The organism is candidate division WOR-3 bacterium, from assembly GCA_026418155.1.
Lineage (GTDB): Bacteria > Hydrothermota > Tepidihabitantia > Tepidihabitantales > CAIPLT01 > JAOABV01.
In genome coordinates, this window is record JAOABV010000003.1 from 1 (window position 1) to 53,820 (window position 53,820).

Annotated in this window: 49 protein-coding genes, 4 tRNA genes and 2 pseudogenes; 25 read left to right on the top strand and 30 right to left on the bottom strand. The window is 35.2% G+C overall.

The genetic code is table 11. The features are described from left to right. Positions 1-359 precede the first annotated feature (359 nt). From topA to N2201_00645, 12 genes and pseudogenes are all read left to right on the top strand, one after another. Positions 360-2,519: a type I DNA topoisomerase gene (gene topA / locus N2201_00590; protein ID MCX7784721.1), complete on the top strand. Its 2,160-nt coding sequence runs from the start codon at positions 360-362 to the stop codon at positions 2,517-2,519. A 516-nt stretch (positions 2,520-3,035) separates the two neighbouring features. Next, positions 3,036-4,169: a hypothetical protein gene (locus N2201_00595; GenBank protein ID MCX7784722.1), complete on the top strand. Its 1,134-nt coding sequence runs from the start codon at positions 3,036-3,038 to the stop codon at positions 4,167-4,169. 103 nt (positions 4,170-4,272) lie between these two features. Further along, a complete protein-coding gene (locus N2201_00600; protein MCX7784723.1) occupies positions 4,273-5,202 on the top strand; it encodes a PorV/PorQ family protein in 930 nt (309 codons plus the stop codon). Between the two features lie 117 nt (positions 5,203-5,319). Beyond that, positions 5,320-6,282, top strand: coding sequence for an acetyl-CoA carboxylase carboxyltransferase subunit alpha (locus N2201_00605; protein MCX7784724.1), 963 nt, complete (start codon positions 5,320-5,322; stop codon positions 6,280-6,282). A gap of 17 nt (positions 6,283-6,299) precedes the next feature. Continuing rightward, positions 6,300-7,178 carry a GTPase Era gene (era, locus tag N2201_00610; GenBank protein ID MCX7784725.1) on the top strand — a complete coding sequence of 293 codons (879 nt, stop codon included), beginning with the start codon at positions 6,300-6,302 and terminating at the stop codon, positions 7,176-7,178. Positions 7,179-8,139: 961 nt separating this feature from the next. Beyond that, the gene (locus tag N2201_00615) at positions 8,140-8,559 is read left to right on the top strand and encodes a ferritin-like domain-containing protein (GenBank protein MCX7784726.1); all 420 of its coding nucleotides are present in this window, start codon (positions 8,140-8,142) and stop codon (positions 8,557-8,559) included. 28 nt (positions 8,560-8,587) lie between these two features. Further along, complete coding sequence (locus N2201_00620; protein ID MCX7784727.1) at positions 8,588-8,749, top strand: hypothetical protein; 162 nt, start codon at positions 8,588-8,590, stop codon at positions 8,747-8,749. A 71-nt stretch (positions 8,750-8,820) separates the two neighbouring features. After that, the gene (locus tag N2201_00625) at positions 8,821-9,315 is read left to right on the top strand and encodes a ferritin family protein (GenBank protein ID MCX7784728.1); all 495 of its coding nucleotides are present in this window, start codon (positions 8,821-8,823) and stop codon (positions 9,313-9,315) included. A 47-nt stretch (positions 9,316-9,362) separates the two neighbouring features. Continuing rightward, a pseudogene (locus N2201_00630) lies at positions 9,363-9,467 on the top strand (NADH peroxidase). 60 nt (positions 9,468-9,527) lie between these two features. After that, positions 9,528-9,821: a cupin domain-containing protein gene (locus N2201_00635; GenBank protein ID MCX7784729.1), complete on the top strand. Its 294-nt coding sequence runs from the start codon at positions 9,528-9,530 to the stop codon at positions 9,819-9,821. A 31-nt stretch (positions 9,822-9,852) separates the two neighbouring features. Then, positions 9,853-10,137 (top strand): glutaredoxin family protein, encoded by a 285-nt coding sequence (locus tag N2201_00640; protein MCX7784730.1) that lies wholly within the window; start codon positions 9,853-9,855, stop codon positions 10,135-10,137. Then, a complete protein-coding gene (locus N2201_00645; protein MCX7784731.1) occupies positions 10,130-10,639 on the top strand; it encodes a ferredoxin:glutaredoxin reductase in 510 nt (169 codons plus the stop codon). The genes N2201_00640 and N2201_00645 overlap by 8 nt, the downstream gene beginning before the upstream one ends. 89 nt (positions 10,640-10,728) lie before the next feature. On the opposite strand, the gene amrB is transcribed toward N2201_00645, so the two are convergent. The 10 genes from amrB to N2201_00695 form a co-directional block, all read right to left on the bottom strand. Then, on the bottom strand, positions 10,729-12,153 hold the full coding sequence (gene amrB, locus N2201_00650; GenBank protein ID MCX7784732.1) for an AmmeMemoRadiSam system protein B: 1,425 nt from the start codon (positions 12,151-12,153) through the stop codon (positions 10,729-10,731). A 205-nt stretch (positions 12,154-12,358) separates the two neighbouring features. Further along, positions 12,359-12,622: a tetratricopeptide repeat protein gene (locus N2201_00655; protein MCX7784733.1), complete on the bottom strand. Its 264-nt coding sequence runs from the start codon at positions 12,620-12,622 to the stop codon at positions 12,359-12,361. A gap of 41 nt (positions 12,623-12,663) precedes the next feature. After that, the gene (locus N2201_00660) at positions 12,664-13,353 is read right to left on the bottom strand and encodes a TrkA family potassium uptake protein (GenBank protein ID MCX7784734.1); all 690 of its coding nucleotides are present in this window, start codon (positions 13,351-13,353) and stop codon (positions 12,664-12,666) included. Further along, a complete protein-coding gene (locus N2201_00665) occupies positions 13,346-14,701 on the bottom strand; it encodes a TrkH family potassium uptake protein (GenBank protein MCX7784735.1) in 1,356 nt (451 codons plus the stop codon). Before N2201_00665 ends, N2201_00660 begins: the two co-directional genes overlap by 8 nt. Further along, positions 14,677-15,216: an NTPase gene (locus N2201_00670; GenBank protein MCX7784736.1), complete on the bottom strand. Its 540-nt coding sequence runs from the start codon at positions 15,214-15,216 to the stop codon at positions 14,677-14,679. The genes N2201_00665 and N2201_00670 overlap by 25 nt, the downstream gene beginning before the upstream one ends. A gap of 102 nt (positions 15,217-15,318) precedes the next feature. Then, positions 15,319-16,617 carry a Tol-Pal system beta propeller repeat protein TolB gene (gene tolB, locus N2201_00675; protein ID MCX7784737.1) on the bottom strand — a complete coding sequence of 433 codons (1,299 nt, stop codon included), beginning with the start codon at positions 16,615-16,617 and terminating at the stop codon, positions 15,319-15,321. Beyond that, positions 16,607-17,830, bottom strand: coding sequence for an ATP-dependent Clp protease ATP-binding subunit ClpX (gene clpX, locus N2201_00680; protein ID MCX7784738.1), 1,224 nt, complete (start codon positions 17,828-17,830; stop codon positions 16,607-16,609). Before clpX ends, tolB begins: the two co-directional genes overlap by 11 nt. 85 nt (positions 17,831-17,915) lie before the next feature. After that, positions 17,916-18,500 (bottom strand): ATP-dependent Clp endopeptidase proteolytic subunit ClpP, encoded by a 585-nt coding sequence (clpP, locus tag N2201_00685; protein MCX7784739.1) that lies wholly within the window; start codon positions 18,498-18,500, stop codon positions 17,916-17,918. Between the two features lie 204 nt (positions 18,501-18,704). After that, positions 18,705-19,916 (bottom strand): trigger factor, encoded by a 1,212-nt coding sequence (gene tig / locus N2201_00690; GenBank protein MCX7784740.1) that lies wholly within the window; start codon positions 19,914-19,916, stop codon positions 18,705-18,707. A 98-nt stretch (positions 19,917-20,014) separates the two neighbouring features. Further along, positions 20,015-20,098, bottom strand: a tRNA-Leu gene (locus tag N2201_00695). Positions 20,099-20,633: 535 nt separating this feature from the next. On the opposite strand from N2201_00695, the gene N2201_00700 reads away from it, so the two are divergent. From N2201_00700 to surE, 5 genes are all read left to right on the top strand, one after another. After that, positions 20,634-21,023 carry a 4Fe-4S dicluster domain-containing protein gene (locus N2201_00700; GenBank protein ID MCX7784741.1) on the top strand — a complete coding sequence of 130 codons (390 nt, stop codon included), beginning with the start codon at positions 20,634-20,636 and terminating at the stop codon, positions 21,021-21,023. 97 nt (positions 21,024-21,120) lie between these two features. Then, on the top strand, positions 21,121-22,002 hold the full coding sequence (locus tag N2201_00705; GenBank protein ID MCX7784742.1) for a CoB--CoM heterodisulfide reductase iron-sulfur subunit B family protein: 882 nt from the start codon (positions 21,121-21,123) through the stop codon (positions 22,000-22,002). Further along, a complete protein-coding gene (locus tag N2201_00710) occupies positions 21,999-23,966 on the top strand; it encodes a CoB--CoM heterodisulfide reductase iron-sulfur subunit A family protein (protein MCX7784743.1) in 1,968 nt (655 codons plus the stop codon). Before N2201_00705 ends, N2201_00710 begins: the two co-directional genes overlap by 4 nt. A 2-nt stretch (positions 23,967-23,968) precedes the next feature. Further along, positions 23,969-24,379, top strand: a complete 411-nt coding sequence (locus tag N2201_00715) for a hydrogenase iron-sulfur subunit (protein ID MCX7784744.1) — start codon at positions 23,969-23,971, stop codon at positions 24,377-24,379. A 59-nt stretch (positions 24,380-24,438) separates the two neighbouring features. Further along, positions 24,439-25,188, top strand: coding sequence for a 5'/3'-nucleotidase SurE (surE, locus tag N2201_00720; protein MCX7784745.1), 750 nt, complete (start codon positions 24,439-24,441; stop codon positions 25,186-25,188). Between the two features lie 490 nt (positions 25,189-25,678). On the opposite strand, the gene N2201_00725 is transcribed toward surE, so the two are convergent. The 12 genes from N2201_00725 to N2201_00780 form a co-directional block, all read right to left on the bottom strand. Continuing rightward, positions 25,679-26,476, bottom strand: coding sequence for a radical SAM protein (locus N2201_00725; protein ID MCX7784746.1), 798 nt, complete (start codon positions 26,474-26,476; stop codon positions 25,679-25,681). Between the two features lie 49 nt (positions 26,477-26,525). Beyond that, positions 26,526-27,341, bottom strand: coding sequence for a hypothetical protein (locus N2201_00730; protein ID MCX7784747.1), 816 nt, complete (start codon positions 27,339-27,341; stop codon positions 26,526-26,528). A 73-nt stretch (positions 27,342-27,414) separates the two neighbouring features. After that, positions 27,415-27,487 (bottom strand) — tRNA-Gly (locus N2201_00735). A gap of 191 nt (positions 27,488-27,678) precedes the next feature. Then, the gene (locus N2201_00740) at positions 27,679-31,086 is read right to left on the bottom strand and encodes a hypothetical protein (GenBank protein ID MCX7784748.1); all 3,408 of its coding nucleotides are present in this window, start codon (positions 31,084-31,086) and stop codon (positions 27,679-27,681) included. Positions 31,087-31,169: 83 nt separating this feature from the next. Further along, complete coding sequence (locus N2201_00745; protein ID MCX7784749.1) at positions 31,170-31,874, bottom strand: SIMPL domain-containing protein; 705 nt, start codon at positions 31,872-31,874, stop codon at positions 31,170-31,172. Positions 31,875-32,054: 180 nt separating this feature from the next. Beyond that, positions 32,055-32,351, bottom strand: a complete 297-nt coding sequence (locus tag N2201_00750; protein ID MCX7784750.1) for a hypothetical protein — start codon at positions 32,349-32,351, stop codon at positions 32,055-32,057. Positions 32,352-32,550: 199 nt separating this feature from the next. Continuing rightward, positions 32,551-32,706: a hypothetical protein gene (locus N2201_00755; protein MCX7784751.1), complete on the bottom strand. Its 156-nt coding sequence runs from the start codon at positions 32,704-32,706 to the stop codon at positions 32,551-32,553. Positions 32,707-33,054: 348 nt separating this feature from the next. Then, positions 33,055-33,546 (bottom strand): ribose 5-phosphate isomerase B, encoded by a 492-nt coding sequence (rpiB, locus tag N2201_00760; GenBank protein ID MCX7784752.1) that lies wholly within the window; start codon positions 33,544-33,546, stop codon positions 33,055-33,057. A 7-nt stretch (positions 33,547-33,553) separates the two neighbouring features. After that, complete coding sequence (locus N2201_00765; GenBank protein MCX7784753.1) at positions 33,554-34,477, bottom strand: branched-chain amino acid transaminase; 924 nt, start codon at positions 34,475-34,477, stop codon at positions 33,554-33,556. A 133-nt stretch (positions 34,478-34,610) separates the two neighbouring features. Next, a tRNA-Met gene (locus N2201_00770) sits at positions 34,611-34,684 on the bottom strand. Positions 34,685-34,784: 100 nt separating this feature from the next. Next, complete coding sequence (locus tag N2201_00775) at positions 34,785-35,339, bottom strand: cysteine hydrolase (protein MCX7784754.1); 555 nt, start codon at positions 35,337-35,339, stop codon at positions 34,785-34,787. Between the two features lie 113 nt (positions 35,340-35,452). Then, positions 35,453-35,525 (bottom strand) — tRNA-Ala (locus N2201_00780). A 356-nt stretch (positions 35,526-35,881) separates the two neighbouring features. Between N2201_00780 and N2201_00785 the strand changes: the two genes are divergently transcribed. The 6 genes from N2201_00785 (at position 35,882) to N2201_00810 (ending at position 42,087) form a co-directional block, all read left to right on the top strand. Further along, positions 35,882-37,417, top strand: a complete 1,536-nt coding sequence (locus N2201_00785) for a glycosyltransferase family 2 protein (protein MCX7784755.1) — start codon at positions 35,882-35,884, stop codon at positions 37,415-37,417. Between the two features lie 52 nt (positions 37,418-37,469). Beyond that, on the top strand, positions 37,470-37,631 hold the full coding sequence (locus N2201_00790) for a hypothetical protein (protein ID MCX7784756.1): 162 nt from the start codon (positions 37,470-37,472) through the stop codon (positions 37,629-37,631). 180 nt (positions 37,632-37,811) lie between these two features. Continuing rightward, positions 37,812-38,936, top strand: a complete 1,125-nt coding sequence (locus tag N2201_00795; GenBank protein ID MCX7784757.1) for a PorV/PorQ family protein — start codon at positions 37,812-37,814, stop codon at positions 38,934-38,936. 15 nt (positions 38,937-38,951) lie between these two features. After that, positions 38,952-40,235 (top strand): adenylosuccinate synthase, encoded by a 1,284-nt coding sequence (locus N2201_00800; GenBank protein ID MCX7784758.1) that lies wholly within the window; start codon positions 38,952-38,954, stop codon positions 40,233-40,235. Positions 40,236-40,295: 60 nt separating this feature from the next. Then, a complete protein-coding gene (gene hypB / locus N2201_00805) occupies positions 40,296-40,943 on the top strand; it encodes a hydrogenase nickel incorporation protein HypB (GenBank protein MCX7784759.1) in 648 nt (215 codons plus the stop codon). A gap of 91 nt (positions 40,944-41,034) precedes the next feature. Beyond that, a complete protein-coding gene (locus N2201_00810; protein MCX7784760.1) occupies positions 41,035-42,087 on the top strand; it encodes an MFS transporter in 1,053 nt (350 codons plus the stop codon). A 432-nt stretch (positions 42,088-42,519) separates the two neighbouring features. On the opposite strand, the gene N2201_00815 is transcribed toward N2201_00810, so the two are convergent. The 8 genes from N2201_00815 to N2201_00850 all read right to left on the bottom strand — a co-directional run bounded on the left by N2201_00815 (position 42,520) and on the right by N2201_00850 (position 49,924). Beyond that, positions 42,520-43,260: a helix-hairpin-helix domain-containing protein gene (locus tag N2201_00815; GenBank protein ID MCX7784761.1), complete on the bottom strand. Its 741-nt coding sequence runs from the start codon at positions 43,258-43,260 to the stop codon at positions 42,520-42,522. Continuing rightward, the gene (rpoN, locus tag N2201_00820; protein MCX7784762.1) at positions 43,257-44,612 is read right to left on the bottom strand and encodes an RNA polymerase factor sigma-54; all 1,356 of its coding nucleotides are present in this window, start codon (positions 44,610-44,612) and stop codon (positions 43,257-43,259) included. Before rpoN ends, N2201_00815 begins: the two co-directional genes overlap by 4 nt. A 6-nt stretch (positions 44,613-44,618) precedes the next feature. Then, positions 44,619-44,744, bottom strand: a complete 126-nt coding sequence (locus N2201_00825; GenBank protein ID MCX7784763.1) for a hypothetical protein — start codon at positions 44,742-44,744, stop codon at positions 44,619-44,621. 7 nt (positions 44,745-44,751) lie between these two features. Then, positions 44,752-45,480 (bottom strand): LPS export ABC transporter ATP-binding protein, encoded by a 729-nt coding sequence (gene lptB, locus N2201_00830; protein ID MCX7784764.1) that lies wholly within the window; start codon positions 45,478-45,480, stop codon positions 44,752-44,754. Between the two features lie 292 nt (positions 45,481-45,772). Beyond that, entirely contained in the window at positions 45,773-46,750 is a 978-nt protein-coding gene (gene lptC / locus N2201_00835) for an LPS export ABC transporter periplasmic protein LptC (protein MCX7784765.1), read from the bottom strand. Between the two features lie 15 nt (positions 46,751-46,765). Beyond that, the gene (gene lptC, locus N2201_00840; GenBank protein MCX7784766.1) at positions 46,766-47,350 is read right to left on the bottom strand and encodes an LPS export ABC transporter periplasmic protein LptC; all 585 of its coding nucleotides are present in this window, start codon (positions 47,348-47,350) and stop codon (positions 46,766-46,768) included. A 70-nt stretch (positions 47,351-47,420) separates the two neighbouring features. Continuing rightward, on the bottom strand, positions 47,421-48,305 hold the full coding sequence (locus N2201_00845; protein ID MCX7784767.1) for a hypothetical protein: 885 nt from the start codon (positions 48,303-48,305) through the stop codon (positions 47,421-47,423). A 2-nt stretch (positions 48,306-48,307) separates the two neighbouring features. Further along, positions 48,308-49,924 carry a CTP synthase gene (locus N2201_00850; protein ID MCX7784768.1) on the bottom strand — a complete coding sequence of 539 codons (1,617 nt, stop codon included), beginning with the start codon at positions 49,922-49,924 and terminating at the stop codon, positions 48,308-48,310. 1,383 nt (positions 49,925-51,307) lie between these two features. On the opposite strand from N2201_00850, the gene N2201_00855 reads away from it, so the two are divergent. Together N2201_00855 and dnaK are read left to right on the top strand one after the other, a co-directional pair. Then, positions 51,308-51,850, top strand: coding sequence for a nucleotide exchange factor GrpE (locus N2201_00855; GenBank protein MCX7784769.1), 543 nt, complete (start codon positions 51,308-51,310; stop codon positions 51,848-51,850). A 103-nt stretch (positions 51,851-51,953) separates the two neighbouring features. Then, positions 51,954-53,804 (top strand): annotated as a pseudogene (gene dnaK, locus N2201_00860) (molecular chaperone DnaK). The last annotated feature ends 16 nt before the right edge of the window (positions 53,805-53,820 follow it).

A 53,820-nucleotide genomic window follows, 5' to 3' on the forward strand; every position in this document is an offset into this window, starting at 1 on the left:
TGCCGAGAGGACCGCAGATTAGACCACCGAAAGGGTCAAGCAAACCACTCAAAACTTCAGTGTTTTTACCATTCTGGTAAATAACAAATTTTCATTTTTACTCTCAAAGAATATGCTAATCTTTTAAGTTTACCCGAATCTCTCTAAAAATTGCCCTTATTTCTTAGAAAACGAGAATGATATGTCTGTATTTATTTTAGCAAAATGTCTCCAAGGTATTGATAATATCGCCTGATAAATTTTTATTTATTATCTTAAATAGTATTTATTTCTCTTGATTTTATATATTTTTTTAATAAGATATTTTATATATTTTTTTTAATAAGATATATATATTTTTTTAATAAGATATAACACTAATGAGAAAATCGTCTAAATTGTTAATTGTCGAGTCGCCAACAAAAGCACATACTATAAAACGGCTATTAAAGGACCGATTTAATGTGCTTTCGTCCAAAGGCCATATTAAGGACTTACCTAAGTCAAAATTAGGTGTTGATATTGAACAAGGATTTACACCGCATTACATTACAATTCGCGGTAAGGCGAAAATTATTAATGAACTGAAAAATGCCGCGAAAAAAGCCCAAATAGTTTATTTAGGCTGTGACCCGGACCGCGAAGGTGAAGCAATTGCATTTCATATTGCAGAAGAAATCAGTAAAAACGGTAAAAATATCAACTTCCAAGAAAAGTCACAATCTAATGGCAAAAATATAAAACGCGTCCTATTCTACGAAATCACGAAAACAGGTATTGAAAAAGGATTAGCCAATCCAACAGAAATTGACCAAAATAAAGTTGCGGCTCATACCGCGCGACGAGTCTTAGACCGATTAGTTGGCTATTTAGTTTCGCCCATATTATGGAAAACTATCCGCGGTGGGTTATCGGCCGGACGAGTCCAAACCGTTGCCTTAAGATTAATTGTCGAGCGGGAAAGGGAAATTCAGAACTTTATACCCGAAGAATATTGGTTGATAAAAGTAGTGTTTAAGACTAAGCATAATGAAGAATTTTCTGCTTTATTAGTAAAAATCGACGGCAAAGAGGAAAAAATCTCCAACGAATCGTCCAGCCAAGCAATTAAAAAAGATTTAGAGGCTGGTCTCGAATATTTTATATCAAAATTACACTCTTACGAGAAGCACAATAAACCACCACCGCCATTTATCACGGCTACTTTACAACAAGAAGCATCACGCAAATTAGGCTTTAGTTCTAAAAAGACAATGTTTATTGCCCAGCAACTTTTTGAGGGAATTAAATTAAAAGATGAAGAAACCGGTCTAATCACTTATCCCCGAACTGATTCTTTACGAGTCGCAGAGGAGTTTATTAATAGCACGCGGAATTATATAACAGAAAAATATGGTGACGAATACTTGCCACCAACAGCACGAAAATATAAAGACCGCAGTGAAACTCAAGGTGCACACGAAGCAATCCGTCCCACATCTATTCATCGTGAGCCATCAGATATTAAAGCATATCTCACACCTGACCAATTCAAACTTTACGATTTAATCTACCGTCGATTTTTGGCATCACAGATGAACGATTCAATTTATCTAATGACCGATGTTGAAGTTGTTGGTGGTAAATATACTTTTCAAGCCCAAGGTGTAAAACAAAAATTTGCTGGGTTTGAAAAGGTTTATGGTGATGGAGTTTCGGAAAAAGACCTGCCCCTGCTTAAAAATGGCGACCAGGTATACCTAAAATCAGTTAATCCGGAACAACATTTCACTCAGCCACCGGCGCGTTATTCAGAAGCATCTTTGATTAAAAAACTTCAGATTAACGGCATTGGTCGACCCTCAACTTATGCCACAATTGTATCCACGATTATGGAACGAAAATATGTTGAAAAAAAACAAGGTCGACTTTTGCCCACACGCTTAGGCTTTATTGTCAACGATATTTTAATCTCTGGCTTTGATAATATTTTTGAGGTCGGTTTTACTAAAAAAATGGAAAAGGAATTAGACTTAATTGAAGCCAATAAAGTAACCTGGCAGAAGGTAATCAATGATTTCTATCTCCCTTTTAAGGAAGACTTAGAAAAGATAAAGAATAAAACTTTGGAAATTAAGCGAAATAATATTGAAGAACTTAAAGAAAAATGTCCAGAGTGCGGAAAACCATTGGTCAAACGATGGGGTAGATATGGACAATTTGTTGCTTGCTCGGGTTATCCTGATTGCAAGTATATCAAAAAAGAAGAAAATAAAGAACCACTAAAATTATTAGACACAAAATGTCCGGAATGCGGAAAACCTTTGACGGAACGCATAAGTCGATATGGTAAATTCATTGCCTGTTCTGGTTATCCAGAATGCAAATACATTCAACAGACTCCTAAACCAGAGCCGGTTTTGCTTGATGAAAAATGTCCGAAATGTGGGAAACAATTAGTAGAAAGGAAAGGACGCTTTGGGAAATTCATTGCCTGCTCCGGATATCCTGAGTGCGAATACAAAGCAAAAATAAAAGCAGTATCCCGTTCTGACCGTTAAGTCAATTTTTTATTTGTTTTATACTGGATTATTTATTAATAAGATTTTTTATTTATTAATAAGATTTTTTAAGTTCGATATTTACTTTAATTATTTAAGTTTAAGAAATAGTGGAGTTCATCTGCCCAGTAGGATAGTCCTATTTTTTCTATCCTTTAGACATTGAGATTATCTTCCAATAATATTTTTACAGTGCGATATTGTTGCAATATTTTAAGTCTCAGAAAATAATGGAAGTTCTTCTGTGTAATAAGACAATCCAATTATCATTTTATATTTAGCCAGTTAGAAGTTTTGACTATCTTTTAGAGAAATTTTTACAGTTCGGTATTATTGCTAATATTTTAAGTCTCAGAGGATAGATGCATTCAAAACAGATATAAGATCTTGTTTAATAATAAGATCTTGTTTAATAAATCGTAGACTGCCTCGGAAATCGTCTTATGAAAAGAAAGTTATGCTTCATTCTTAGTCATTATCTCTTGACTTTTGAGATATTTTTTTTATGCTGTTTATATGGCACATGTTTATACACCAGGTCTTAAAGTAACAGAAAAAACTTTGGTCCGTAAAGAACGCCGGTTACCCTTAAATGGCGAAGTATTAGTAAATCAAGGACAAACCGTCAAGGGTGAAGATATTGTTGCACGAACTTCATTGCCCGGTGATGTCACGACTGTAAATGTGGCGGGTTTACTTGGAGTTCCGGCTGAAGATGTTAAATCCTTGATGCTAAAAAAAGTTGGCGACCCAATAAACAAAGACGAAATCTTAGCCCAATCCAGAGGATTTTTTGGCATATTTAAATCAACGGTAAAATCACCAATTACAGGCAGTGTTGAGAGTATCTCAGACATTACTGGTCAAGTTATTTTACGAGAAGCGCCACGGCCAGTTGAAGTTACCGCCTATATTGACGGCGTGGTGTCAGAAATCTTTCCTAATCAAGGAGTAGCAATTGAAACTGAAGCCAGTTTGGTTCAAGGAATTTTTGGCATTGGCGGCGAAACTCGGGGTGAAATTATAGTTGTTGTTGATAATCCGTCCCAACCGTTAACCCGACAAGATATTGACGAATCTTGTAAAGACAAAATAGTCATCGGTGGGTCGATAGTTGATTTTGAAACCTTGCAATGGGCACGCGAAATCGGTGCTAAAGGTGTCGTCGTGGGCGGTATTGAAGACGCTACTCTGAAAAAATTTTTAGGATACGATATCGGTGTTGCGATTACCGGTTCTGAAAAAATCGGCATCACCTTGATGATTACCGAAGGTTTTGGTAAAATGCGAATGGCTGACCACACATTCCGTTTGCTTAAATCTTTGGCCAATAGAATTGCTTCAATGAATGGTGCCACCCAAATCCGCGCAGGCGTAATTCGACCCGAACTCATCGTTCCATTGGATAGTAAAAAAATAAGTTCTGAACAAATTAAAAAAGATAGTTCGGCTGATGTCGGTCTACAAATTGGTGATTTAGTGCGGATAATTCGCGAACCTAATTTTGGTATGATTGGTAAAGTCGTCTCCCTACCGGTTGAATTAACTGAAATCGAAACCGAATCTAAAGTACGAATCTTAGAACTGGAATTAGAAGACGGTAAAAGAGTCTTTTTACCCAGGGCTAATGTCGAAATTATTGAGAAATGAAGAATGAGTTGTTCAATTTATCTTTTGCTCATTAGCCCTTATCTAAAAGATAGGTGTAAGATTAATTTTAGGCATAAAAAAATAAGAATTGGCTATACATATTATGACATTAAGAAAAAACATTAAATTAATTGGAATATTTTTATGCTTAACATTATCTGGGCTTAATGCTAATTATACTGGTTTTCCATCTTTGCTAATTACTCCCAGCGCTCGCGAAAACGCCCTGGCAGGAACTGGTGTTGCTTGTGCCTATGGTCCTCAGGCAATGTTTATCAACCCAGCCTTAACCAGTGAGTTAAATAGAACTGCAGTTAGTTTTAGTTATACCAATTGGTTCCTTGATATGTATCAACAGAGTTTATTTGCCGTAAGACCTTTACCAATTATAAATTTAGGACTGGGCATAACCAACTTTAATCACGGTGAACTGGAATTAAGACCTAACCAACCAACCGAAACAGAAATTGGTAAATTCTCACCATCAGATTTCAGTTTCTTTCTTAATCTAAGTCGAAAATTAGACGAAAGGGTGTTATTAGGCATTTCTGGTCGATACTATTATGAAAAGATTTTAGAACATACCGCAACTGGCTATGGTATCGATATTGGATTATTGTTTAAAGTCTGGCCACGATTCCATATCGGATTTTCCGTAATTAACTTTGGCCGCACGATGTATTTTATTCGCGATGAATTTTGGTTGCCAACCCGATTTTTAACAGGTATTAATTATGATTTCACTCTTAAACCCAATATAAAAATTGCTTTGGGTTCGGATTTCTCTTATTTTGTTTATGATAAAAGATTGGAATTTAACTCCGGAGTCGAAATGCAAATTTTCCAACAATACTTTATCCGTGCTGGGTATAATTTCGCAGACCTGATAGATCGCCGAACAAAAAGTACGCCAAGTTCTATTTCAATGGGATTTGGTGTGATAATAAAAAAGATTCGACTGGAATATGCATTTACACCTTACAGTGATGGATTGGATGACACTCACCATTTTTCAATCGGTTTCGGCTATTAATGAGAAATCCGCAATATCTATTAATTTTACATGTTTGTAAATTGCCGAGTCCTTTAACAAATTACAGAAAAATATAAATTATCATGGATTGCTTAAATCTAATTTTAAGGTGTTGATATGGCCGACAATTGGCTGGATTTTGAAAAACCGATTGCAGATATCTATAATCGAATTCAAGAACTTATTCCGTTAAGTGGTTATGAAGATGAAATTGCGAAGTTGCGGAATCAGGCAGAACGGCTAAAAACAAAGATATATTCTAATCTTACACCTTGGCAAAAAGTATTAATGGCGCGTCATCCGTTAAGACCCTATACTCAAGATTATCTCGATTTGATGACCACTGAATTTATTGAATTGGCTGGCGACCGGAGTTATGCGGATGACAAAGCAATTATTGCAGGATTGGCAAAACTTGAAGTTGCTGAAAACAATTTTTTGAATTTAGTAATAATCGGAACTCAAAAGGGAAGAGAAACTAAAGAAAAGATTTTAAGAAATTTTGGCATGCCCCATCCTGAAGGTTACCGCAAAGCCCTGCGGGTAATGAAACTCGCAGAAAAATTTGATTTACCAATTGTAACTTTGGTTGATACTCCAGGCGCATATCCTGGTGTCGGAGCGGAAGAAAGGGGGCAGGCCGAAGCTATTGCCCGAAATCTTAAGGAAATGGCAGTATTAAGGGTGCCAATTGTTGCAATAATTACCGGTGAAGGTGGCTCCGGCGGCGCATTAGCGTTAGCCGTCGGTAACCGCGTCTTAATGATGGAATATGCAATCTATTCGGTCATATCTCCAGAAGGTTGCGCGTCAATACTTTGGCGAGATAGTGATAAAGCCGAAGAAGCCGCAAAAGTATTGAAAATTACTGCCCAAGATTTATTGCAATTTGGCATAATTGATGAAATTATTCCGGAACCACTCGGCGGAGCCCACCAAGATTATCGACTGGCTTCTCAATATCTTAAACAAAGCATCATTAAAAATCTTTCCGAATTAAAAAGTCTGTCAAAAGAAGAGTTAGTGCGTCAAAGAATTGAGAAATTCCAGAACATTGGAATCTACCGTGATCGGGCATAAGTAATTAATTTGAATCAATGGAACATAAATGCGGTTATGTAGCAATTTTAGGTCGCCCCAATGTCGGTAAATCAACTCTCCTTAATGCACTTTTAAATTTTAAACTTTCCATTGTCACGCCCAAACCCCAGACCACTCGCAATAAGATTTTAGGTATCCTTAACGCTGAAGATTATCAGATAATTTTTATCGATACGCCTGGTATTTTGAAACCACAATATACCTTGCAACGATTAATGCAAAAAGAAATTACCTCTGCAGTCTCAACTGCTGACTTGTTTTTGATTGTAGTTGAACCTTTTTTACCGCCGAATGAAGAAGAGGTATCCCTGATTAAAAAAGTCAGTTCTTACCCGATGATTCTGGCAATCAATAAAATTGACTGTGTTGACAAACCTTCTTTATTACCAATTATTGATGCATATCAGAAATTTCCTTTTCGAGAAATTCATCCCATCTCGGCGCTTAATCAAGATGGCATCGAAGACCTAAAGAAAAGCATTGTTAATAATTTGCCTTATGCGGAGCCATTCTATCCCAAAGACCAACTGAGCGAGAAACCTGAACGATTTTTTATTGCCGAATTAATTCGAGAAACAATATTTACTCAATATGGTGAAGAAATCCCTTATTCAACTATTGTTGAAATCGAGGAGGTTAAAGAACGGGAAACGGGAAAAACTTATATTCGAGCGATAATTTATGTTCAAAAGCCAACCCAGCGAGCAATTATCCTTGGTAAAGACGGAAACGCTATAAAAAAATTAGGCAGTACCGCCAGAAAAAAAATTGAACAGTTTTTAAATAAACCGGTATATTTGGAATTAATAGTAAAAGTCAAAGAAGACTGGCGTGATAACGAATCTTTTATTAAAGATATTCTCTATAAAATATAAGATATTCTGCAAAGATAAAATGAAATAAGATCTTTCTTTATAAGCATAAGATATTCATGATAGATGATAGATACAAGATATTCTCTATAGATTTTATAAAATATTCTTGGGGAATATAAGATAAACTTTAAAAACAAATTCAATTTAGAACTATAACTTTAAGTAATTTATATTATAAACGATAAAATCAAATAACAGATTATTCTACTAAACGTCGAATAACAATATTTCGGCTACGACATACAATTTTAGAATTTAGTCAAACTCATTCAAATGTTGCCAAGATAATTATCAAGTTAAATACAAATAACATTATAAATTATCTCGTTAAATTATTCTAATTATAAATAATAAAACATGGCGTAGAATCTCTTACAATCGGATTCTCATATAAATATGTAATATGCCTAGGCTCTGAAATGAGCACCGGGCAAAGTAAAGTTCGTTTCACCGCATAAATTATTTTAGGGTCTCATACTTTAAAAGGGCGATCTCAAACTCATGATTTTTTAAAAGGTAAAGTTCATCCCAACATTTCACTCGTTCAGAATTACGAGATATATGTATCCTCATTATTGTTAAATTTTAGTTTAAAACTAAATTTTATGATCTTAATCTTCTTTAATAATGTTATTTTTGAGTTCCGATATCTAACATCAAGTTCGAAATATTTATTTGTATATTTTATGAATATCTATCTATTCACTAATATCTTTTTATTGCTCTTAAGAATCTCATTCAATATGAATTGCCTTTAACATTTAAATCTTACCACAAGAAAATAATTTTGTTAAATAAGTCTTGCAATGTATTCCACAATAAATAATTGATATGAATGCTCAATTTTTATTTTAGATATTGCAATTTTCTCCAACCTTGACAAATTAGGTTATAAAGATATAATTTTATTGTATAAAATTATATATTATTAGATAAATCTATTTAGTGGAAAGGAGCCGATATGGCAAGCAAGCAATTAATGGATATGTTAAATAAAGCCATTGCCCGAGAATTGCAAGTTGCAATTCAATATATGTGGCAACATGTGCAGTGGAAAGGTGTTAAAGCCTTTGCCGTGAAAGATGAACTGAAAGCAATCGCCATTACAGAAATGAAACATGCGGAAGCAATTGCCGAACGATTAAACTATTTGGGCGGAATTCCTACAACAAAACCAGAACCAATTTTTGTGGGCACAACCTTAAAACAGATGATTACTCAAGACAAAAAAGATGAGGAAGGCGCGGTCAAATTATATAAAGAGATAATCGCAATGGCAGAAAAAGAAGGCGATATTACAACTAAGAAAATGTTTGAAGGCATTTTAGCCGACGAAGAAGAACACCTTGATACATTTATTGGATTATTAGAAGAAATATAATATTTCGAAAAATTTTACAGGAGCAATAATGGAAAAGAAAAAGACCAAGAAAGAGACAAAAACTCAAAAAGGGAAAAAATATACCTGTCAAGAATGTGGTTTAGTTGTCACAATAGATAAACCTTGTGGCTGTGTTGAAGAATGTGATATTATCTGTTGTGGCCAATCGATGAAACCAAAGCAGAAATAGTTTTTTGACAGGATTTTTACCAGCGTAACATCAACCTGAATTCGAAACAGCGTTTTTTAGGATAAATAATTATGAATTTAACGATATATAGTCTAAAAGATTTATTGGTTACCGCACTCAAAAGCGAGGTTGAGAGTCGAAACATATATACTCGTTTGGCGGAAAGTGTGGAAAATTTTCTCTTAAAAGACCGATTTAATTTTCTTGCCAGTGAAGAAGAAAAACACCGAGCATTTTTCGAAAATCTGTTTAAACAGAAATTTCCCCAAAGGAAAATTTCTTTACCGAAAAAAAGTCCAGTTCCTTTACCCCAAATAAATTTTGATGAGAAAAACTTTGTGATTAGTGAGATTTTATTAAGTGCAATGAAAGCCGAAAAAGCCGCCTATGATTTTTACACCAAATTGACTAAGAGATTTAAGGACAGTCCTGAGATTCAAAAGATGCTTCATTATATTGCGTCAATGGAAATGGGACATTATCGGATATTGGAACTGGAAAAAGAGAATGCGGAAAAGTTTGAGAGTCACGATATCGAATGGCCCTTGATGCATGTCGGACCATAAATTAGGTAACATTTCTTAATTTTCAGTTATTGTTTAGGAGAAACAATATGAAAAAATGGCGTTGCACTGTTTGTGGTTATATTCACATCGGTAATGAACCGCCGGAAAAATGTCCGAATTGTAATGCACCAAAAGAAAAGTTTGTTGAAGTTCCAGCTGATTTTGAACAAATTCATATTCACCATGCTCAAAAAATAACTTACGGCACAGAAGTGGAAATTAACCCGTTCTTTGGTGATTATGCGTCGCTTGCCCCATATATTTATAATTTACCCGTAGGCAAAAAAGTCGGATTGCATAAACACCCCACTACAGATGAGCTCTTTTTTATCGTTAAAGGTAAAATCAAGTTTCGAGTCGGTCAAAAAGAATTTATTGCTGTGCCGGGTGATGTGGTCCAAGGTAAAATGGATATTCCCCATTCGTTTGAAAATATCGGCGATGAACCCGCGGCATTCCTTTCAGTAAAAGGACCAAAACCAGTTGATTTAGTAATGTTAGAATAAAATAACAAAGTAGGTACCAAATCATTCTTTAATGAAATTAAATCATATTGAAGGTAAAAATAGAGGAAAAATTGTGTTATATGCTTTGAGTACTTGTGGTTGGTGTAAAAGAACTAAAACGCTCTTAAGAGAATTAGGTGTGTCATATGATTATATTGATGTCGATTTGCTTACCGGCAAAGAACGAGACGAAGTTTTAGCCGAAATAAAAAAATGGAATCCAAAACTTTCTTTTCCTACACTTGTAATTCGCGATGCAGAATGTATCGTTGGCTTTGAAGAAGACAAAATCAAGCAAGCATTAACTAATGACTGAAGTCAATATCACCGAAACCGAAGTCCAAGCATTATACGAAAAGTTAATTAAAGATTGTAAAGCATCAGGGTATTATCTCAATCCTGATACCGAATTTGTTAAGGATTTGATAAAGGGACTTCTAATGAACGAAAAGCGGTATGGTTATCAATCTTGTCCGTGTCGAATCGCCTCAGGAGTCAAAGAAGAAGATTTAGATATTATCTGCCCTTGTGATTATCGGGATGCCGATTTAAATGATTTTGGTACTTGTTATTGTGCATTATATGTAACCCGCGAAGTCATCGAAGGTAAGAAAAAGGTCAGCTCAATTCCGGAAAGAAGATTACCTTTAGAAATAAGAAAAAATATGCGCAGGGCAAGTGTCAAAGAAATTTCTACTTTTTTATCGTTACCAGTGTGGCGGTGTAAAGTTTGTGGCTATTTGTGCGCCCGCGAAAAGCCTCCTGACATTTGTCCAATTTGTAAGGTCTCAAGCGATCGGTTCGAAAGATTTATCTAAGGTGGCTTGGCTTAAATTTTAGTTGTATCAAAAGCACTAATGATAATCTCCATTTTTTAAAAACTCAGAAACAACACTAAAGTATAGTATTACTCGGACTCTTTGATAATTGTTCCGGAAAAAACATAGATTTCAGTATTTCTATCCTGCCAGGCATTTTCTGGTAAGCCGGCTTTCCAACAAGTATGCTTTAAGAAAGTTTCTCGGTCCCAGCCTTCTTCAGTTGCCACTTGAGGCAACAATAATCCTTGATTATAGCCTCGTTTTATAACTATACCATGTTTACCAACCTGTATTTCGTTAATGTTTTTGATTCTTCTTAAAGGAGTCATCACGGTAATTTCAATTGTAATATCTTTTAATTCGTTTGCAGTTACGCGAGGAAATCTTGGGTCTTCAGTTGATGCGGCAATCGCCATATCTGAGACTGCTTGATATAGTGGTTTTATTCCTTGAACATAACCAATACAACCACGAAGTTGTCCTCTCTTTTTTAGAGTGACAAATACACCATATTGTTCTTTTAATTTTTCGGTTATTGGTTTAAATTCAGGGATTTTTTTACCTACAATATGATTTTCTATCGTTGTGCGAGCAATTCTTAAAAGTTCTTTTTTCTCCTGTTCCGTTAATTGAATTATATCGTGTTGGTTGATATCATTGGTTTTTATTTCATCAGTTTTAGATTTAGTTTCTGTTTTATAAAATATCGCTGAGGCATAGCCAACACAATAACCTCCTCTTTCTCCCATAACATCATTAGAATTTGTCTGATGAAGTATCTGTGATTGATTTGCACCGAGTAATTTACTAGTAAGCATTACAATGACAATAGGATAGCCACCACAGGCTTGGGCTTTATCTTGTTTTAAGGCATTATATAGACCCTCTGGGTCGAATTTTTCCAGATAACTCAAAGTTAGGGCATCAGTTTTTTTACAAGCATCATAAGAGTAACCATGGTATAAGTCCGAAGAAGCCAATAGTACAACATTCTTATTTTTAATTACATTAGCAATGGCTTGAGCAAGTATTTGACATTCGTTAAAAGTCGGTTCCAAAGACATAATTGGTACAATCTTAAAATCTTTAAGCGTTCGCTGGAGAAAAGGAAGTTGGACTTCTAAGGAGTGTTCTTCCGAGTGGGCATCTGGAAGATTTCTAATTTTATTGCTCTGTGTGATGATTGCTTGAGCAACCGATTCATCAATTGCAACTTGCCCCAAAGGTGTTTGCCAACTGCCTTGTCCATATACCGCAAAACCCTGAATAAATACTCGGTGAGTTGGACCAAGCATAATCACTGTTTGAATATCTTTTTCTGCTATCGCCTTATAAGCATAGGCCGCAGTTGGACCAGAATAAGGGTAACCTGCATGAGGCACAACAATCCCAATAATTTTACCGTGAATTTTAGGCGTCGTAGTTTTAATTAAAAGGTCATCAACGGTTTTCTGGAGAATCTTTTTGTCACCCGGATAAAATTGACCGGCAACAACTGCTTCTCTTATCATCTTCGCCTCCAATGAGAAGATAAAAATAATACAAATTATTATTAATATAATAATCCTCTTCATCTTATTGATTTTAATCTTTGCATTCTTGCTTTACCACATTTGGGGCATATCCATTTTCTTTGTTTATGAAAAGTTCGTTTGACCTCAACCATTTTTATTTTACATCGGCGACAATACATCCTATTAAAAACTTATTAATATTTTAACTTGAGATTCGTTCCAGATGTTCAGAGGCTTCTTTGAGTTGAGGGTCAAGTTGTAGTGCTTTACGATACATTTCTTGCGCTTCAGGAATTTGATTGGATGCTTCGTATGCTAGTCCTAATTGAAAGTAGACCTTGGCGTCAGGCTGTAATTTTAATGCCGACTTAAACTGTTTTATGGCTTCAGAATATCTCTGATTCAAGATATAAAATTGACCAAGTTCAATATAATCTTGCGCGGTCACAGGTTTTTTCTTAGACATAGTGTTTTATGCAATTAAGTCATTTTTAGTATTGCAGAATATTACATTCGTTCAATTTTTTCTAAGTCTTCATATTTACCAAGAATCGTCAAAATATCACCTTCTGAGATTTCATCCTCAGCCCCAGGGCCAATAATTACATCTTCTTTGAAATCCGGTGTTCCCTTTTCTGTGATAATCGGAATTTTGCGTTTGATAGCAATAACTGTTACATTATATTTTTCCCGAAGGCCAATTTGTTTTAATGTTTTACCAATAAACTGTTTTGGCGCAGCAATTTCAATTATACTGTGAATTGGCGAAAGTTCAATGTAATCAAAGATTTTTGTGGAAAAGAAACTTTCTGCAAGTCGAGTTGCCACTTCGCGTTCTGGATAAATTACTTTATCTGCGCCAATGCGCTGGAGGATTTTGCCATGACGGTCATTAACAGCTTTAACAATCACTTGTTTGACACCAAGTTCTTTCAGAATCAAAGTAATAAGAATACTAGTATCGATATTTTGACCAACACTGACAATAGCAACATCAACATCAGCAACACCGATATCTTTGAGAGCGCGCTCATCAGTTGCATCTAAAACAAAACTATGTGTCACTAGTTCTGCAAATTCTCGAACTTCGTTTTCGTCTGAGTCAATAACCATTACTTCAAAGCCTTTTTCGGCTAAGGCACGAGCAATGCTCGAGCCAAAGCGTCCTAACCCAATAACAACAAAACTTTTAGCCAACTAAAATCACCCCCTCAGGATATGAGTACGATATAATTTTTTTTCTAATTAATGCGGTGGCTAAGGTTAAGATACCAACTCGGCCAATAAGCATTGTTAGGATGATGACTAATTTTCCTAAGACTGTAAAATCATAGGATGCAGAAAGATTAGTCATTATCTCAGAGCCACGAGATAAGCCGACTGTACCAAATGCCGAAAATAATTCAAAAAGACATGTAAGTATGTTCATATCGGGTTTATTAAAGATTAAGAGTAAAATCAGAGATGTCAAGAGCCAAGATATGGCTAAGCCAACAATTAAAAATGCCTTAAAAATTTGTTCTTGAGCGACCCGTCGCCGATATAGAAAAATTTCCGATTGGCCGGTGAGTAGGGCTTTAATTTGAAGCAAAATAATACTGAAAGTGGTCGTTTTAACACCACCACCTGTTCCGCCAGGCGAAGCACCGATAAACATTAAAACAATTATAAATAATAAAGTTGCCGGATGAAAGATTTTGAGACTAAGAGTATTAAATCCAGCAGTTCGCGCAGTTACCGCATGAAAGTAGGCATTGAGAATTTTTAAGGAAGTCGGATAAAGTCTTAAAGAACCACGCCACTCTAATAAAAGAATTAACAGTGTGCCAACAACAATAAGGATTAATGTGGTTGTTAACACTGTTTTGGTATGTAAGGAAAGATGGTTATTAATTTTTTTGACATAGGTCTTATATAAATCAGAAATCACAACAAAGCCAATACCACCACAAATGAAAAGAAAAGATATTGTTAATAAGACAAAATAATTTGTTGAATAGTTAGTGAGATTTTCAGAAAAAGTGGAGAAGCCGGCATTACAGAATGCGGAAACTGAATGAAAGATTGCATGACCTAATGCATAAAAAATTTTCATTGGCGTATAGTGTAAAAAATAGATAAAAAGGGCAAGTGCCCCTAATGCTTCAAAAACTAAAGTAACTCTTAAGACAGTAAAGCCGAATCGCTTAAGATTGTCGTAAGTAAAGACATTGAATGATTCTTTGGCAACCAATCGGTCTCGCAAACTTAGTTTCTGCCTTAAGAAGAAGAAAAAAGTCGTAGAAAGGGTCATATAACCTATACCACCAATTTGAATTAATAATAGAATGATTAATTTTCCAAATAATGTAAAGTCTGTAGCAGTATCTCTTACAATCAATCCCGTGACACAAACTGCTGAAGTTGCGGTATAAAACGCATCAATCAGGCTAATATTTTTAGATGCGATAGGAAGATATAAGAGTAATGCACCAACGATAATAATGGACAAATAACCAAAAACCAGTAACCGACCAGGGTTTACTTGGCTTGCGAGTCGTGCCATTTTGTTAAAGATTTTAAACAACTTTTTATAATATCTTCAATTTTTTGCTTGCTCGTATCGAAGACAACAGTATTCGGATAGGATTTTAGATGATTCAGAAAAGGAATATTTGATATAGGGATTGTAGCAATGACGGCTTGACGGTTAGCCTTGTGAAAAATTTCTTGAATTGCACTTTTGAATTTATCGCTCATCAGTTCCATTTTACCAATTTCGTCGATAATAATCAAATCTTTTTCTTGTAACGCTTTTTTTAGACTATTGATGCCGATTATTTCTAAGTCAGCAAGATTCACTCCATATCTTGAGATACGAAGCGAACTTCTATACTTCTGGTGGGCTAAAACACCTTGTTCACCAAAAGTCGTAACTATTTTAAATCCGATTCTTTTGCCATTTTCTTTTATCTCTTCAGTAAAAAATCCGCCAAACGAAATATTAGGCAATAAAGATAAGAGTTTTTTAATCAAAGTGGTTTTACCTGAACGCGGCTTACCAGTTATTAAAATCTTCATTACTTAAGCACGAATACCAAAATTTAACAAATCCGACAAATATTTAATCAAAATCGAAGAAAAATTTTTGTACTGTTTGCCAAATATGCAGTAAATGTTTCTTCATTTCAATAACCTTGGCGACCAAGTTGGTGAAAAGGCGCCGCCTACATTGGTAATTTGGCGCAGTCCCGTACCATTCCAGTGCATTGTCCAAATTTCATAGGTACCAGTGCGATTAGAACTAAAAGCAATATGTAGTCCATCTGGAGACCAAGATGGTTCTTCATTATTTCTCAAGCTAGTGAGCCGCATGCGGTTATCCCCAGTTAAATCCGTAATAAAAATCTGATTTGTACCATCTTCAACGCGTGAGACGAAAGCAATTAAATCGCCACGAGGAGACCAAGCCGGCGAAGTATTATAAGAGCCTTCAAAAGTCAGGCGCCGCATATTGGTGCCATCAACATTAATTATATAAATTTGGGGTGTGCCGGTACGGTCCGAGACAAATGCCAATTCACGACCTGATGGCGACCAGGTTGGGGAAATGTCTATTGAATGACCATAAGTAAGGCGCCGAAGATTTTTGCCATCAGCATTCATTAAATAAATATCCGGAGTTCCATCGATAGTTAAACTGAGTGCTATTGTTTTGCCATCCGGCGAATAGGCCGGCGTAGTATTAAGACCATCTTTACCACAAAATAAGTCAATTTTATCTTTGTTTAGATCATAAGTATAAATATTGAGATTGTTTTTAGCATAACTGCAAAAAGCAATCTTATTTGCTAATGGTGACCAGTCAGGAAAGAGTTTGTAGCCACCATCTTTAGTGAGTTGCTGAAAATTAAAGCCATCATAATCAACCCGTGCTAATTCTTTATTTTTTCCGATTCTTATAGAAAATGCAATTTGAGTCTGGTTGATGCCTTCTTCACCAGTTAATAATTTAATTACATCATCGGCAATCTTATGTGCTAACCAACGGTAGTTTTCCGTAATTTCATATCCCTTAGTTCCAATAAGTCTTCGACTAAATAAATCATAAAGTCTAATGTTTAATATAGTTCGCTTCTTAATTTGGATATCGCCGGCTAAAAGCACTTGGGCGCCTATTTTCGACCATTTATTAAAATCAATCCTTTTTTCATATGTGCTGAGTGTGGAATCGATGGGCATTGGAACTATTTCAAAATAAAGCGAATAACCTAAATCGTCAGATATCACTTGTTTTATATTTTTACTAACATTAGATAATAATTCTGGAGCAATAGATGGTAAAAGAAAATCAGCGATAACAATGCTAATCTTTTTTCTGGTAGCACCGGCAGTAATTTTTGCCCAAATTTCTTGTTGAGCATAAAGAATTTGCCACAAAGACGAAACACAGAGAATAATTAAAAATATCTTATGCTTCACGTTTGCGTTTTAGTCTTCTCTCAATAAATTTTGGCGGACCACCTGTTATCGTATCTACAGTGATAATACATTCGCTGATGTTCTTTTTTGATGGTAAATCAAACATAATATCTAACAGCGCATTTTCCAGAATTGAACGAAGGCCACGCGCTCCGGTATTTCGGACTAAAGCCAATTCTGCGACTTTTTCCAATGCAGGTCGCTCAAAGGTCAATTTAACGTTTTCTAAATCAAAATAGTGTTGATATTGTTTGATTAAAGCATTGCGGGGTTTAGTAAGAATATCGAGTAAGGCTTGGTGCGATAGACTGTGCAATGAGACAATAATAGGTAATCTACCGACTAACTCTGGAATTAGGCCGAATTTTATTAAATCGTCAGGTTCAACAAATTTTAGCAATTCATCTTTATCTTGGCTATTTTTTGACATGATATCGGCTTGAAATCCCATTCCTGATTTTTTTAGCCGATTTTCAATTATCCTTTCTAAACCAAAAAAAGTACCGCCACAGATAAAGAGAATATTTTTAGTATTAATTTGAATATATTCTTGTTCTGGATGTTTTCTGCCGCCTTGAGGTGGAACATTGGCAATAGTCCCTTCGAGAATTTTTAGCAGGGCTTGTTGGACACCTTCGCCGGAGACATCTCGGGTAATAGATGGCGAATCACTTTTGCGGCCGATCTTATCAATTTCATCGATATAGACAATACCAATCGAAGCCAAATCTAAATCCCAATTAGCAGCTTGAATTAGTCTTAATAAGATATTTTCGACATCTTCACCGACATAACCCGCTTCAGTAAGTGGTGTAGCGTCAGAAATAGAAAACGGCACATTTAAAAACTTTGCTAAAGTTTCGGCTAATAAAGTTTTACCGACACCAGTTGGACCAATAAGTAAAATATTGCTTTTCTCAACCTCAACTTTAGGCCTTGGAGAAAATACTCGTTTATAATGGTTGTAGACCGCAACAGATAGAACTTTTTTTGCGCGCTCTTGGCCAATAACATATTCATCTAAAAAAGATTTAATTTCTGAAGGTGGAGGCAATGTATGGAGTGTAGCAAAAAAACGATGTTTCTCTTTATCTTGTAAAAGATTCCAGGTTAAGCGAACGCAGTCATCACAGATGTTAGCACCATGGCTACCAAAGAGCATCCGGACCCGATTTTCTGGCCGGTTACAAAACGAACAATAGCGGGTTTTCATAATGCTACAAAATCACAAAAGCACAGATGAAAAAGTTTGATGTTTTTGGGATTCTCTTTCGAGTAGAATTTTGGCGTTAATTTATTCATTTTCGCTTTTCGATTACTTCATCGATGATACCATATTCTTTAGCTTCTTGGGCGGACATAAAATAGTTACGGTCAGAATCAGACAAAATTTTTTCAATGGGTTGATTAGTATGTTTGGCTAAAAGTTCTGCCAGTTGCTGTTTTAGTCTAAGGATTTCTTTAGCATGAATTTCGATGTCTGTTGCTTGACCCGAAAGACCAGAAACTTCTGGTTGATGAATCATAATTCTTGAATGAGGCAGAGCAAAACGTTTATTCTTTTCACCAGCTGCCAAAAGTAATGCGGCAAGACTTGCAGCCATTCCCATACATATCGTGGAGACTTTGGGCCGGATATATTGAATCGTATCATAAATGGCTAAACCTGATGAGACAATACCCCCGGGGGAATTGATATAGAGAGAAATATCTTTATCTGGATCTTCGGCTTCCAAAAATAATAATTGAGCAATAACTAAATTGGCGACATTATCATCAATGGGCATGCCGATAAAAATAATTCGTTCTTTTAAGAGACGAGAATAGATATCATAAGCCCGTTCGCCTCTGCCTGTTTGCTCAATTACAATCGGAATATACATAATACCTCCATTATAATCTTAAATAACTAACATCTGAAACTTCTACGAAAATCAATTTTTGCTCCTGAATCTACAAAAATCACCGAAATTCTTTCGTCTATGTTTATTGTATGTTTGATAGCATTTTTCCATTGCTCTCAATATCTATCGGTGAAGGATTTCAATAAATTCCCTTAGAAATTCAAATTTTGGAGTTAAGCATTTTTATGATATTTCGGCTTTTTGTAAAAGAAAGTCCAGAGTTTTTTCTTGTTGAATTGCAGAAATAAACTTAGAACTAAAACGAAGATTTTTTAGTTGTTCTTCACTGACACCCATCTGAGCGTATTTCTGGACCTCGTTTTCAATCTCCTCAGGTGTGACTGTGATGTTCTCTTTTTCGGCAATACGAGATAAAATAATATCAAATTTTGCTTTATCAATTGCTAAAGGCAGGAGTTTACTTCGGTTTTCTTCGTTATCAGGTAAATGGTATTGACTAAGAATATCTTGATAGGCATAATCGACTAATGATTGGGGTGGTTCAAAGTCATAGTCTGCGACTAAATAACGATAGATCTGATTTTTTAAGTCTTCTTCGATAATCCTTGTGCGTTCCTGTAAGATTTCTTCATTAATTTGAGCACGCATATCATCTAAGTCTTTAAATCCTAAATTGCTTGCCAATTTATCGTCAATTTCAGGTAGTTGTCGAATTTTAATATCCCGAATATAGAATTTATAGGTCAAAGTCTTTCCCCTCAATATTTCTTCGGGATGGTCGGTACCAAAAATTAAATTAACACTTTTTTCTTCGCCGGCAGCACAACCGAGCAATGCTTGATTAATATTAGGGTGATTTCTTTCACTGCCAAGTTGAAGCATAATGCCTGATTGTTTTTTTGCGACCAAGGTTTCATTTTCATAAATTTCGTAGTCAACTAAAATAAAATCACCAATTTCTGCCGGTCGATTAGCAGTAATAAAGGTAGCACATTTTTCTTGAATAGTTTTAATTCGGCGTTCAAATTCCTGGTCAAAACCAACTGGTTCTTGTTTTTTAAGTTTGAGGCCAATATAATTTTTCATTTCAAAATTTGGAATAACTTCAAACGAAAGGTCAAACTTTAGAGTTTTATCATCGGAAAGTAAGTAATCACTAATTTTGGCTTGAGTGATCGGTTTTAAGTCGTGGGCATTAATAATTTCCTTATAAATTTCATCAAACAATTCGTCAATGGCAATGGCTTCAAAAGAAGTGCCATATCTTTTCTGTAAGATAGGTCTTGGAACTTTACCTTTTCGAAACCCAGCAATCTGAACCTTTTGCGCATAAGATGCGGTAACATCCTCGATCTTCTTTTTTACGCGTTCAGATTCAACTGTTACCTCAATTTCTCTTTGCCAAGATTTTGGCTCTTTAATCTTAATTTCCATATATATTTATTTAATCCTTTCTTCTGAGATAAAATACTAACATTATTGTTTTCAATCTTTAGTTATATATTTAGCATTTAGTTGTTAGTTTTTATATATGCGAGGAGGGGGAATTGAACCCCCACGGATTCTATCCACTGGATCCTAAATCCAGAGCGTCTGCCAAATTCCGCCATCCTCGCAAATGACTAATATCACGATGCTTCTTTTTATATATGATACATTAGTATAAACCCGAGTTAATAATCTGTCAAGGATTCAAGAATGTAAGGTCGTAAAAAGTGCCGCAGAATATACACAGGATTCATATCCGTATCGGAGAAGAAAAAAATGACGACCCAAAGCGAGTCAGTAAGGGTTCATTGATTTTCATACCTTCTGCGACAGAAAATTATCTTTTTAATGCCGTCTAAGAGAATTTGGCAAAAATTAATTTGTCACTTGAAGTAATAAGATTATTGAATATTTCTTATAATTTTCTGTATCATCAGAGGGTTCAGTGGTTCTTTATCCACGGTCTTCAAATGAGAGTGTTCGGGAAAAATGTCCCCGAACTAATTGAAAATACAGCAAAATAAGAACAATAGTCGGTAAGTTTAGTATATTAAGTGGCAAAACTTGACTTCCTTAGAACTCTTACATAATTCTTGACAGATTAAATTTTTTATAATATTATATTTTTTATAATAATAGACTATTTTTAACAGACGATTTTTTATGATAGATATAAATAAAGAAATTAAAGAAAATATTGAATCGTTATCTGGTCAGCGATTCTCAGATTGTTATCAATGTGGCGAATGCACAGCAGGTTGTCCAGTTGCGTTTGCAATGGAACCAGTACCATCACAAGCAATTCGTTTGCTCCAATTAGGTAAGTTTGAAGAGGTTTTAAATTCGTCAGGTATCTGGCTTTGTGCGGCTTGTAATGTTTGTGGCGAGAGGTGTCCTCGAGGAGTTGATTATGGTAAAATTGCTGATGCTTTACGAGCCATTAATCTTCGAAATAAAATTACGCATTTAATTTTAGAACAAGTTGACAAAAACAGCATTTTAGATGCACCGCAACAAGCATTCATCGCCGCATTTCGTAAATTTACGACATGACACAATCATTATATTATGCATATTGCGGCATTATGCAAAATTGTGGAATGAAACGATTGAGACATTGTTTGTATTGTCGATTTCGTAAATTCATATTATGAAACAATTGGCATATTATCCAGGCTGTACTTTGTACACAAAAAGTCGAAATCTTGATTTGTGCGCCCGCGAGTCTGCATTAATTTTGGGTATCGAACTTAAAGAACTGGATACTTGGAATTGTTGTGGCGCTATCTATTCGACGGTGCAAGATGATTTGGCTAATCAGGTTGCGCCGATTCGAAATTTGATCGAAGCCCAAAAAATCTCTAATACCACAGATTCAGCCAAGTTAGTTACTCTCTGTGCTGCGTGTTATAATGTGCTAAAACGAAGTAACCATAATCTTTTTGTGCCCGAAAATGAGATTTATCGCAAACGGATAATGAATTATTTAGAAACTGATTATAATGGTAAAACTGAAACCGTCCATTATCTTGAAGTATTAAAATATGATATCGGCTTTGAAAGTCTAAAGTCAAAAGTTAAAAATAACCTTAATAGTCTGAAGGTTGCATCTTATTATGGTTGTTTAATGGTTAGACCATCCGATGAATTAAATTTTGATGATCCGGATAATCCAACGATTATGGATGATATGTTTTTTGCTCTTGGTGCGGTGCCAATTAATTATGCTTTTAAAACCGAATGTTGTGGTGGTTATCTTTTAGTTAACAAACCTGAAGTCGCAATAAAATGTGCTCATCAGATTTTAGAAAATATTATCGAATCTGGTGCGGATTGTGTTGTAACCACTTGTCCCCTATGTCAATATAATTTGGATAAATTTCAAGTCCCACATTCTAAACTCCAAATTCCTGTTTTTTATTTTACTCAACTCTTGGGATTAGCACTTGGTGTATGTGAAAAGATTTTAAATTTAGCGAACCATTATGTTGACCCTAAACCTTTATTAAAACAGAAAGGACTTTGGCCATGAAATCGACCAAAAAACGAATAGGAGTTTTTGTCTGTCATTGTGGAATAAATATTGCTGGGACAGTCAACATTCCTGAAGTTGTTAAAAAAATCAGAGAATCGACCGATGTTATTGAAGTTATTGACCACCAATATTGTTGCTCTGACCCTGGTCAAAATCTTATAAAAGATACAATTAAACAGAAAAATTTGGATAGTGTTGTGGTTGCTTGTTGTTCACCAACTTTACACGAAAATACTTTCCGAAAAGCAGTTGCTAGTGTTGGTGTGAATCCGTATAATTGTGAAATTGCAAATATCCGCGAACAGTGTTCATGGGTGACTGAAGACAAAGAAAAAGCCACAGATAAAGCAATTCGTATTATTAAGACAATTATTAAAAAAGTAGAGTATGATGAACCGTTAACTCCAATTAGCATACCGGTTACCCGTAAGGCTATGGTTATTGGGGCTGGAGTTGCCGGTATTCAAACTGCTCTGGATATTGCTAATGCTGGTTATCCGGTAATTCTTTTAGATAGAAACCCATCCATCGGTGGTCATATGTCTCAATTATCAGAAACCTTTCCCACCCTTGATTGTAGTCAATGTATTCTTACTCCGAAAATGGTTGAAGCCAAACAACATCCCAATATCACACTTATGACTTATGCAGAAGTGGAAGAAATTAACGGTTATATCGGTAATTTCAAGGTTAAAGTTAGGCAAAAAGCAAAATATGTTGATTGGGACAAATGCACTGGTTGTGATATTTGTATTGGAAAATGTCCGAAAAAAGCTAAAGATGAGTTTAATCAGGGATTATCCGAACGGAAAGCAATTTATAAAATGTTTCCTCAGGCAGTGCCCAATCGTGTTGTAATTGATAGAGAAAATTGTCTCTATTTTCAAAAAGGTGCTTGTCGATTATGCGAAAAGAACTGTCCATTTGGCGCAGTGAAATTTGACGACCAAGACCAAATCAGAGAATATGAGGTTGGCGCTATTGTTTTAGCAACCGGCTATGATTTGATTGATAAAAAAATACTCACTTCTTATGGTTTTGGTAAATTGAAAAATGTTGTTGACGGACTACAGTTTGAACGCATCTTATCGGCATCCGGTCCTTTTATGGGAGAGGTGCGAAGACCTTCAGATGGTAAAGTACCAGAAAGAATTGTCTTTGTGCAATGTGCGGGTTCTCGTGACCCGGAAAATGCGATGGCATATTGCTCGAAGATCTGCTGTATGTATACGGCAAAACAAGCAATTTTATACAAACATCGGGTTCATCAAGGCGAAGCAATTGTGTTCTATATTGATGTCCGAACTGGCGGTAAAGGTTTTGAAGAGTTCTATAAGCGAGCCACAGATGAAGGAGTTTTATATATTCGAGGTAAAGTCTCAAAAATATTTGAAAAGGGAGATAAAGTCATTGTTTGGGGAGCGGATACTTTAACGGGTAAAAAGGTTGAAGTTGAAGCCGATATGGTAGTTTTGGCAACCGCAATGATTCCGTCAGCAACAAAAGAATTTGCTCAAATGTTAAAGATTACTCAAGACGAATATGGATGGTTTACTGAAGCACATCCTAAATTAAGACCGGTCGAAACATTAGCCGGCGGTTTCTTTTTAGCCGGTGCTTGTCAAGGACCAAAAGATATTCCTGAGGCAGTTGCTCAATCATCAGGAGCTGCAAGTAAAGTGATTGCACTCTTTGCTTCAGAAATGCTCGAACATCTGCCGGTTATTGCTGGTGTGAACGAAGATATCTGTTCGGGTTGTGCAATCTGTATAGATGTCTGTCCTTATAAAGCAAGAGAAATGGTGGTATCTGAAGATGGCAAAAAAAGGAAAGTGAAAGTAATTGAGGTCTTGTGCGAAGGTTGTGGTGCATGTTCCGCAGCATGTCCAGCCGGTGCAGCGCAACAAAAGAATTTCAAAGACCAGCAGATTCAAGAAATGGTTAAAGCCGGATTGGAGTAAGAATGGAAAATTTTGAACCCAAAATTATTGGATTTATTTGCAAATGGTGCACATCAGCAGGTGCTGATTTAGCCGGCACATCGCGTATGACTTATCCGGCGAATATGATTCCAATTACGGTCTTTTGTTCCAGTCGCATTGACCCTCAATATATTCTTTGGGCCTTCAAAAAAGGTGCCGATGGCGTTTTTGTTGGAGGTTGTCATCCTAACGATTGTCATTATCAAGATGGTAATTATAAAACAATGAAACGAATACCAATACTTCGAAAGTTACTCCAAGATTTAGGAATCGAACCGGAAAGATTGAGATTAGAGTGGATATCAGCATCTGAAGCTGATAAATTTAAAAAGACCGTCACTGAATTTACTGAAACCATCAAAAAATTAGGACCGCTATCGGTAAAAGATTAAAAAGATTAGATATTTCCTATTGGAAGGATATAAGAGAGTAATACAACCATAAGTTATAAATGAAGCCGATTATTCTCTTAACTAATGATGATGGTATTAAAGCCGATGGGTTAAAGGTTTTGGAATCAGCAGTAAAAGATTTAGGCGATGTCTATGTTGTAGCTCCAACTCAGAATCGGTCAGCCGCAAGCCATTCCTTTACATTACGACAACCAATTAAGATTTGTCAGATAAAAGAAAATTGGTATGCAGTTGATGGGACACCAACCGATTGTGTTCTGATTGCGCATCATGGACTATTTAAAAAAGCAATTTCGCTGGTAATTTCTGGAATTAATAACGGTCCGAATATGGGTGACGATGTGTTATATTCTGGCACGGTTGCTGCAGCAATTGAAGGCACAATTTTAGGTATTCCATCAATTGCAATTTCTTATCGTAAAGATGGTGTAAATAGTGATGTTGCTGTTAAGTTAATAAATCAATTAGCAAAACACCTATTAAAACATGGTCTGCCTAAAAAAACCTTACTTAACATTAACATTCCTGCTGGTAAAGTTAAAGGGTTAAGGATAACGAGAATGGGAAAAAGAATTTATAAGGATATGGCAATAAAAAATGACCATCCCTCAGGCGAAGTATCTTATATGATTGATGGCGAATTAAGTTGGGAAATTGAACCAGGCACCGATTTTGAAGCAGTTGAGCATAATTACATTTCCATTACACCGCTTCATCTGGATATGACTAATTATCGAGAAATCGCTACTTTTCGAAAAAAATTCTCAAGACTAATTAAGATTCAATAGACACATATGCCTCAAAAGATAATTTTTGCTTCTTTTATCCAAAAACTAATCTAAAAACATTCTGTCCGAATCGAAATCAGTTTTTCTTACAAACTATCTCATAGGTAATCTGTTAAACTATATTTGCTATATATTAATAAAGATTATCAAAGTATTTGTTTTATATCAATTGAGACACCGACAATAACATATTCTAAAAGACAATTTAAGCTAACTGATAGGCGACTTTCTATATCGGATATAGGATAACATAATACTATGTTTTTGCTAGGATTGGGTAAGGGTTGGGCTGATATCCCTCTGTACCCGTACTGCACCCTCACTAATGCAGACTTTATATATAAAAGATTGTGACTCCGTGTATTAACTAAAGATTTAATGTGTTAGATAAAAGTAATTTCTACTTGATGTTAATATTAAACTGACACTTTGTTTGAACCTGCAGAAAAAGCAAATCAAAAAATAAAATTAGTCTAATATGGTGAGTTTTCTATTTAAAAAATGCTTTGGTTAAGATTTTTGTCTTTTTTTGAATATGCTTAGCGAGTTCTTCCAATTTCTGATTACTAAGCATCTTAACTTCGGATTTTGCTACTGGTCGGTCAGTAGAACAAATTTGAATAGAGATTGGCTTAATTTTGATAATTGCCTTAATCCAATCATTTAATGCTTCATCCGTATAATTCTTTATTGGTCCGTCAATGAAAACTGCTTGAATCGTTATCGGCAACTGTTCTGAAACACAAACTAAACTGTCAATAATATTGCCAATTTTCAATTCAGCAACCGGTTGGTTAATTTTTTGGAAAAGTTCCTCATCCGCAGTATCTAATTTAAATATCCGAAATTCAATTAAAGATAAAGTCGCTAAATCCACTTCCTCATCATAGGTGGATCCGCAAAAATCAACTAAACGCGATGAATTGCTAAGTAGGGCTAATGGCACTTGAGGATAATAACGGTCTTTTAACCTTCTTATATCAAAAACAATTTTAGCAAAGTCCGGATGTAGCATTGGTTCGCCATTACCTGAAAATGTTAGATAGTCAAATTTTTGATTACTACAAATTACCTGTTCTACTGCAGATACTATTCTTTCCACACTGGGTAAATCGTTACGCGCCGGCTTTAAAACTTTCTTGTCAGTGCGACCATAATGACAATAAATACAATCAAAACTACAGATTTTTTTTTCACAGGAAAGTAGATTAATCCCTAAAGACCGCCCTAATCTTTTTGAATTGACCGGCCCATAGACAATACCTTTTTGTAAAGGAAGAACTGCCATTAGTTAATATATGAGTTTAAAATAATTTTCTGTAAAATAAGAACAAATTTTATTCACTAATTAAAACTACAACTTTGCACTGCTCTAAAAGTTTTAAGTTATTTTGGGAACTGTGAAGTAATTTACCTGCGGATGATGAAATGACTATATCGGTATTATTCTTACCAATACTTTTTAAAGCGGTAATCCTAATGGGATTAATTCCAACTCGTTCGTTTTGAAATGCTTCAGTTAAAGAACTTGTATAGACTAATAACCCTCGCTCAACACAATACTCAGGTTTGACAAAACTGAGACCATATGCTTCTCTATTATCGTCAGTATAAATCTTAGGAAACAATGCTGGATTAAGGCTTATATCCCGAGCATCAATTAAAACTCCGGTATACCGGGGTGAATCTTCTTCTAAAGGAATTAATTTGACATCTTTAGGAACTTCTACGTTTTCAGGCCAGGGTCTCTTACAAATAGGACAACATAAAGGTACTAAAGGTGTTCCGCCACCAGTATAAGGAATTAATGTTTTGAGAATAGGACCGGTAATTGGAACTTCATATTCCATAATTAATGAACCATCAGAAAGGAATTTGTTAGCATACTCTTGGGGATTGATATTGAGCCGGGCGAATTGTTTATTGATTTTAGGATTTTCAGATAGATATTCAGCAACAGTCCGACAAGAATCATAGTAAATTTGTTTGATAATACTTTTCGCTTGGGCTTCCAAAAGATTTTGAAACTCTGTTGGTTCTTCCGGTTTTTCTTTAACTGAAAATCTTATTGACCAATTTAGAAAGTCTATTTTATCTGTGAATCCAAAACTAATAATTAATAAGATTATCAACACAATTAATTTCACTCGCATTTTAACTCCTATTTTGAATCATTTAGCAATTAAAAAACTAATCCTGAATTTACAAGGCATTTTTCACGAATAAAGCGGGCGACGGGACTCGAACCCGCGACCCCGAGCTTGGGAAGCTCGTGCTCTACCAGGTGAGCTACACCCGCAAAAGAAACCACATATTGTGTGGTTCATATTCTGATTTTAGTTGAAAACCGAAATCTGTCAAGTATTTCTTCAGAATTTCTCAAAAATGCTACAGACATATAGGGTCTATAGCGAAAAAATCAGTAAAATTCTTCTGTATCTCTTGTGCCTAAAAGAAGATGTTCTTTCGTTATCTGAAGGTGCTCTTTTTTTAATATCTTCTTGCCTTTACTGCTTTTTGCCAATTGATTTTAGTTTCTGAAACAGACTTTAGTTCTTTCATCGTGCCAATTGCTATCCAGTTAAATTGGACATTGTTTTCGCCAGTCCATCCTAAAATTGGTTTTAATTGAACTTTGAATCCTTGAACATTTGTTTCTTTCACAATTAACATTCCAATTGGGTCTCCCATAGGTGTTATGTGGATAATGATAGGTAGATCACTGCGCACATTTTCGGTAAATACCTTATCAAAATAGATTGTGCTATAATCATCTGTAATTTGACCCATTCCACAAGTAATTATTTTGCGCTCCGAACTAACAACTGAATAGGCAGGACCATTGTCAGTTGCAGTTACCCAACCGCCGGTAGCAAAACCAGTGCCATAAGCGTAAATTGCGGTATCAGACTGGGAATCTTCAAATGCATGCGCAATTATTGCCGGCGCGTCTTCTTCTCCTGCCCAGAAAATACCGCCAACATTATTTCCCCAAACATCTAGACCAACATCATCCGCAACAAAGACATAAAGACCAGCGGTTCCGGCTTGATGTACATAGAACCCACTTTGACCAGCATTACCAACACTAACGCCGTGAACAGAAGGTTCTTGTATATAAATTCCGTGTTCATCTGCTTTTCTAATATTGACACCTGAATAACCACAGGAATCAATAATTATACCGTTTTGACTGCTTGATTCAATATTAACACCATTAGCGCCAACACTACCAATATGAATGCCGTGATTATTTGCTTGAGTTATTCTTAATCCATTATCACCGGCGTGATGAACAACATAAGCATCACCACCTGAATTATAAACAAAGACACCGGCACCAACAGATTGATTAATATTTAAGCCATTGACCATTGTTTTATTCACATTTAAACCGCAACCTCCGGCACTATCAATATAAAGACCGTCACTGTTCGGTTGCCAGATATAAATCCCTGCCCAGTTTGTTTTGCCAATATTTAGACCATCTTGGCCAGCATTACTGACTACTAAACCCGCACGCTTAGCATTTTCGACAATAATACCTTCACCACCAGCATTAATAACTTTAATACTATTACCTATGCCGTTATTTTTGATATTTAACACTGTATGTTCAGTTGAAGTTTCTAAAGTGCAAGGCAAAGATATATCGATACCTTTTATTGAATTATCTAAAATTTTTGGGGAATTGACGGCATTATTGGCAATTATGGGATTGGGATAAGTTCCAGTCAAATCACCACCAGCAGGACCTGAAGGCGGACCACCGGCACCGACACCAACACTGTCATTTGCTGGCGCCCAAGTTGAACCATTCCATTTAATAACTTGACCTATTGTTGCACCTGATTGCGCAATTTTTGCCATTGTGACATTACCATCAATAATCATATTAGATGATATTGAATTCGACTGACTTTCATCAACAAATTTACCGCTTAAGGCAATTGTGTCTTTACCTTGTAACTTATGAGTATTATAAGCATTAACCGCTATCCTTGAGCTATCGACATAAGTGATACTCACATTTTTTGCATAATCTGAAGTATCCGCAAATGGTGCTTTGAAACTTGCTGATACATCCTGGCGTAAGATTGTGCCATCTTGAATCTTTCCTGTTGTAATCGCGTTATCAGCGAGCATGGGATTTGTTATCGCATTTACCTGTCCTTCATCTATAAACTTCGTACTCAAGGCAAGTGTATCTTTACCTTGTAGTTTGTGCGCATTGGCAGAAACTCGGGCTGAATCAATTGCACCAGGTAAATAACGAGCATAATCTGCAGTATCAGCCAAAGGTGCTTTGAATGTTACAGAAACATCACCACGAGTTATCGTACCATCTTGAATCTTATCCGAAGTTATTGCATTACTGGTTATCATTGCATTCGAGATAGAATTGGCTTGGCCTTCATTTACATATCTTGAATCTAAAGCAGTAGTATCTTTACCCTGCAATTTATAGGCATTAGTTGCAATTCTTGCGCTATCCACATAAGGAATATTTACACTTCTTACATAATCTGAAGTATCAGCATAGGGTGCTTTGAAATTTGAGGCAACATCCTGTCTTAAAATAGCACCATCTTGAATTTTTGAACTTGTCACTGCATTGTCTTGAATTTCAGAAGTATTTACAGGTGGCGTTAAAGGACGTGTTGCCGGTGTAAATGACAAATCAACCATTTGAATTGTGCCATCTTGAATTTTGGCAGAATTAATCGCATTATCAACAATCATTGAATTTGTAATCGCGTTAATTTGACCTTCATCAACATATTTAGCACTCAGAGCGGTTGTATCCTTACCTTGTAATTTGTATGTGTTATAGGCATTGACTGATATTTGAGCGCTATCAACATAATTATGAGTATGATTTGAAAGAGAAAATGCTGATGAATGTTGTCCGTCTAACAAATCAGCATTAAGATTAGTTATTAATGTACCTGTACCAGAAAGTTTTGTATCTGATATTCCTGCAGTCGCTGATATGTCACTATTAACAATCGCGCCATCAATAATCATTACCGAGGATACTGAATTCGATTGTCCTTCATCAACAAACTTATTGCTTAAACCAATTGTATCTTTACCTTGTAATCGGTGCGCATTGGCAGAAACTCGGGCTGAATCAACTGCTCCGAGTAAATAACGAGCATAGTCTGACGTATCAGCAAATGGTGCCTTAAAAGCAGGTGAGACATCTTCACGTAAAATTGTATAATTTTGGATTTTAGTAGTTATTACCGCATTATCTTGAATTTCAGATGTTGCCACACCTGGTGTGATTGGTCTTATAACCGGTGTAAATGCTAAATCGGAAATTTGAATTGTGCCATCCTGGATTTTGTCTGTAGTTACGACATTGGCACCAAGTTCAACATTAGTAATTGGTGGTGAAATTGGACGAATTAACGGTGCATATTCGGCGCTCTCAGCTTTTTTAGCTAAATAAGAATACGCCGAACTCGTAAGTCTAATTCTTGGAGACATTGGCGGATTATTTCCAACTTGCATCTCTAAATAACAGTTACCAGATTCAGGTATACTTTCGATGGGCACGACCGAACCTAAAATCACATTGAAGATACCATTAATAGTTTGCACCGATTGAGTTTCAGTCCAAAAAGCGGTTGAGCCGATTGCCGTCTGATGTAAGCGAAAAGTAATTGAGTATTGACTATCAGGCACTGGCGCTCCTGCCAGATTGGTTAATTTCCCTTGGTAATTGAGCATTTTAGGAATAGTGATGATGTTCAATTGATTTATCTCATCTGATAATATTTTTTCTGGTTTGTTTTTTAATTGTTTGTCTATATGGTTTACTTTGATATTTTCTAATGCCCAAACCGAAGCGATTAGAACTAATATGGTGGTTATTATATTTTTAACCATAATTCCTCCTGCTTTATCTATATCTTTTATTAAGGTAAATATAAATATAATAAAATAAAAAGATAATACAACCTTTTTGAGATCTATTTTAACGCAAAAGTTGCGCTGAGGGTAACTGTGATGTCTTTAATTTTAGTCGTAGTGCTGTAAATACCGTAATCACTTACTTCAGTTGAATTGGGTTCAGTAATTTGGAATACACCTTGACGTGCTTGTATCATTTTACCAAGTTTCGCATTTGTACTTTTAGCAATCTCTTGGGCTCGATTTTTGGCATCAATTGTAGCTTGTGCCAACAGTTCTTTTTTTAGGTCAGCAATTTTAGAGTAATTGTACTCGATATTGGATGATTCTAAAACTATTCCTTTATTATAGATGAAATCAGGATTGCGCGCCAGTTTCTCTAATGTGGTAAGGTTAGAAGAAATAATGAATATTGACTGTCGGACACTATAACCAGATACTACACCCTCTCGGTTATATTGTTGAAGATTAAAGATTGGTTGAAGGGTAATTTCATTTTCATTAATGCCATTCTTTTTAAGTTCATTTATAATGAACTCGACATCCTTTTTAATTGCCTGATAACCAGTATTAATATCATATAAACCAGTTTGTCTTGTAATTGTCAGAGACCACTTAATTATATCCGATTCAAATCTTTTTGTTGCATACCCAGTCACACGGATGGTATTTTGTGGCTTTCGGCTGGTATAAAAGAAAATTCCCAATATTATAGATGATAGTAAAATACCGATGCTAAAAATTACTGCATTTTTACAGTTCATATTTAGTTATGCTCCTTTCGCCATTTTGTTTGTGTTAGTATTCTTGCTTTCCTAAGTTTTCTCTGTTCCTATCTTGTTTTTTGTTATCGTCCTTTTTTTGTTTTTCTCTTTTATTATATCATTAAAATTACCTATATCAATACTTAATTGTCTATCGTTCTTTTTTGGCTGTCTTTTTTCCTATTTATCTTTTTCTTCAGATGTGGTTGCTGGCTTTTTATACGTACTAATCGCAATCTTGTCAAAAAAACAAATTGGTTTTATTACTCCAACCATAAATTTGTTTAAGGGAAACGCTAAATCCGTCGGACTTGCTTTGATTACCATATAATTGAGTACTCGGCTCTGGTTTAATTGTATGAATCGAACGGGACATAAGGCAGTCATTGTAAAATCAGGACTGACAATACAGAGCAATTTTTTACCTTTTAATGATTTACTCAACTCACAAGTTACAATTCTTTTATTCCAGGCCATTATTGTAGTATCAGGTGTATTATTTTGATATGCAGTAACATTTAAACTTCTGCGGCAGTAGTTGTTAGGTCTCGAAAGATACGGCGATAATAGTACCTGCTACATTAATGTCGAAATTCACTGGATTAGTGGCACAAACTCCATCATAATTAGCTTAATCAATAAAAATAGTACGAGCACCCACATTATTAATCTGAATTCAATTATCAACTACATTCATTCCTTTTAGCACTGGATCACTGCGACCGACATAAAAACCGACTCCTGCAGCACTATCAACATATACTCTGGTGTCGCCAACATAAGAAATATATAATCCATTCAGACCTACTTTATGTACATAAAAAGGCCGCAATTATTCGTTTCACTGATATTAATTTTTATACTGGCGATATTTAGACAATCCTACGCCGTTATCAGTCATGCGCATAATTCTCATACGCGTATCCTTCTGAACTATCAATTCTGAAATTAGACAATCTTAGTAAAGTGCATAAACTTACAGAGTGTTATTTGGAGTTTGCACCTACAAAGAAAACTTTTAAGCTGAGAAATTGTATTTATTGAGATTATTAGTGATTTGCCGAAAGCAAAATTAAGAAGAGAATCCGATAGAATAAAAATCTCTTTTCGGAATTTTTAATTTAAGATTAATTGAAATCAGATTTATTTGATAAGTATATTGTTATTCAGAAAGTGTAAATTAGTTTATAATTCCACAGCGCTGTTTATTTTCGTAATTAGTAATTTGGTTAATTCTGATTTTATGGCGGTCGCCCAGAAACTGTTCAGTTAAGAAAACTTTCGCAGTCTTTTTTGCTTCTGAAATATTGGTAAAATCTGCGGCTAATACCAAAATATTGGCATTATTATGTTGGCGTGCTCGTTGAGCGAAGTTAGAATTTACGCACAATGCTGCCCGAATTCCTTTGACTTTATTTGCGGCAATTGACATTCCTAAACCTGAACCACAAATTAAAATGCCGTAATCAAGTTTGGGAGATTTTGCTTTAGGAACTTCTTTAATATGTTGGGCTAAAGCAAATGCAATTAATGGGTAATCCGCCCGGTCTGCAGAATAAACTCCAAAGTCAATAGTTCTATATCCCAGTTTTGTAAGATAATCTTTTAATTTTTCTTTGAGTTTAAAACCCCGATGGTCGGCACCTATACCGATTGTTTTGACTTTTGTCATTATAATGTCATTTCACGTAAGTGAGCCAGCCGTATTTGTCTTCTTTTTCGCCATTAATGATGGCAAAGAATTCCCGCTGCAATCTCTTGGTTACCTCACCAACGCTACCTTGACCAATTGTAATCTTATCAATACTTCCAATTGGAGTTATTTCGGCTGCACTACCAGTGAAGAAAACTTCATCGGCAATATATAAAAACTCTCGTAAGAAAGTTGTCTCAAGAACTTCGTAACCTAAATCTTTTGCAATTTTAATTACTGAATCGCGAGTGATACCTGGAAGAATTGAAGCATGTAAAGGTGGAGTATAGACCTTACCGTTTTTGACTACAAAGATATTTTCACCCGAACCTTCACTCACAAAACCAAAAATGTCTAAGGCAATACCCTCAACATAACCGTATTTTATTGCTTCCATCTTAATAAGTTGTGAATTCATATAATTGGCACAAGTTTTAGACATTGCCGGAAAGGTATTGGGAGCCATTCGATTCCAAGAAGAAACCATTACATCGACGCCTTTTTCCGTAGAGCCACTGCCTAAATATGCACCCCAATAGAAAGTTGAAATTGCCACACATACTGGACAATTAAATGGATTCACGCCTAATTCATTATAGCCACGATAAACTAATGGACGTATATAGCATTCTTGTTGTTCGTTGGCTTTAATCGTATCAATTATGGCTTTATTTATCTCATCTTTAGTAAAAGGAATATCCATTCGGTAAATTTTTGCTGAATTGAATAGACGGTCAGTATGTTCTTTTAATCGGAAAATTACTGAACCTTTTGGAGTTTTGTAACAGCGTAAGCCTTCGAAAACACCTGTGCCGTAATGAATTACATGCGAGTTAATATGAATTTTGGCGTCGTCCCAGGGAACTAATTTCCCGTCCATCCAAATATATTTTGCTTTCTGTAAGGGCATTTGTGCCTCCATTCTCCCAAACTAAGAATATTAAATTCAAAATTACTCTTAACTTTACTTTGATGTTTCTCGAAGATAAACTTATTATTAAATGAGCGAAATTTATTGGATATAAATAAATCATATTAATGATTGGCGGCGAAGGGATTTGAACCCCTGACCAAGAGATTATGATTCTCCTGCTCTTCCAAACTGAGCTACACCGCCACGAAATCAATTCTACTCGATTTATCGTATCTGTCAAGAGAAAATGAGACAGTCTTAAGAATATAACTTCTCGTTTGTTTGATAATATAATTTTACATCCTTAGTGGACTTTGATTTTTGATAAAATATCTTTAGTTAATATTATGTATGCAAATGCATAGGCCATTATTTTCAATGAATTTATATGAAGTTCTTCTTCTCCAGCCGCAGTAGCATCAGCGACAACGAAAACCTTATAATCTCTAAAAAAAGCATCTCGGACCGTGGACTCAACGCATATTCCTGTCATTATTCCCGTGACAATCAAATCACTAATATTTAATCCTCGAAGATAAATTTCTAAATCTGTATTATAAAATGCGCTATAGCGAAGTTTATAAATTATTTTTTCTTCAGGTAGCGGTGATAATTCTTTAATAATTTCTGCGCCTTTAGAACCAGCAACTAAAGTCTGTTTATTTTTAATTTCCGGCCACCATTGCGCAGTCATACCACCATCAACTTTAGGGTCTCGATGACAATGTGCTGTATAAATAACTGGAATTTTGTTCTTACGAGCGAATTTAATCAAATTTTGAAGATTGGGAACTATATATTTTGCGCTCTTAGTATAACTCGGTGACCGCGGATCTAAAAAATCATTTTGCATATCAATAACTAAAAGTCCGGCTCTATGGGGATTTAATCTTAGAATTTTATGTTGATATGGTTTTATTAGATCTAAAATATTTTTAATTAAAGTAATTTTTTATTAAATGTTTTATTAAATGGAGGTGAGCGGATTCGAACCGCCGACCTTATGCTTGCAAAGCATATGCTCTCCCAATTGAGCTACACCCCCAAATAATCACATTGCCATAAAGTATATTACTAATTTCTTATCCTGTCAAGTTCTCAATGCAATGATAGTGCATAATGTTTTGTGTAAATTTAGGATTGATATGCAAAAAATAAAGATGTATCCTATTAATAAATAATGATAATTTTAATAACAAGAAAATAAGGACACATCTATGAAGCAATATAACTTATATCTCAACAAAAAAATATTGACAAATCTCTGATTTATGATAAAATTAGATTTCATATTGATTTCAAATTTAATTATAAAGATACAATTATAAAGTTTAGTGTTAATTTTGTTAAAATTATTAGTAACATTGTAAATGTAAATAAGCACGAATGTATTAGCACCTAATGCAAACAGTTATTCTTACAATCTATTTTATCTTAATTATCTGTCTGGCATTCTATTCTACGCATGCGTATTTGATGTTATATTATTATTTTAAGGGGAGGAAAGATAATAATCGGCGAAGAAAATTTAAATATAAAAATCGAGACTTACCTTATGTTACCATCCAACTCCCAATGTATAACGAAAAATATGTTGCAGAAAGATTAATTAATTCGGCTTGTGCAGTCGATTATCCTAAAGAACGACTGGAAATTCAGATTTTAGATGATTCGACGGATGAAACCACCTTTATTGTCAAACGATTAGTAGAAAAATACCAAAATTTAGGTTTTAATATTGTTTTGCTCCATCGTAACATCCGTAAAGGATATAAAGCCGGTGCACTCGATGACGGGCTTAAAAAAGCCAAAGGCGAATTCATTGCAATCTTTGATGCCGATTTCATAATTCCTCGGAATTTTCTCAAAAAAACTCTGCCTTATTTTAGCAATGAAAAAATATGTGCGGTGCAAACCAGATGGGGACATATCAATAAAAATTATTCAGTATTAACTTTAGGACAGGCCATTGCTTTAGATGGCCATTTTTATATTGAACAGAATATCCGTTCCCAAAAGAATTTCTTCTTAAATTTTAATGGCACTTGTGGTATTTGGCGGAAATCCGCAATTATTGATGCCGGTGGTTGGCAGGATGACACTTTAACTGAAGATTTAGACCTCTCCTATCGAGCACAACTTAAGGGTTGGAAAATTGAGTTTCTTTTGGATGTTGTCTGTCCTGGTGAAGTTCCAGTTGATTTTAATGGATTCAGAAAACAGCAGTTCCGTTGGACTAAGGGCGCATTTGAGACTGCTCGAAAATTATTGCCTACAGTTATTAAATCTAAATTCGCACCCTTAAAAAAACTTGAGGCGTTTATTCATCTAACTAATAATATGGTCTTTCCTATCCTTTTAGCCCTAACACTGTTATCACTTCCTGTACTAATAATAAAAGTAGAAAGTGGACATTCTTTATCTTGGTATTTTCGAATATTGTCTATATTTACGATTGCAGTTTTCCCGTATCCGCTCATCTATGGAATAAGTCAAAGAAATTTGAATCACAGACGAACACGAAAAAAAAGATTCCGATGGCAAAAAATATTCGAGAAATTCGTACCTATCTTTTTAATTGGTGGTTTTGTTTCTTTAAGTTTATCCAATACCTGGGCAATTATCAAAGCCTTAAGGAGAAAGCCGACCGAATTCTCTCGTACACCTAAATTTCGTATTACTTCTAAAAAAGACACCTTTAGTGGGAAAAAATATCAAGAGAAGATTTCTCCGATTGTTTTCCTTGAACTAATAATTACATTATATTTATTAGTCACGACAACCTATGCTTTTATTGAAGGTCAATTTACTTTAGCACCTTTCCTTTTATTATATACTTTAGGATTCGGATATTTATCGGTAGCGTCAATATATCAATCTGCGAGTAACTATTTTACATTTGTTTATCAAACTGAAAAGGCATTAATCGATTCATAAAGATAACTTCCCTAAACAAACTTCAGATGTAAAACAATTAAATTGGGGAGAGATGCGTTATCTCATCCTACTATTTTTATCTATTCGAAAACTTATATTAAAATATAGTTCGGTAATCGGTAATTCTGGAAAAGCGCCATTCAAAAACCAAAGAAAAACAAGAAAAATCAATGATTCCAGTAGCAAAGAAGAAATTTCTAAATTTCCCACTTGACTTTTGATGTGAAAATATCTATAATTAAATACTATCGATACCTAAAGGTCTTTGTTTAATTACATAAACGAAAATTCGCAGGGTAAAACAAAGCGAGGCGACATATATTTGTTGTCGTCAATTCTATACTTTTTTGGCGAAAGGCCAAGAAGCGATAGAATTATTTTCTGGGAGGCCTTGGTGAAAAAGAACCAAACAACAGCAATAATCATTTTAGTATTAACTTTAATAGGTTTGATTTATGCCAGTGAATATCCCGGTGCAGTTTTTTTGATGATATGGCCTGGAGCTAGGCCGACGAGTTTAGGTGGTGCTTTTGTGGCCATTGCTGATGATGCCACAGCACCTTATTATAATCCTGGTGGTCTGGGATTTTTGAATAGCAGTTATGCTACTTTGATGCATTCTAATTGGTTGCCCGGACTTTATCCAGGAATGTATTATGAGTATTTGGGATTTAGCCACTCTTTACGAAAACAAGGAACAATTGGTTTTAATTTTATTTATTTAACGACCGGCGAAACTGATGTCATCGACCACAATGGCAATTATTTAGGTAAATACACGACATTTGATGTTGCAATTAGTGGTAGTTATGGATTTAAAGCATCGCCTAATGTCGCTACTGGTTTATCAGCAAAATTTATCTATTCATATCTTGTGCCCGATTGGGTCTTTGGAGCAATTGAAGAGTTGCGAGGCACTACTGGTGGAATTGGTATGAGTTGGGCTTTTGATGTTGGTGTCTTATATAAACCGTTGAGATATTTATCAGTAGGTGCTTCACTGGCTAATATTGGTCCTAATATCTCATTTTCAACCAGTGGTGAATCTGACCCATTGCCCAGAATGTTAAGATTGGGTGTAAAATATACACCGGTGGAAAATCAGATTATAAAAGTGAATATTACACCAGAAATTACTAAGGTACTTGTTGGAATGTTCTATGACCCAGACGAAGAGAAGACTTTTGCCCAAGAGTTGAATTATGAGATCTGGTCTGCCTGGAAGAGTTTAGGGATAGAAGCTTGGCTCTATGACATATTTTCTATCCGCATCGGCTATTTTGAAGACCTTGAAGGCGCTCGAGGCGGCATCAGAATTATTGATGTTTCTGGTGATGAGCGATATTTATCTTTACCAAAGTATCTTTTTACTAAACACGGCGGGAGATTCAATAAAATCGGTTTGACTTTTGGTATCGGTGTCCATTATCGGGGATTTCAAATTGATGTGGGCAATGACCAGATGATATATGATTTTGAAACTTCTAATTACAAATTTTCATTCACATACCGTTTTTAATCTAATTTCGAGATAATGCCAAGTTTAGGGATTATTGGTTTGCAATGGGGTGATGAAGGTAAAGGCAAAATCATTGACTTTCTTGCTCAAAATTATGATATTGTTGTTCGGTATCAAGGCGGTCCAAATGCTGGTCATACAGTTTATTGGAATGGTGTTCGCTTTGCTTTTCACCAAATTCCGTCAGGTATTTTAAACCCAAAATCAATTTGCATTATTGGCTGTGGTTGTGTTGTTGATTTAGAGGTACTTAGAGAAGAACTGAACCATATAAAATCAGCCAACATTGATTTCCAAAATAGACTTTTTATTGATTTCAAAGCGCATTTGATTCTTCCATATCATAAAGTAATTGATAAATTTCGCGAAGCAGCATTGGGAAATAAAAAAATTGGTACTACGACTCAAGGTATCGGTCCCTGTTATGAAGATAAATATGCCCGGATTGGTATTCGATTTGGCGATATAAAAGATGAAGAGGTTTTTCGAGAAAAGTTAAAGCGTAATCTGGCCCAAAAAAATTTCTTATTAATGGAACTATATAAAGCCGAACCGTTGTCTGAAAAAAAGATCTACGATGAATATCAAGATTATATTGCTGAATTTAGCAATATGGCAATTGATGGTTCCGAGTTTATTAATTTGGCTTATGAACAGAAAAAGAAGATTCTTTTTGAAGGAGCCCAAGGTACTTTATTAGATATTGACCACGGCACTTATCCATTTGTGACATCTTCTTCACCTTCAGCGGGTGGAATTTGCTCGGGTGTTGGTATCGGGCCGAATAGAATTGACAATTTGCTCGGAGTGGTTAAAGCTTATACAACACGGGTGGGGATGGGACCGTTTCCAACTGAATTGCTTGATGAAAATGGTAAACTACTACAAAAACGTGGTGGAGAGTTTGGGACTACTACTGGCAGACCGAGACGATGTGGCTGGTTTGATGCACCTTTGGTTAAATACACTGCAAGAATTAACGGTATCAAACAGATCGCAGTTACAAAACTTGATGTCTTAGATGCATTCAAAGAAATCTATCTTTGCATAGGTTATAAATACAAAGATGAGATAATAAAAGAATTCAATCCGAATTTATGTACAGAACTCAAACCACTCTACCTACAAATAGAAGGCTGGCAAAGTTCAACTAAAAGTATCCAAGATTGGAAACTTCTACCGAAACAAGCACAACATTATCTGAATAAAATTGAAGAACTCACTGGTTGTGAAATTGTAATCTTGTCTGTCGGCGAAAAAAGAGAAGAAACAATAATTTCTTCAAGATTTAACTGTTAAAATTAATAGGTATAATGAAAACACAAAGAATGTAAAGTTATTGCTGGAGGCTAATTGAAAATGAGAATTCAAATGTTAAATCGAGTTTTAGCATCGAATGATGCTTTGGCTCAAGAACATCGCAAAAGATTTGACCAAGAAAAAGTTACAGCAATTAATATTATGTCTGCACCCGGTTCAGGAAAAACTGCTTTAATTGAAAAGACCGTCAGCCATTTTAAGAATAAGTTAAAAATATTTGTGATTGAAGGTGATATTAAAGGTGATTTAGACGCTAAGCGTGTGCTCAAAGCTGGTGGAAAGGTTTATCAGATCAATACTGATGGTGCGTGTCATCTTGATGCATTTATGCTATCACAGGTTTTATCAAAAATTGACTACCAAAAGATTGATTTGCTCTTGATTGAAAATGTTGGTAACCTCGTATGTCCAGCAGAATTTAATTTAGGCGTGCATTATAATGTAATGCTACTTTCAACACCAGAAGGGGCGGATAAACCGGTAAAATATCCTCTGATGTTTTCCAAAGCCGATTTGTTGATAATTAATAAAATTGATTTACTACCATATGTTGATTTTGATTTCCGAACATTAGAAAAATCACTGAGAATAATTAAACCTTCTTTGAAAATTATCAAACTCTCCTGTAAGACCAGAGAAGGACTTTCTGATTGGTTTGATTGGCTAAAATCACATGTTCCCTGTTAAAAATACCGCAGAGCATTTTCGGCACAGAACCAAGATAGAGAAAAATAAAGAGTGTACTCTGCGTTTCTGTGACTCTGTGGTGTAATTAGCAGTGGGCAATCTTTTTCTAATTCAATTTCTGGCTAATTTAGCGCCAACTTTAATTTTAATTTACATTCCATTAATTGCTCAAAGTCTTGGTGCTCGTCCAGCTAAAATTGGATTGGTCGTTTCTATTTATCACACAATGGTCTTTATTGCGGGAATATTATTTGGAAGACTTTCTGATTTAAGAGGCCGTAAGCGATATATCGTTTTAGGTTTGGGAATCTCAGCCATTGCTTTTTTTGTTCATTTATTAATCAAAGATCTAACGACACTCTTTGCATTTCGAGCCTTTGCTGGTTTTGCAGTAGGTATGTTTCCTGCAGCGCTCTTAACATATGCTTACGAGAAAAATAATACATTGGGGAAATTCACGGCGGTGGGGTCATTAGGTTGGGGTGTTGGTTCAATTGTTGCAGGAATCATCGCAGTCTATTATCGACTTTTCATTTTGGCGGGGAGTATTTTCTTTATAACATTTATTTTAGCAATCTTTACTTTAGAGAAAACACCCGTGAGAATAAAACAAGAGTTTTTTGATTTCTCCGTAATCAAGAGAAACTGGCGAATATACTTAACATTTTTGATGCGCCATGCTGGCGCGTTTGGCATTTGGGCAATCTTTCCAATTTATCTGGCGCAACTCGGTGCTAATAAATTTTGGATTGGTGTGATATATGCAATTAATGCATTTGGCCAGTTTCTCTTTTTACCATATCTTGACCGTTATAGAAGTATCCGTTTGATAACTGCAGGATTAATCTTTTCCGCCACTACTTTTATAATATTTGCCTTATGCCGTAACCATTGGCAAATTTTACCATTTCAAGTCTTACTTGCTTTATCATGGTCTTGTTTATATTTAGGCACATTAAAATATTTAATGGAACACAATGAAGAACGTGCAACCGCTGTTGGTGCATTCAATTCTTTAATGAGTTTATCGGGAATTGTCGGGCCTATAATTGGTGGCATTGTGGGTAGTTTCGGTTATCGTTCTGTAATGCTCTCTGCAGCCATTTTAACATTAGCAAGTTTATTTGTGTTTAAGGGAAAGTAATTAGTTAAAATTAATTATAAGTGTTGCTGTCAATATTTGTAAAAATTTTGTTAAATTAAACATGAACATATTCGTTTTCTTTCGTTTTTAACATACCATAATTGTTTTCACGGTAGAGAATTGCGGTATTTAATTTCAGATGTCTTAACATCTCCCGAAAAGTTGTTTAAGCTCTAAAAAAATAATCTCATCAGACAAAGATATCTTAAAATCTTTAGTGTTGTAAAAGGAATTAAACTAAAAATTACTGTAAAATATCGGACAAAATAAGCGGATATATTAATACAGGTTTACCTTCGCATTTAGACCAAATCCAGTCTATTTGATAAAATGTCGTATGTATAGATTAAATTAAAGATAAGTGTATTACTTTATAATTATATTGAAGTCCTATGGGTTAGATTTTTGTGATTGAATTTTTAATCATATTTTTTATTCAACAAAAATTAAGTCTTTAATTGCTTCGTATCTTTTTGGTCCGATACCCTTAACATTCATTATTTCTTTGATTGAGCGAAATGGACCATTTTTTATCCGATAGTCAATGATACTCTGAGCAATTTTGGGTCCAATCCCAGGTAAACTGATTAATTCTTCTTTACTCGCAGTATTGATATTGATTTTTGACTTATGACTTTTAGCAGTGATCTGATTTATCTGTTGTTGTGGATTCGTGTTGACGCTCTGTGTTGGTTGAAGGGGTAAATACCTTCCTAATTGAAGTAATGGAATATTTTTTTTCTTCTGTAAATAAGTACATACTATTTTGATGATATCTTGAGTCAATATTGTAGTAGGTAAACGCAGTTCTTGTAAGCCTTTAAGCGATTTTGTTGTAATCAAACTAGCTTTCTCTTTTGTTGTAAAAACATCGCAATTAAAACTAAATTTATCGTCGACATTTTTATAGTTTAAGTCAAATCCAGAAAATGGCGTCGGATTCTCTTTTGATATATTACTTGAAAGCAGATACAGAAGTTGTAGATAATTAACTGAGGTTAATATTAAAGTATCGTTTTTATAAGACAGACTGTCGAAAATCGCTGATGTTGGCAATATTACCAAATCAACATTCATTTCTTCTTTGATAATATCACAAACCCAATATCCCAAAACCATTTCTTGAACATTTGCCAGATTAAATAAACTAATTAAGATTAGGACAAAAATCATTTGTTGATTTTTCGCTCGCTTGAGCCGGGAATTTTTAATTCTTCGCGATATTTGGCGACAGTTCTTCGGGACAGTTTGATATTCTCTTGGGCTAAAATTTTCACGATTTCATCATCAGTATAAGGTCTTGCTTTGTTCTCCTGAGCTATTATGTTTTGAATCTTTTCTTTAATACTATGTCGGCTGTGTTCACCTGAGCCACCAGTAGTAAAGAAAAATCGTAATGGGAAAATTCCTACTGGTGTATCGACATATTTTCCTTGAATGGCTCGAGATAAAGTTGAAATATGAATGTTTAAATTACTCGCAGCGTCTTTAATTGATATTGGTTTAATCTGTTCTTTGTTGCCTGTCGTTAAAAATTCTTTTTGATGGGAAATTATAAATTGGATGATACTTTTTAAGGTTTGCTTTCTTGACTCAATACCTTTAATAAGCATTATGGCGTTCTTTAATTTTTCCCGAGCAAATTGCACTTCTTCTTCCGAAAACTCTTTTGGGCTGAGAACCATTTCACGATAGCGAGGTGCAATACGTAAAACGGGAATTGTTTCGTCATATAATGAACCGACCAAATTATCTCCCTGCCAACGAATCGAAAAATCTGACATCACATATTCCGGTGTGCTTGAGAAATAACGACTAATCGGTCGTGGGTCAAGGCCACTGAGATTTTCTAAGATAGTTGAAAGGCTGGATTCTTCTATTTTTAACAATTTAGCAATCTTTTGATATTGACGCTTGATTAGTAAATCATAGTAGTCACGGATAATTTTCACCTCCGGACTATTTTCATCAAAACCAATATACTGAAGTTGACTCAGAAGACATTCTTGAAGATTTGATGTTGCAATACCACCAGGTTCAATCTGAGAAATTTGTTTAACGATATTCTGTACTCGTTCTAAAGGAATATTGAAGGTATTACTGATTTCTTGGAGAGAAATAGTTAAAAATCCATTCTCGTCAAGATTACCGATAATGTATTCCGCAATCGGAAAATCTTCTTGGTGTACCACAGATTTAACAATTGGTAAAAGATTTTCTTCAATACTGGTCTTTGGTTTAACCGTTATTTCCGAAGAGTCAATGACCGGAGTCGAACCAGAAGTAAAAATGTCGGGTTCTCCAATTGGAAAATCCATCATATCAATGTGGTCAGATTCGGTTTCAAAGAGTTGTGTTTCTTCTTCATTTGTTTCAGTGGCGATTTCTAACACCGGGTTTTTTTCTAATTCCATACGAATTAAACCTTCTAATTCAATATTCGGCAGAGAGAGCAATTTAAGATTTAATAGAATTTGAGGAGTTAAGATTTGTTTTGGTTCTAATCGTAGTTCGTGGTTCATCATGCTAATTTATTTTGCTACGAAATCACTGAAGACAGTGAATGCCAAATTACCAAAATAAACTAAATTCAGAAAGATTGCTTTGTGTCTTGGCATCCTCTTTTTTTCCGTATCTTCAGTTGTATTTTTCTTCATTTGGGAATTAAATCCGGAATCGTTCACCTAAATAGATTTCTCGGGCTAATGGATTTTCAATTAGTTCTTGGGGATGACCTGAGACTAAAATTTTACCGTCGTACATAATATAAGTGCGGTCAGTAATTTCTAAAGTCTCTCGCACGTTATGGTCAGTAATGAAAATGCCTAAACCTTCGGATTTAAGTTGTTTGATAATGTCTTGAATTTCAGCACGGACAATCGGGTCAATACCAGTAAAAGGTTCATCTAATAGTAAAAACTTGGGATTTGATACTAATGCTCGAGCCAGTTCAACTCTTCGGCGTTCTCCACCTGATAGACTTGCGCCTTTTTGATTTGCCAGTTCCTGGATGTCAAGTTTTAATAATAATTTGTCTAAGATTTCCTGTCTTTTTGCATTTGGTATATTTAACAGTTCTAAAATTGCTAAGATATTATCTTTTACTGATAGTTTACGAAAGATGGACGGCTCTTGGGAGAGATAACCTAAGCCCAGTCTGGCTCTTTTATATACAGGTAAGTTTGTGATTTCTTGACCGTTGAGAAAGATTTTGCCGGCTTCTGGTTGAATATAACCAGTAATCATATGAAAGGTTGTGGTCTTACCCGCACCATTTGGTCCTAAGAGCCCGACAATTTCACCTTGATGAATTTCTAACGAGACATCATTAACAACTTTACGGGTATTATAAGATTTGACTAAATTTTGAGCAACAAGTGCTGTAGCATTCATAAGTTAAAAATAATATAATTTGCAGTTATATTTGTAAGATAGCATTCATAGATTAAAATTAATATAATTTGCAGTTATATTTTAATGTAGCATTTATAGATTAAAATTAATATAATTCGCAGTTATATTTGTAATGTAGCATTTATAAATTAAAATTAATATAATTCGCAGTTATATTTATAATGTAGCATTTATAAATTAAAATTAATACAATTCGCAGTCAAATTTGTAACAACGAGTGCGATGGTCTTCATAAATTAACATATAGTGTTGTTATTTAATATATTGTAACTCATATCTGTTCCGTAAAAAGATATTTGCCACTAACAAGACTGTTTTTATCCGATTGAATTATTATCATAGTCGGTTTGCCGTCTTGATAATAAATTGAGAATATCTCACCCCAAACCTCAACTTTCCCATCTTCAGTAATATAATTAGCAATAGCCGAATTAATAATCTTAACAGTATTTAATGACAGACTACTCGTTGACGCCGAATCTTCTTTTAAGAAAAATTTAATGATTTCGCCTTGGACACGATTTTGATTATCAACCACCTGAGGATTTCCAAGGGCATAACCCGAATCACCCTTTAGAAAATATACCAAAGAGTCACATTTTAAGATGGTATTTTCCGTTCGCGCATTAATGCTTTCAATAGCAAAGAATTGCGCTTCGCGATTCTTAAGCATCATTTTATTGCTTTGGACAATAACTGCTTCATTGTCTTTTTGCCCAATAATTTTCAGTACTGGTTGTGAATCAATTATGCCAATCTGTTCTTTAAAATCATATTTTGCCCGTTTACTGGTTGCTTCAATATTCTGTGTTTTTTCTTTTATGATAATATCGCTTTCAGAATAAACTATATTTTGTCGATTATCTAAGATTAGATGTGAGGTTTCAATTGATAATGTCTCAGAATCGACTTTAACTTCAGTTTTGAGAATAGTCTTTTTCTGGTCAAAATAGTAGCGTGCGGTTTCAGCCGTAATTTTGAATTGTGGATGCTCAATTACTACTTGAAAAATCTGAGCCACATTATCTCTTTCCCAAAATAATGCATTAGTGCCATTAATTTTTGTATCTTTATCAGTTATGGTAATACCTTGGGGAAAAGATGTTGCCCGACCTCTTTCAGTATCAATAATTTCCATTTTCGGTGCTGAAATTTCAGCCGCGATTAAACTTGAGATAATAAATAAACAAAGGAGATAGAGTTGATATTTCATGAAATAGATTAATTGTTTGCCAGTTTTTCTTTTCATTCGTTTTAATAAGAATTAGAATTCATAGGTTGATTTTCCGGTAACACTACTTTTAATTTCTATTCGTTTAAGTGCTGCATCTGAGATTAGACCTTTGCCTTCAATTACACCCTGTTTGTTTTCAATCTTTACCCAGGCATCAGTCGTAATAATCCTCTCTCGATTGTTCCATACCAAAGAATCGGTATGCAGAATTGTGCCGTCAGTGGTCTGAACCACGACGCTGTCTTGAGCAACTAAATCTGAAGTTTGAGTATAGACCACTCCTTTTTTCGCATCAAGAGTGGAATAGATTGAGCCATCTTCGTCGTAAAATAAAATGTGCGGATTGTTAACAACTATCTTTTGCGAACTAATATTAGTTTCTTCGTAAACATAGGCTTTATCCGCAAACAACCGATATAATTTCTGACCACTGGAACTCTCAAAAAGGGTAAAATTAGTCACTATCTGAGACGGCAATGGTTCTGATTGGCCAGTATGTGATTTAGGCTTACAAGAGTTAAAATTAATAATGAAAAACCCAAAACTAAAGATAAACATTAAAAATACAAACCCTGAAAATAATTTTGCAAGTAGTCTTTTTTTCGGTATCAGCATTTTCCTATATTGCCCGGGTATGGCGATTTTCTATTATGGTGCTTAGCCTTTTCATATTCGGTTTTTCCTATTATTTTGCCCAAAAGACCCATTGGTCAGGATATGTTTGTAAGAATGGTAAGAACTGTTGGACAATGTTTTGGCGGATTTCGTCTTGACTAAGATGAGGCATAATTGCTTTTCCGACTGAAACTTTAATCCTTTTATCTTGAGAATAGATAAAAATCGGCACAATCGGTAATGAATACCGCCGACTCAAAATCGAAGGCACTTTATTCTTTATCGCATCCGATAATTCAGTTAGTATTTTGCCCCCAGAATCAGTGTTAGTATTGTCTAAAACAAACCCTAATATTGAAGGCTGTTTACTTTTCATTTTATCTTGCAGCGATTTAAGGTTATAAATTAAGTGAATATTATTGTTGCTCCTTTTCTTAGTTAAATAGTTATTTAATCTTTGGTCTTGTTGATTTTGCACACTTAATAAAATCTCATAACCGCTACGAGCAAAAATTTTGGGTAACAGTTCCCACGGTCCAAAATGAAAGGAAACAACAACACAAGGTTGATTACTCATCATAATATTTTCACGCTTAATCTTCTTATTGTCAAGGATTTTATCGTTTCCATCTCTAATGGCTTCTTTATTACTTCCACGAATTTTCTTTCCCGAATTTTGCTCGATTTTGGGAAAAATTTTTTCACCGCGGATTTGAATGCAATCAAGAGTATTGTTATCAGTTTTTATCATCAAAGCAAGATTTTTTCCGACACCTAAGGCATTTTTTATCCAGAAATATTTATCCTTCCGACCAATTATCTTAAGATAGTTAAAATAAATTTCTTTGCGGTATTGCGGTTTTAATAAAAGATAAGTTAGGATGATTAACTGGGAGAAATATATTGCTAAAGATAAAGGTAATAAATTAATTAAGAATATTAACCCAACGAGCACGATTAGTCATTTTTGTCGAGTGAATTTTGACAGGCTCGGATAAACCCGACAAATAATGGATTAGGCCTTAAAGGCCTTGAGGTAAATTCTGGATGAAACTGGGTGGCAAGAAAGAAAGGATGGTCTTTTAATTCAATGATTTCCACTAAATTATCTTTACCGACTTTTGAAGTACCACTAATTATTAAGCCCTGTTTTTTTAGAATCGGCACAAAACGATTATTGACTTCATAACGATGTCGATGCCGTTCTTGAATTTCTAATTGCTGGTAACACTCATATGCTAAACTGCCTTTCTTCAATTTTGTAACATAAGCACCTAACCGCATCGTTCCGCCTTTTTGTCGTTTTCCCCGCTGACTGGGTAAAAGATAAATTACTGGATAACGAGTTTTCGGATTGAATTCAGTTGAATTTGCTCCTGGCAGTTTACAAACTGACCGGGCAAATTCAATCACGGCACATTGCAATCCAATACATAAGCCGAAAAAAGGAACTTTCTGAGTCCTTAGATAATTGATTGCGGCAATTTTGCCTTCGATGCCCCGAACGCCAAAACCTCCCGGCACAATTACACCCGATAAACCCGATAATTTTTCTTGGGCATTACTCTGATTGATCGATTCGGCTTCAATCCATTTAATCTCGGCTTTGACATTCCAGTAAGTTGCTGCATGATGAATCGCTTCAACCACACTCTTGTAGGCATCATGTAAAGCAATATACTTTCCGCAAATGCCAATCGGAATTATCACTTTAGGATTTTTACTCTTTTCAACATAGTCCTGCCAATGCTGTAAATTGTGTTTCCGAGATGGATATTTCAAATGCAATAATTTTGTAATCAATTCATCCAAACCTTGCTTCTTAAAAATCAAAGGAATTTCATAGATATTATCTACATCTAAGGCTTCAATCACGGCCTGTTTCGGCACATTACAAAACAAAGCAATCTTATCTTTAGCATCTTGGGGTAATGGTAATTTAGTCCGGCAAAGTAAAATATCAGGTTGGATACCGATTTCTCTTAATTCTTTGACTGAATGCTGGGTTGGTTTAGTCTTGTATTCACTGGAAGTTTCAATAAATGGCACCAAAGTCAGATGGACATATATCACATTTTCTTTACCTTCTTCAATTTGCATTTGTCGGGCTGCTTCTAAAAATGGCAAACTCTCAATATCACCAACTGTGCCTCCAATTTCGGTGATAATCACATCAACTTTATTGGCTAATCTTCGGATACTGTCTTTTATTTCATTAGTGATATGAGGCACAACTTGAATTGTGCCACCTAAAAAAACTCCTTTGCGCTCTTTTTCAATAACTGAATTATAGATTTGACCAGTAGTAAGATTATGATATCGGGTTAAATTTTGGTCCAAGAATCGCTCATAATGTCCTAAATCTAAATCTGTCTCCGCTCCGTCTTCAGTAACAAATACTTCGCCATGTTGAAAAGGACTCATTGTGCCTGGGTCAACATTAATATAAGGGTCGAATTTTTGTAAAGTTACTTTCAAACCTCGACTTTTTAAGAGCAAGCCGATTGAAGCAGTGGCAATACCTTTACCCAGAGAAGAAACAACACCACCGGTTACAAAAATATATTTGGGCATAATCTAAGATAAAGAAGATAAACAAAAAGTCAAGAGATTATTGCAATGTGTCCAAGAGATACTATACAGTTTATGAGATTTAATTATAATGGATATGTGAGACAGGTCTTGAAATTAGCAAAAACTAATTAACTTTTAGTTGCCTTGTGCCTTTCCTGGAACATTTTATATATTAAACCAATTATCTTCTGGTTACTATGTACCTGTAACATTTATATTTTGAACTCCGGAAAAGTTAATTTTACTATATTTTTGCTTTTCTTTGTCCGCAATTTGTTCCGCTATCCTACAAAAGGGCTGTTTGTCAGAATATTCTATTTCTCTGCGAACAGAAGTTTTCAAATGATAATTGCGCAAAACTTTCTTAAAAGGAAGGGGGCTAGGGTGGGGTTAGCCTTGCCCATACTACCCTTCAGCATATCGCTAAAAGTGAATTACCGTATAAGCGAAATACGAGGTCGCCTACCAGTTAGCTTGAATCGTATAGTAAAATGTCTTGAAGTCTATATTTCAATCTGTAAAAAACAGATATTCTTTTTAGGCCTTCCTAAATGTGTCTTAACTTATTTATAAGACCGCCCTTGAAATAACTTAAAACAGAATCTGAGAGAAAATCTAATACCATTTCAGATAGCAATTTTATTACAACATTTTGCTTTACAATAGGTTATAAGTTAGACAAGAAACTTCTCAAGTAAAGACTATTAAGAGTAACATTTTGGTTAGGACTGACCTGCTATTTACTTTAGACCTTGAACTTTTGAGCATTTGATATTTGCTGACATTGAAATTAAGCAGTTGCAACTTGCGATTGTTTTTTAACACCGAACTTTGGCAAATGTCATCTTTTGTTTGTATTTGAGATTCGTCACTGAAATTAAGCAGGTCTAACCTGTTATTGTCTTTAGACCTTGAACTATTGAATATTTGACATCTACTGACATTGAAATTACGCAGTGCAACCTCTTATTTCATCCATTCTGTTTTCGCTCTTTAGATTTTGGTTTATTCTGCAAAACGTTTCCTGAATTTTTTCACAAACAACTAAAAATACTAAACAGTTCTTATATTCTTGTTAAATGAATAAGTTTAGCAGTTTGTTCAGACCGTTCTATTTTATTATCACTAATCTTTCAATTATTTTCTTTTATCATTAAAAATTTTACAGGAATTTTATTTCAGGTAGCATAAAAAATTTTGTGTATTTGCGTTTTCTTCTATTGGGTGCGTTCTCTTTTTCTTATTATTAAAATTGTCCGTTATAGGAGGATACATCTTTGTTTTTAACATATCAATTCCAAATTTACACAAGACATTAATACACGATACCTTTATCTTACTTTCCCTTGACGAAGGATAGTTCTTAATTTATAATTAAGTTTAATGACTAAAAAAGGACCTGTAAGCGAACTTAAAGAAAAGTTGGAAACACTCAGCGCTGAAGCCAAAACTCATTATGAAAATTATTTACGGCTTCTGGCTGAGTTTGAAAACTTTCGTAAACGCAAAGAGCGCGAAATTGATGAGTTTCGGTTATATGCCAATGAAAATTTGATGACTGAACTTATTCCGGTTTTAGAAAATTTTGATCGCGCCTTAGCCTGTAAAGATTTAGCAGTCGCAAATAATAAAGAGAGTTTACAAAAAGGTCTGGAGATTGTCTATCGACAGTTGAAAAGTATTTTAGAAAAATTTGGTTTAAAAGAATTCTCCATGCAAGGCCAAGAATTTAATCCGAAAACTTGTGAGGCTATCAGTTTTATTGAAACTAATGAGAAGCCGACTAATACTGTTGTTGAAGAGATTGGTAAAGGTTATTTGTATTATGATAGAGTAATCCGTCCAGCAAAAGTAATTGTCGCCATACCAAAGAAAGAAGATAACAAGCAAAAGTCGGATAAAGATAAGGAAAATAATTTGGCCTAATAAGAGGTGAGATAGCGCATCAGAATATTTTTCCGAAATCGATTCTCAATTAAAATAGTCTAATAAATTATAAGAAGTGATACTATAAGACAGGAGGAGAATTATGGCAAAAGTTATTGGTATTGATTTAGGAACAACTTTTTCTTGTGTTGCGGTAATGGAGCGGGGACAACCGGTTGTAATTCCTAATCCTGAAGGTGGAAGAATTACGCCGTCAGTAGTCGCTTTTGGCAAAGAACGACTTGTGGGGACGCTTGCACGACGCCAGGCGATTATTAATCCTGAACATACTGTCTTCTCCATTAAGCGTTTTATGGGGCGCCGTTATTCAGAAGTTACTGAAGAGATAAAAAGAGTTCCCTATAAAGTAGTCGAAGCCCCAAATGGCGATGCTTGGGTTAAGATTGATGATAAGACTTATTCTCCACCAGAAATCTCAGCAATGATTTTGCAGTATCTGAAAAAAGCGGCTGAAGCCTATTTAGGCGAACCTGTAACCAAAGCGGTCATTACTGTCCCGGCTTATTTTAATGACTCTCAACGTCAAGCAACAAAAGATGCGGGTAAAATTGCAGGTTTAGAAGTTCTGCGGATTATTAATGAACCGACCGCGGCATCTTTGGCTTATGGTTTGGATAAGAAAAAGGCTGAAAAGATAGCGGTTTATGATTTAGGTGGTGGCACCTTTGATATTTCTATCTTAGAAATTGGTGAAGGGGTCTTTGAAGTCCGTTCTACTAACGGTAATACCCATTTGGGCGGAGATGACTTTGATGCCCGGATTATGGAGTGGATATTAGAGGAATTTCGCAAAGAACACGGCATTGATTTGTCCAAAGACCGGACTGCTCTCCAACGCATTCGAGAGGCTGCGGAAAAAGCCAAATGCGAACTCTCCACGGCAATGGAAACGACGATTAGTTTACCTTTTATCTGCTCAGACTCCAAGAAAGGTCCGCTCCACATTGAATTAAGATTAACTCGTGCAAAATTAGAAGCCTTGGTCGAGGATTTAATTCAAAGCACACTTGGTCCAGTAAAACAGGCATTAGAAGACGCTAAGTTAACTCCATCACAAATTGATGAAGTGATTTTAGTTGGTGGTCAAACTCGAATGCCCAGGGTCCAAGAAGTTGTGCGAAACTTCTTTAACAAAGAACCGAACAAAAGCATCAATCCAGATGAAGTCGTTGCAGTTGGTGCGGCAATTCAAGCTGCGGTTTTGGCTGGTGAAGTTAAAGATGTCGTGCTTTTAGATGTAACTCCCTTATCTTTAGGTATTGAAACTTTAGGTGGCATAATGACCAAAATCATTGAACGCAACACGACAATTCCAACTCGTAAAAGCCAAATCTTCACCACTGCTGAAGATAACCAGAGTGCTGTTACAATTCATGTACTCCAAGGCGAAAGAGAAATGGCCGTTGATAACCGAACCTTAGGTCGATTTGAACTTATTGGTATTCCACCTGCGCCTCGTGGTGTGCCGCAAATTGAAGTAACCTTTGATATCGATGCCGATGGTATCTTACATGTCACTGCCAAAGATTTAGCAACCAAAAAAGAACAGAGCATTCGTATTACTGCATCATCGGGTTTAAGTAAAGAAGATGTCGAAAGAGCAATTAAAGATGCTGAAGCCCATGCTGCTGAAGACCGCGCCAAACGGGAAGTGATTGAAGCCCGCAATCGTGCTGACACTTTAATCTACCATACAGAAAAAAGTCTTAAAGAGTTTGGCGACAAAGTCTCTGAATCCGATAAAAAGAATATTGAAGATGCTATCAATCGTCTCAAAGAATCAATGAAAGGCAATGACAAATCAGCAATCGAGCGCGACATCGAAGCCTTACAAAAAGCAAGTTACAAACTTGCGGAAGAAATGTATCGACAAGCACAAGGTAAAAGTGCTGAAGCGACGACCAAAGAAGAAACTAAATCGAGCGATAAAAAAGTCGATGCCGACTAAT

Coding starts and splice junctions, on each gene's coding strand:
- N2201_00665 (MCX7784735.1), bottom strand. CDS start 14,701: ATGGCACGACTCGCAAGCCAAGTAAACCCTGGTCGGTTACTGGTTTTT.
- N2201_00825 (MCX7784763.1), bottom strand. CDS start 44,744: ATGAAGAAAAATACAACTGAAGATACGGAAAAAAAGAGGATGCCAAGA.
- amrB (MCX7784732.1), bottom strand. CDS start 12,153: ATGATAAGAGAAGCAGTTGTTGCCGGTCAATTTTATCCGGGTGACAAA.
- N2201_00600 (MCX7784723.1), top strand. CDS start 4,273: ATGACATTAAGAAAAAACATTAAATTAATTGGAATATTTTTATGCTTA.
- N2201_00615 (MCX7784726.1), top strand. CDS start 8,140: ATGGCAAGCAAGCAATTAATGGATATGTTAAATAAAGCCATTGCCCGA.
- N2201_00620 (MCX7784727.1), top strand. CDS start 8,588: ATGGAAAAGAAAAAGACCAAGAAAGAGACAAAAACTCAAAAAGGGAAA.
- lptC (MCX7784765.1), bottom strand. CDS start 46,750: ATGAAAAGAAAAACTGGCAAACAATTAATCTATTTCATGAAATATCAA.
- lptB (MCX7784764.1), bottom strand. CDS start 45,480: ATGAATGCTACAGCACTTGTTGCTCAAAATTTAGTCAAATCTTATAAT.
- era (MCX7784725.1), top strand. CDS start 6,300: ATGGAACATAAATGCGGTTATGTAGCAATTTTAGGTCGCCCCAATGTC.
- rpoN (MCX7784762.1), bottom strand. CDS start 44,612: ATGATGAACCACGAACTACGATTAGAACCAAAACAAATCTTAACTCCT.
- lptC (MCX7784766.1), bottom strand. CDS start 47,350: ATGCTGATACCGAAAAAAAGACTACTTGCAAAATTATTTTCAGGGTTT.
- N2201_00815 (MCX7784761.1), bottom strand. CDS start 43,260: ATGATTTTTGTCCTAATCTTAATTAGTTTATTTAATCTGGCAAATGTT.
- N2201_00730 (MCX7784747.1), bottom strand. CDS start 27,341: ATGCGAGTGAAATTAATTGTGTTGATAATCTTATTAATTATTAGTTTT.
- clpP (MCX7784739.1), bottom strand. CDS start 18,500: ATGTATATTCCGATTGTAATTGAGCAAACAGGCAGAGGCGAACGGGCT.
- surE (MCX7784745.1), top strand. CDS start 24,439: ATGAAGCCGATTATTCTCTTAACTAATGATGATGGTATTAAAGCCGAT.
- N2201_00740 (MCX7784748.1), bottom strand. CDS start 31,086: ATGGTTAAAAATATAATAACCACCATATTAGTTCTAATCGCTTCGGTT.
- N2201_00745 (MCX7784749.1), bottom strand. CDS start 31,874: ATGAACTGTAAAAATGCAGTAATTTTTAGCATCGGTATTTTACTATCA.
- N2201_00790 (MCX7784756.1), top strand. CDS start 37,470: ATGCGTTATCTCATCCTACTATTTTTATCTATTCGAAAACTTATATTA.
- rpiB (MCX7784752.1), bottom strand. CDS start 33,546: ATGACAAAAGTCAAAACAATCGGTATAGGTGCCGACCATCGGGGTTTT.
- N2201_00625 (MCX7784728.1), top strand. CDS start 8,821: ATGAATTTAACGATATATAGTCTAAAAGATTTATTGGTTACCGCACTC.
- N2201_00765 (MCX7784753.1), bottom strand. CDS start 34,477: ATGCCCTTACAGAAAGCAAAATATATTTGGATGGACGGGAAATTAGTT.
- N2201_00715 (MCX7784744.1), top strand. CDS start 23,969: ATGGAAAATTTTGAACCCAAAATTATTGGATTTATTTGCAAATGGTGC.
- N2201_00655 (MCX7784733.1), bottom strand. CDS start 12,622: ATGTCTAAGAAAAAACCTGTGACCGCGCAAGATTATATTGAACTTGGT.
- N2201_00800 (MCX7784758.1), top strand. CDS start 38,952: ATGCCAAGTTTAGGGATTATTGGTTTGCAATGGGGTGATGAAGGTAAA.
- N2201_00640 (MCX7784730.1), top strand. CDS start 9,853: ATGAAATTAAATCATATTGAAGGTAAAAATAGAGGAAAAATTGTGTTA.
- N2201_00850 (MCX7784768.1), bottom strand. CDS start 49,924: ATGCCCAAATATATTTTTGTAACCGGTGGTGTTGTTTCTTCTCTGGGT.
- N2201_00605 (MCX7784724.1), top strand. CDS start 5,320: ATGGCCGACAATTGGCTGGATTTTGAAAAACCGATTGCAGATATCTAT.
- tig (MCX7784740.1), bottom strand. CDS start 19,916: ATGGAAATTAAGATTAAAGAGCCAAAATCTTGGCAAAGAGAAATTGAG.
- N2201_00710 (MCX7784743.1), top strand. CDS start 21,999: ATGAAATCGACCAAAAAACGAATAGGAGTTTTTGTCTGTCATTGTGGA.
- N2201_00750 (MCX7784750.1), bottom strand. CDS start 32,351: ATGGCCTGGAATAAAAGAATTGTAACTTGTGAGTTGAGTAAATCATTA.
- N2201_00705 (MCX7784742.1), top strand. CDS start 21,121: ATGAAACAATTGGCATATTATCCAGGCTGTACTTTGTACACAAAAAGT.
- N2201_00595 (MCX7784722.1), top strand. CDS start 3,036: ATGGCACATGTTTATACACCAGGTCTTAAAGTAACAGAAAAAACTTTG.
- N2201_00785 (MCX7784755.1), top strand. CDS start 35,882: ATGCAAACAGTTATTCTTACAATCTATTTTATCTTAATTATCTGTCTG.
- N2201_00725 (MCX7784746.1), bottom strand. CDS start 26,476: ATGGCAGTTCTTCCTTTACAAAAAGGTATTGTCTATGGGCCGGTCAAT.
- N2201_00670 (MCX7784736.1), bottom strand. CDS start 15,216: ATGAAGATTTTAATAACTGGTAAGCCGCGTTCAGGTAAAACCACTTTG.
- hypB (MCX7784759.1), top strand. CDS start 40,296: ATGAGAATTCAAATGTTAAATCGAGTTTTAGCATCGAATGATGCTTTG.
- clpX (MCX7784738.1), bottom strand. CDS start 17,830: ATGAAAACCCGCTATTGTTCGTTTTGTAACCGGCCAGAAAATCGGGTC.
- N2201_00645 (MCX7784731.1), top strand. CDS start 10,130: ATGACTGAAGTCAATATCACCGAAACCGAAGTCCAAGCATTATACGAA.
- N2201_00855 (MCX7784769.1), top strand. CDS start 51,308: ATGACTAAAAAAGGACCTGTAAGCGAACTTAAAGAAAAGTTGGAAACA.
- topA (MCX7784721.1), top strand. CDS start 360: ATGAGAAAATCGTCTAAATTGTTAATTGTCGAGTCGCCAACAAAAGCA.
- N2201_00700 (MCX7784741.1), top strand. CDS start 20,634: ATGATAGATATAAATAAAGAAATTAAAGAAAATATTGAATCGTTATCT.